Consider the following 55,983-nt stretch of genomic DNA (forward strand, 5'->3'; position numbering starts at 1 on the left):
TCGAAGAGGTCCAGCTGCTGCGACGCTATGCCCAACGTCATCCCAGCAAACTACCCGAAATAGATTCAAAACGATGGCCGCCACGCCGATGGCAGCCATCGTTTAACACCAGTCACCTAGGCCACCACCAGGCGTAGCCGGCGGCGACGGTCGCCACGACGGCGAGGGCCGCTACGACGACACCTTCGATGCGCTGGGTCCGGATCGGGTCCAACATCTGACGACTCCTCTTCCCGGCCTGCAAATTCGCGGATGTTGTCGGGTCTCGGTGGCGCAGGCAGCAACATCAGTGAAGTTGCGGGTGGGGCGGCGCGGGGGAGCCGGCCGGGCAGTCAGGTGTAGAGGTTGTCGGCGTACTGGGGGCCGTAGTGGCGTTCCAGGTCGGCGAGAGATTCCGCCGGGGCCTCGACCTCCTTGATCAGGCGGGCCCGGCTGGGCAGTGGATCCGCTGGCCAGTTTTCCGGTTGCCACAACTGTGACCGGAGGAACGCCTTCGCGCAGTGGTAGTAGATCTGCTCGATTTCGACCACCACCGCGAGCACCGGCCGGTGCCCCTTGACCACCAGGTCGTCGAACCACGGCGCCTCGCGCAGCAGCCGCGCCCGGCCGTTGATCCGCAGGGTGTCGATGCGCCCGGGGATGAGGAAGATCAGGCCGACGTGCGGATTCGACAGGATGTTGTGGTGGCCGTCGGCGCGCTTGTTGCCGGGGCGCTCCGGGATGGCGATGGTCTGCTCGTCGATCACGTGGACGAAGCCCGGCGGGTCACCCTTGGGGGAGACGTCGCAGGTGCCGTCCGCTGCGGCGGTGGCCACCAGGCAGAACGGTGTGGCTGCGAGCCACTGCCGGTCACGGTCGTGCAGCCGGGTGCGCTCCTTGGCGACCGCGCGAGGCGTCGGGGTGCCGAGCAACGCGGTCAGTTCGGCCGTGGATGTGATCTCCACCGTCACTGTGTGCCTCCCCGTGGAGTTGACCGTGGTGACGGCACCCGGGCGGGAAACCGCCGCGGTCAGTCTAGTCGCGCGTGGCCGTGAGGTTTGTCCCCCGATGACCGGGGTACGGCCCCACCAGCGCCCTCGAAGAGCAGTGGAGGCCGGGAGATGGAGAGTCGACTCAAGATCCTGGGGCATCCCGTCCATCCGATGCTGGTGATGTTTCCGTTCGCCCTGCTCGTCACCGCCGTGCTGTTCGACATCGTCGACACGGTCGGCGGGCCGGACTTCCTCGGCGAGGTGGCGTACTGGAACCTCACCGTCGGCCTGATCGGTGGCCTGCTGGCTGCGGCGGCCGGGACGTTCGACCTGCTGGCCATCCCTTCTGGTACCCGGGCCAAACGGGTGGCGCTCACCCACGCCGCCGCGAACGTCGCGGTGATCCTGCTCTTCGCCGCCGTCTGGGCGGTGCGGCTCAACGCCGACTCGCGGGGCGCGGGCGGGGCTCTTGTCGCCATCGAGGTGGTGGCGCTGGGCATCCTCGGCGTCGGCGGCTGGCTCGGCGGTGAACTCGTCGACCGGCTCGGCGTCGGTGTCGACCGGGATGCGGGCCTCGACGCGTCGAGTTCCTTGCGGCCGGTGGCCGCCAGCCAACGAATGGGGGATGCGCGATGACCAGATCGGGACGCGGTTGGCGTGGCGGCCAGCAAGGCTGGGACCCGATGGGTGAGTTGCAGTCGCTGCGCGCCGAGTTGAGTCGACTGGTCGGTGGCCGACCGGGTCCACCCGAGGTGGAGCTGGGCGAGACGGGCGACGGTTGGGAGGTGGTCGTCCGGCTGCCCGGCGTCGCGCCCGAGGAGGTCGCGGTGGAGTTGGACGACCGTGAGTTGTGCGTACGGGCGAGGACGGAGGCTGAGGTCAACGCCGACCACGGCATTCCCGGCGGGTTCGAGACCCGGGGCTTCGAGTACCGGGTGCCACTGCCCTTGCGGGTGGACCCCGAGACGATCGACGCGGTGATGGACCATGGTCTGCTGCGGGTACGACTGCCCCGCGCACACCGGCCGGAGCCGCGCATCATCACCGTCGGCCGTACCGGTCCGCGTTCGGGCGGTCCTTCCGCTGGTGTGTCTAGTGGTGTCGACCCGGCGGCGGACCGGGAACTGCACCAGCCGGATGTCGTCACCGGCGATTCCGGCCGGTAGCGTGCCCCGGTGGCTTCGGCTCTGCTGGTGGAGGCCGTGGACCGGGTGCCGGATGTGGCCCGGATCGCCGTGCTGCGTGCCAACGCGCTCGGCGACTTCATCTTCGTACTGCCCGCGCTTGAGGCGTTGCGGGTCGCGTACCCGCAGGCGGAGATCGTGTTGCTCGGTGCGCCTTGGCACGCGCGACTGTGGCGCGACCGGCCGGGGCCGGTGGACCGGGTACTCGTGGTGCCGCCCGCGCCGGGGATCCGGACGGCGACCGGCGGCGAGCCCGAGTCGGGCATGGTCGACTTCCTGGCCGCCGCGCGTGCGGAACGATTCGACGTGGCGCTGCAACTGCACGGCGGCGGCGCCAACTCGAACCCGCTGGTGGCCGCGCTCGGCGCCCGGGTCACCGCCGGTCTGCGGGCCGAGGACGCGCCACCACTCGATCGCTGGCTGCGCTACGTCTACTACCAGCACGAGGTGATCCGCTACCTGGAGGCGGTGGCGCTGGTGGGTGCCCCGGCCACCACGGTCACCCCGGCGCTGGCGGTCACCGCAACCGACCGGGCCGAGGCGTTGACCGTGCTCGGCGAGTCGGAACGTCCCCGGGTGGCGCTGCACCCCGGGGCGACCGACACCCGTCGTCGCTGGCCCGCGGACCGTTTCGGGCAGGTGGCCCGGACGCTGCACGCCGACGGGTACGAGGTCCTCGTCACCGGCACCCCCGTCGAGCAGGACGTGGTCGACCGGGTGGTGACCGCCGCCGGGGTGCCGGTCCGGCCGCAGGTGGGCACGCTCAGCCTGGCCGGCCTGGCCGGCTGCTACGCCGGCTGTGAACTGGTGGTCTCCAACGACACCGGGCCGCTGCACCTGGCCGCCGCCGTCGGTACTCCCACCGTCGGCATCTTCTGGGTCGGCAACCTGATCACCACCGCTCCGGTGCTGCGGGGACGGCACCGGCCGATCACCTCGTGGACGGTGCACTGTCCGGTCTGCGGGGTGGACTGCACCCCCGGTATCTATCCACATCGTCCGGGCGATGGGGACTGCCCGCACCGTGATTCCTTCGTCACCGACGTGCCGGTCGCCGAGGTGACCGAAGCTGCCCGCGAACTGCTGTTCCGCTGAAGGAAAGGCAATTGCCAACGCCTGCGGTGCAGCAAGGTGCTTCCCTGACCGCGAGCTCAGCCGTCCGGGTCGGCGATGACGACCTCCCACGCCTCCACGTCGCGTTCGGTGACGGTGGTCGGTGACTCCAGGTGGTAGGCGCCGCTGGGCAGGATGCCGGCGCCGCCGTGCCGCGCCAGCACGGCGAGTTGCGCGGCGACGTCCTCGCCCTGGTGCCGGGTCGGCACCCGCCGCCAGAAGTCGAAGCCGCCGCAGCCGACGAGCTTGGCCCGGTCGTAGAGCACGCAGCCGCCGACCCAGGACACCTGGTACGCCCGCCAGTCGCCGTCGGCCAGCGCCAGTGATGCCGTGACGTGCAAAAGGTTCGCCGCGGAGTGGATCTGCGCCCGGTCCCACTCGGGCGTGCCGGGTCGGATGCGTTCCGGCACCGGTCGGCCCGTCCACTCCCGATAGTGCCGGTGTGTCTGCGGTCGTACGTCGTCGAGGTAGGACAGGCCGTGCACCCCGTTGCCGACGAAGCCGCAGCCCAGCTCACCGATCGCGGTCACCAGCCGGTGCAGTGTGCCCGGCTCCAGCCAGACGTCGTCGTCGAGGAAGAGCACGTACCGGGCGTCGGAGGTGTCGAGGAGGTAACTGCGGTGTTCGGCGAGCCCACGCCGGGGGAGGCGCCGGGTCAGCAGCACCGGGTGCCCCCGGTGACGTAGCGCCCGGACCATGGTGGCTGCCGCCGGATGGGCGAATCCGGGGTCACCGTCGGACTGGTCGCTCACCACCACGCCGAATCCCGGCACCCCTTCCTGGGTGGTGAGCCCGGCGAGGGTGACCGCGAGTTCGGTGGGACGGTTGCGGGTCGGGACGAGCACGTCGACCAGCCGGTCGGCGCGGAACTGCGCGGGTGTGCCGGCGTCCAGGGGTCGGTTCACGGCGCCTTGCCGCTGAGAGGCGGTGCGTCCGCAGCTGCGGTGCCGCCCGGATCAGCGATGTCTACCGCTGGCATGGGAGCAGCCTCCGCGCTGCTGCCGGTCTGTTGGCCGTACGCGCGGATCCGGTCGATGATCGACGAGGTGGAGCGGTCCGGCACGTAGCCGAGGGTGCGTACCTGGCCGCCCAGCCGCTGCACCAGCGGCGCCTCCGGTACCAACTCTGGCGGGTAGTCGCCGCCCTTGACGTAGGTGTCCGGTCGGACGGTTTCGATGAGGGCGGTCGGCGAATCCTGCTCGAACACCACCACGTGGTCGACGCAGGTCAGCGCGGCGAGCAGGGCGGCGCGGTCCTCGATCGGGTTCACCGGGCGGTCGGCGCCCTTCAACCGGCGTACGCTGCTGTCGGAGTTGACTGCCACCACCAGCAGGTCACCGAGGGCCCGGGCCTGTTCCAGGTACCGCACGTGCCCCCGGTGCAGGACGTCGAAGCAGCCGTTGGTGAACACGATCGATCGGCCGGCGCGCCGATGCTCGGCGACGATCGCCGCCAGGCGGCCGGTGTCGACCAGCACCTGCGGGCTGTCGGGGGCCGGTCGGCCCAGCGCAGCCAGTAGGTCCTCGCGGCGGCAGACGCAGGTGCCGGTACCGGCGACGGTGCTGGTCGCGGCGAGTTGGGCGAGTTGGGCGGCGGTGGACAGGGGGGCGTCGGCGGCCAGCGCGAGGGTCATCGCCGCCAGGTACGCGTCTCCGGCACCGACGGCGTGGCTGGCTGGCACGGGCGTGCTGTGGCTGCGGGCAGGCTCGCCGTCGCTTCCGCCGACGACCGCGCCCTCAGTGTCGAGGGTCACCGCGACCACGGCTGCGCCGGTGTGGGCGCGCAGCTCGGCGAGCCGTGACTCGGCCAGGACGGCCCGGTCCACGCCGGCTCCGGCTTCGGCGTTCACGGTCACCCCGGTGCCGGTCACGCTGAGTCCGTCGCGGGTCATCGCCACCCGGCTCTCCCCCGGGGTCGGTTCGCCGTCGGGGCCGGCGGTACGCCGCCACGCGGCTGCACCGGGGGCGGTGCCGACGGTCAGCTCGGAAGGTCCGTCTGCCGGGTCCACCTCGGGATGTTCCAGGTGCAGTTCGTGGCTGCCCGGGTCGGCGGCTGCTGTCCGGTTGGAGGGTGACCCGACGGTGTCCGCGCGGGCGAGCAGGCGGGTGGCCTCCGCGAAGCTCGGGGTCACCACCGTCGGGGCGAGGCCACGCCAGTCGGCGAGGTCGTGGGCGTCGAGGGCGACCGTGGCGTAGCGGTCCCGGTGTTCGACCAGCCAGGCGCGTACCGGTGCGGGCAGGGCACCCAGTCCGTAGTCGCAGACCACGAGTGCCGGAGGTTCGCCTCCGCTGGCGGCCCGCAGTTCCTCGCTCGCACAGTCCAGGGCGGTGAGCAGGCAGTCCACCCCCAGGTCGCTGAGCGGGTCGTCCGGGTCGCCGGAGTCTTCCCGGAGCAGGATCTGGTCGCCGGCGAGCATCCGCCGCTTGACGGGGGTCGGCCGTCCGGGCTGGCTGACCGTGCGGTCCCAGACTCCGGCCCGGTCGAGGCAGTCGTGCAGCTCGTCTCCGGCCGCGTCGGCTCCGACGGGTGCCACGAGCACCGAGCGCCCGCCCAGCGTGGCGACGTTGACTGCGGTGTTCGCGGCGCCGCCCGCCGCCGAGATGCGGCGGCGCAGGGTGAGGACCGGGGCGGGGGCTTCCCGGCACAGCCGGTCGGAGTCGGCGAACCGCCATTCGTCGAGCATGGCGTCACCGATCACCAGGACGGGACGCCCGAGCCAGCTCTGTACGACGTCGGCGAGCCGGAGCTGTTCCGCTGCTGCTCGTGCCATGCCGGCGGTTCCCCTCCGGCTGGCGGGGTCAAACCTGCGTCACTTCAGGATCAGGCGGTTGGTCTGCTCGAAGACGTCGAGGTCGGCAAGGGTTTCGACGACGCTCCCGGAGAGCGGTTGGGGCATCGCGTGGTGGTGGAAGAACCCCGCGTCGATTGTCTCGTCGGTGACTCGGGTCAGTCGGCCGTCCCATTCCTCGACCCGGAACGCGGCGGTGAAGATCTGGTAGGTGTGGCCGTACATGTTCGTGTGGGTGCGGTCCGGCCCGGTGTAGAGGGCGAAGGCGTTGACGCGTAGCGCCCGTAGCCCGGTCTCCTCGCGTACCTCCCGTACGGCGCAGTCTGCGATCGACTCGCCGAGTTCCATCGCGCCGGCGGGCAGCGCCCACTGCCCGTTGTCGGAGCGGCGGATCAGCAGGATGCGGGCGGAGTTGTCGCGTACCACGGCCCGCGCTCCGACGAACATCAGTGTCCGGTCGCCGGCCAGGGCGCGCAGCTGCCCGACGTACGAATCAGCCCAGGAGATGCTCACCTGGACAATTTACCTTCCGTGGGCTGGAGGAAGCGCTGATGGCTCACCCGGCGGTGCTGGATGTCGGTGTCGGCCGGCTACGACTGGGAGGTGGGGCGTTCCCGGTACGCGATGGTGACATGGATGTGCGGGAACTGGTCACGCCGTGACGTTTTCCGGCGCATCATTCCCGTGGGGAGTAGTGGCCTGCACAGACTTCTCTCCGGTGGGCGGCCCCGGCGTTCGCACCGCGCCGGGACCGCCCGTTCATCGCGGGGTGACCCGCAAAGCCAGTATTGCGAAACTTGTTCGCCTCTGTCCTGTGGTCGGCGAAAACTGTTCGAGCAGCGGAGGATCAACCGGTCCGCTCGTACACCATCGCCTGGCCGCCACCGACCGGGCGGGTCCGTCCGCTTACCGATGGCCCAGCCGGTCGACGACGTCCGCGGTCAACTCGTCGATCGAGTCCAGCACCGTCACAGCCAGCTGCCGGGCGTCCGGATCCAACGGGTACGCCCCGTGCGGCACCGCCACCACCGCCATCCCGGCGGAGGCCGCGGAGCGTACCCCGTTGGAGGAATCCTCCACTGCGGCGCAGCATTTCGGATCGAGACCGAGCCGCCGGGCCACGGACAGGTAGACGTCAGGTGCCGGCTTGCCGCGCTCGGTCTCCTCGGTCGACAGAGTGCTGCCGAACGCGTCGGTCAGGTCGGTGGCGGCCAGCGCCGCCGCGATCAGCCGGCTCGGCGAGGAACTGGCCAGCCCCAGCGGCCACCGCCCGGCCAGCCCGCGGACCACGTTTACGGCACCATCGATCACCGGCACCCGGACGGTGTACCGGCGGGCCATCTCCTCGACCACCTCGGCGGCGACCTGGTCCGCGGTGCGCCGAACCCCGAGTTCGTCACTGAGGTACCGGGCCCACTCGCCGGTGCTCATCCCCATCAGACGCCGCTGGGTGTCCTCCTGCCAGGTGCCACCGTGCTCGGCGACGTACGCCCGCCGGACCTCCTCCCACACCGGCTCGGAGTCGACGATCACCCCGTCAAGATCGAAAATAATTCCATCCACCGTCACACCCCCCATCCTCCCCCACCCGCCACCGCGTCGATCAAGAAGTCCGGGCGGAAATCCCGGTGGAGCGCGGCCCGAGGCCCTCGGTCAACCCGCCAGGGGCGGGAGACCGATGGGGCTGTCCGACGGAATGACCGTGTGGGCGGCGCGGGCGATGGGATCGAGCAGTTCCCGTAGGCGATGTACCCGCTGCGGACCGAGAGCCAGCCAGGGCCGGGCGGCGGCCACGTCGGTGGCGTCCTCGATCGCCTGGAAGGCCGAGCGCCCGTGCTCGGTCGGCTTCCCGTCGGCGTCCAGCCAGCCACGGGCGGTGAGCCGGTCACGTGCCTGCGACCACTCCTGCTCAGACCAGCCCCGGCCGAGCAGATTGGCCGGCGGCATGTCGATCGCGACCCGCCAGGCGAGCGTCTCCACCGGGTCGAGATCGGCGGCGACGAGCGCCGCCACGTGCCCGTCGCCGCGATGCTCCCGCAGCGTGGTCGCGGCCTGCCAGAGCCGAGCCAACGGGTACTCACCACGGGACAACTCCGCATTCGCCGCGCCGAGGACCCGGCCGGCGGTCACGAGCCCGTCGGTGGCTGCCTCAAGCAGGTCGGCGGCCTCCACGAGATGCCGTTCGGGCAACTCGTACGTCAGCTCGGCGAGCGCCTGCACCGCCCCGGTCAACCGCGCCCGCAGCGCCTGGTCCGGGGTGGCCAGCTGCCATACGGCCGGCAGGGCCCGGCTCACCATGTGCGGCGCGAAGTTGTAGAAGGCGGCGATCACCGGTGCGGGACCGGTCGGCCCGAGGGGGGCGGCACGACCGGCGAAGTAACCCCGCCAGTAGCCGCGCAGCCCGGCCGCTCCGTAGGCGGCGCGGGCCCGCGGATGGAAGTAGGTGACGGCGTGCACGGGCTCGTAGTGCGTCCACATCAACCGGGCGATCCGCCCGTCGGCGTCCAGTGCCGTCACGTTGGCCTCCGCGTTCGCTCCGACGATCGTCCCGGGCAGGTGCTCGGGACGCTGCCGAACCTACTGCCGTTCGGTTACCGGCCGGAAGCCTTCTGTGGTCGACGGCATCGATGTTGCGTGCCGTCAGGTGACCCGCCCCGAGGATCACTCGGCAGCGAGCACGTCCACCACGAAGCGCAGCGGGCCGCCCGGACGGCCACCCTCGCCGTCGCCGTACGCGTCCTCGGCAGGAATGTCGAGCTGTACCCGGCTGCCCACGGTCACCCCGACCAGGCCCTTGTCCCAACCCGGGATGACCTGCCCCACGCCGATCGAGAAGGTCGCCGGCTGTCCACGCTCCCAGGAGGAGTCGAACTCATCGCCGTTGTCGTAGAACACGCCGACGTAGTTGGTGGTGATGGACTGGCCGGCTTCGACCTTCGGCCCGGAGCCCTCGATCAGCGGGGTGACGGTCAGTTTGGTCAGCTCACCCTCTCCGGCGGTGACCGTCGGCTTGCTACCGAGGGCCGGGTCGGCACCCTCCGGCAACTGCGGCGCGGGCGGCGCACCCGGCTCGTTGTTGGCGTCCGCCGGGGCGGACGGAGTGCCGGCGGCCTGCTCAGGGGTGTCGTCCCCACCGCGCTGACCCACGATCACGAACACGGTGATCAGCACCGCCACGACGGCGATACCGGCGAACGCGCCGGCCCAGGCCTGCCGGCGGCGCTTCGCTTCAGCCGCCTTCTGCGCCGCCAACTGTTCGGCCAGCCGCCGCCGCGCCTTGGTCTCCTGCTCGCTCACGTCCTCGACTCCCTGCTGAGAGGTGTGGGGTGGATCCGGCCACGGGCAGCCGTCGCCGACACACGGTACCTGGTACCGGAGGCACTTCCGACCATCGATGGCCCGCGCCGACAGGCACGGTTACGCGAGCGATCGTCCGGACCGCGCCAAACCAGCCGAAAAGGGTGTCCGAACATCCGGCTGGCGTGGTCAGGCGGACTTGCGCGGAGTGGACTTCTTGGTCGCCTTCTTCTCGGCGGTCTTCTTGGCCGGCTGGGCCTTCTTGGCCGTGGCCTTCTGCTCGGCGGTCTTCTTCGCGGGTGCCTTCTTCGCCGGAGCCTTCGTGGCCTTCTTCTGCGCCGAACGGGCCGACGAGATCGGGGTCGGCTCGGCACCGGTACCGGCCGAAGCCTCGCCGCGAGCCGCCCGGGCCCGCTCCACGGACGCCTTCAACGCGGCCATAAGATCGACTGCGGCGGCGGGAGCCTCCTCCACCTCCTCCGGCTGGACCACCTCGCGACCCTCCACCTTCGCGTCGATGACTTCCTGCAACGCGGCCCGGTAGTCGTCGGTGAACTCGTCCGGATGGAAATCCCCGGCCATCGAGTCGACGAGCGAGGTGGCCATCGCCAGCTCCGGCGGCCGGATCTTCAGCTCCTCGTCGAGGAAACCGAAATCCGGCTTACGGATCTCGTCGGGCCAGAGCATCGTGTTCAGCAGCAGCACCCCCTCACGGACCCGCAGGGTCGCCAGCTGCTCCCGCTGCCGCAACGCCACCTTGACGATCGCCACCCGCTCCGAGTCGGTGAGCGCATCCCGCAGCAGCAGGTACGGCTTGGTCGCGGTGCCCTCCGGTTCCAGGAAGTACGCCTTGTTGTAGAGGATCGGGTCGACCTGCTCGGCCGGCACGAACTCCAGCACGTCGATCGCGTGGGAGGTACTGAGCGGCAGGTCGGCGAAGTCGGAGTCGGTGAGAATGACCATCTCCCCACCGCCGATGTCGTAGCCCTTGGCGATGTCGTCGTAGCTGACCTCCTCACCGCAGACCTGGCAGGTGCGCTTGTAGCGGATCCGTCCGCCGTCGGCCCGGTGTACCTGGTGGAACCGGATGTCCTTCTCCTCCGTGGCGGAATACAGCTTCACCGCGATGGAGACCAGGCCGAACGACACGGCTCCCTTCCAGATGGCCCGCATGCTGCGCTCCTTTCCCCGGTATCGACCATGCTCGCATCACAGCGAACCCGACGCGAGGTGTTCGGCCTGCTACTACAGTCGGCGTGTGCCCGGCGCGCCGCTCAAGCCGATGCTCGCGACGACCGGGCAGCTCCCAACCGGTCCCGATTGGGTGTACGAGTTCAAGTGGGACGGGATACGCGCGCTCGCCGACGTCGCCGCCGGGCGGCCACGCCTGTACGCCCGATCCGGCGTGGAGATCACGACCGCCTATCCCGAGTTGATTCCGCTCGGCGAGCAGGTCGACGACGCCCTGCTCGACGGCGAGGTGATCCTCTTCGATCAGGCCGGAAGGCCCTCGTTCACCGCCCTGGCCGAGCGGATGCACGTGCGGAACGCCGCGAAGGCCGCCCGGCTGGCGGCGACCGTCCCGGTCACATACATGATCTTCGATGTGTTGCGGCTGGCCGGCCAGGACCTCACCGGCTGGCCGTACGCCCGGAGGCGGGAAACCCTCGACGGCCTGGCGCTCGGCGCGGCGCGGTGGGCGGTGCCGCCGGTCTTCTCCGACGGCGCCGCCACCTACGACGCGGCCGGCGAGCACGGCCTCGAAGGAGTTGTGGCCAAGCGGGCCGACTCGGCCTATCGGCCAGGTGTCCGCTCACCGGACTGGGTGAAAATCAAGCTGGAGGTGACCGGCGACTTCGTGGTCGGCGGCTGGCGGCCCGGCGCACGTAAGATCGGCGGCCTGCTGGTCGGCGCCCCCGGCACCGACGGGCGACTCGTCTACCGGGGCCGGGTCGGTGGTGGCATCGGCGCAGCCCTCGAACGGGAACTGCTGCGTGAGTTGGAGCCACTGCGCACCACCGCCCCGCCGTTCAGCGGCGATGTCTCCCGTGAGGACGCCCGGGGAGCGATCTGGGTGACTCCCCGGCTCGTGGTGGAGGTCAAGTACGGCCAGCGCACCCCGGACGGGCGTCTTCGGTTCCCCCGGATCCTGCGGCTCCGCCCGGACAAAGCGGCCGAGGAGGTCGACGATGCCAGCTGAGCGGTTCCCGGTCGAGGTCCAAGGCCGCACCCTGGAGCTGTCGAACCTCGACAAAGTCCTCTACCCGACGGTCGGCTTCACCAAAGGCGAGGTGATCGACTACTACACCCGGATCGCCCCGGTACTGCTGCCGCACCTGACCGACCGGGCGCTGACCCGCATCCGCTACCCGAACGGGGTGACGGGCGGCTCGTTCTACGAGAAGAACGCCCCGGCCGCCACCCCGTCCTGGGTACACGTCGAGACGCTGCCCGTGCCGGGCTCCACGAAGGGCCGGGAGACCATCGACTACGTCGTCGCCGACGACCTGCCCACTCTGGTCTGGCTGGCCAACCTCGCCGCCCTGGAACTGCACACCCCGCAGTGGAAGGTCGGCGCGCACCCCGACCTGATGGTGATCGACCTGGACCCGGGTGAGCCGGCGGCACTGCAACAGTGCTGCCAGGTGGCGCTGCTGATGCGGGATCGACTGGCCGCCGACGGCATCGACTCCTATCCGAAAACGTCCGGCAAGAAGGGCATGCAGCTCTGCTGCCCGATCGCCGGCACCCAGCCCGCCGACGACGTGTCGTCCTACGCCCGTCGCATCGCCCGGGAACTCGAACACGGACAGCCGAAGCTGGTGGTGTCGAAGATGGCGAAGAACCTGCGACCGGGCAAGGTCTTCATCGACTGGAGCCAGAACAACGCGGCGAAGACCACGGTGGCGCCGTACTCGCTGCGAGCCCAACCCGTCCCGTCGGTGTCGACGCCGCTGACCTGGGACGAGGTCTCCGCCGGCGCGGCGGGCCGACGCCCGGCCACCACGCCGTACACCGCTGGCGAGGTGCTGGACCGGATCGAGCAGCACGGGGATCTGCTCGCCCCGCTGCTCGACGAAGGGCCCGAACTGCCGCGCTGACCGGTGAGACCCGGGCAACCCGCAGGGAGTCGTCCGGCGTACCGCCGTGACCGTAGGCGCTGGCCCGTTCGGCCATCGCGGAGGGTCAGCCTCGACAGGCCGTGCGGCATGGGCTAGGACGTACCTATGCGCGCAGCCCTTCCTGTACCGTCCGCCGCCGGTCTCGCCGACCGGGACCGGCAGCTGCTCACTTACCTCGACCACCGCAGTGGCGCCCGTCACGATCTGACCGCCGCCGAGCTGGGTGACCTGGCGGCGCGGTCCGCTGCACTGTTGTGTGACGGCTGTGGACTGACCCCGGGCAGCCGGGTGGCGGTGCTGTTGCCGCCGCACTGGCGTACCGCCGCGGTGCTGTTGGGGGCCTGGGCGGTGGGGCTCGAGGTGTCGTTCCGGCCGCGCGCCACCGCCGGGCTACCGGTGCTGGAGCCGGGCAGCGACCGGCCGTACGACGCGGTCCTGGTCACCCCGGAGCGTCTGGACGACTGGCTGGAGGACGTACCGGACGGGCTGCACCGCTACCTCGTCGGCACCGGACCGCAGCCGCTGGCCGACGTACCGGCCGGCTGGCTCGACTGGTCCGTGGAGGTGCTGCGGCACGGCGTAGCCCCGACCGATCGGCCCGTGCTGCACGCGAACGACGCGGCCAGCCCGGATGGTACCAGCTACGCCCAGTGGGGTTCGATCGCCACGGCGGTGGCCGAGCAACTCGACCTCCGGGCCGGTGACCGGCTGCTGGTCGACGTCGCCGAGCACGACCAGCCGCTGAAATGGCTGCTCGCCCCGCTCGCGGCCGGAGCATCCGTGCTGCTCTGCGCCAACCTCGACCCGGCGGACCGGGACGCGGTCATCGCCACCGAACAGGTGACCCGCGTGCTCTGAGGACACCACGGTCGACCAACGCAGCGACATCCCTGTCGTTGCCTGTCCGCCTCGCGCCGAGACGACAACAACAGGGATACAGCGTGGATCTTGCCACCGACGTGGTCAGTCGAACGAGGGGAGCGTCGGGCCGAGGACGTCGTCGGCGTCGACGATGGTGTACGCGTACCCCTGCTCGGCGAGGAAGCGCTGCCGGTGGGCGGCGTACTCGGTGTCGATGGTGTCCCGGGACACCACGGTGTAGAAGTGCGCCTGCCGGCCGTCGGCCTTCGGGCGCAGAACCCGGCCCAACCGTTGCGCCTCCTCCTGCCGGGAGCCGAACGTGCCGGACACCTGGATCGCGACCGCCGCCTCCGGCAGATCGATGGAGAAATTGCCCACCTTGGAGATCACCAGGGTGCGGATCTCGCCGGTACGGAACGCGTCGAATAGACGTTCGCGTTCCTTGTTGGTCGTCGAGCCCTGCACGATCGGGACGTCGAGATATTCGCCGAGCTGGTGCAACTGGTCGATGTACGCGCCGATCACGAGCGTCTGCTCACCCGGATGCCGGTCGAGTAGGGCACGTACCACCGGCAGCTTGGTGCGGGCGGTGGCGGCCATCCGGTAGTGCTCCTCCGCCTCCGCCGTCGCGTACGCCATCCGTTCGGTGTCGGTCAGGGTGACCCGGACCTCGACACACTCGGCGGGGGCGATCCAGCCCTGCGACTCGATGTCCTTCCAGGGCGCGTCGTACCGTTTCGGGCCGATCAGGCTGAACACGTCGCCCTCGCGGCCGTCCTCGCGTACCAGAGTGGCGGTCAGGCCCAGCCGGCGGCGGGCCTGGAGATCCGCGGTGAAGCGGAAGATCGGCGCGGGCAGCAGGTGCACCTCGTCGTAGACGACCAGGCCCCAGTCGCGGGCACCGAACAGGTCCAGGTGCGTGAAGGCACCACCGCGCCGCGAAGTGAGCACCTGGTACGTGGCGATGGTGACCGGGCGGATCTCCTTGCGCTCGCCGGAGTACTCGCCGATCTCCTCCTCGGTGAGCGAGGTGCGGGCGATCAGTTCCCGCTTCCACTGCCGCCCGGCCACCGTGTTGGTGACCAGGATCAGCGTGGTGGCCTTCGCCTCGGCCATCGCCGCCGCCCCCACCAGGGTCTTGCCGGCCCCGCAGGGCAGCACCACCACACCCGACCCGCCGGCCCAGAACGCCTCGACCGCCTCCCGCTGGTACGACCGCAGCGTCCACGGCCTACCACCGTCCGTGCCGGCCTCGGCCAGCTCGATCGGGTGCGCCTCGCCGTCGACGTAACCGGCCAGGTCCTCAGCCGGCCAGCCGAGCTTGAGCAGCGCCTGCTTGAGCCGTCCCCGCTCGGAGGGGTGCACCGCGATGGTGTCGTCGTCGATGCGGTTGCCGAGCATCCCGGCGAGCTTCTTGCTCTTGGCCACCTCGACCAGCACCAGCCGGTCCAGCGCACGCAGGACGAGACCGTGCGCCGGGTCGTTGGCGAGTTGGAGCCGCCCGTACCGGTCCATCGTCTCGGCCACGTCGACGAGCAACGCGTGCGGCACCGGGTAACGGGAGTACTTGATGAGCGCGTCCACCACGCCCTCGGCGTCGTGGCCGGCGGCACGGGCGTTCCACAGCCCCAGCGGCGTGAGCCGATACGTGTGCACGTGCTCGGGTGAGCGCTCCAACTCGGCGAACGGGGCGATCGCCATCCGGCAGGCCTGCGCGTCAGGATGGTCGATCTCCAACAGGAGCGTCTTGTCCGACTGCACGATCAGCGGTCCACCACTCACGCCGAATCCTCTCGTCCGTACGGTTGGTCCGGTCACCGGATCGGCAACCGATCCGCTGCTGGGCGACCATCCAGTGTTGCATGCGAGAGCGGTCGGCGAGAAAGTGCTCATCCACGCAACCCGGTCGGTACTCCGCAGCGTCTAGCAGTAGGACGAGTTGTCGAGGCCGGCGACCGGGAGGTCGCGGAGCGGGCCACCGTACGGCCTCGCGGTCGTCATGCCGGTCGGTTCCGGTGCGTAGCGCGTTCGATCCACGGCCGGACGGGCCAGGAGAGCGGGGGCCGTTCCCGTCGCCGTGGAAGCCGACGGGGGCGAGCGGCGCGCCCGGGCCGCACCGGCGCCCCGTCCACACCGTCCGCCAACCCTGCATCGGGTACGAATCGAGGCGGATCGGTAGGCGATGGTGCTGGCCGACAGCCGTCAAGGGTGACACCCTTGACGTACGGGCGGACCGTACGGGGGAGGGCAGATGACCGTCGACCAGGAAGCTGTCCCCGAGCGCAGGCAGGCAGAACACTCCGAACCCGTCTCCACCGCCACAGTGGTCGCGTACGCGATCGTCGGCGTCGTCCTGTTCGGCTGGTTCCTGTTCGGCTGGCTGGTGCTCCATCAGGGTTTCATCGACTCGGTCGGTGAAGCCGCCGGGACGGGGTTCGCCCTGCTGCTGATCGTGGCGATCGTCGGGTCGGTACGGCGTAGCCGCCGCTGAGGCTCAGCCTTCCAGCACCGCCGCGGTGATCCGGTGCAGCGCGAACGTGTGCAACATCTCGGTACGCTCGTCCTCGGCCCGCAGGTAGCCCGCACCGAGCGAAACGGGCCGCACCAGCCGGGACGCGGTCGCCCCGTGCGCGTCGACGTAGCCGACCCAGACCAGCGCCTTGTCACGTACCGCCTGCTGGAGCACGGCGAGGGCGTCATGGTGACCGTGCGCGGGAACCGGCCCGTCCGGTGCCCCACCCCGCATGATCGCCGGGGCCCGGCGGGCTGCCCGCGCCACCGCGTCACCACGTCGGATCTGCTCCACCACGCCGAGTAGGCGCGGCAGCGGCAGTCGCGGAGTGGCGAGCGGGTCGAGAGCCCGGGTCGCCACCGCCCCCCGGGCCGGCGCACGTCGGGCCTTCGGTCGGGAAAGCACCGTCGATCCGGTTGCATCCTCGGCCACCGGGGCGTAGCCGGCCTCCCGCAGCACGCTCAGCAGCCGGCCGCCCTGGTACGGAGTCACCAGCACGGTCGGGGCGAGTCGGCGCAGCGCCAGCACCTCCACCCGCCGGTCAGCCAGCACCTCGGCCAACAGCGCCTCGTCGTCGCTGCGCAGGTACGCCCCGGCGGAGCCGATGCGCAGCCCGCCATGCTTGCGAGCCACATCGTCGACCAGGTACGTCAGGCCCTGCGGCACCGGGGTGCGGGACCGCCGACGGAACAGGTCGTGCAGGTCGTCTGCGGAGTAGCCGGCGTCCAATGCCCGCCGCACACTGCCCGTGGTGACCCGGTGCACGCTGGCTCCGCCGGCCGACTCCGGCTCGGTGACGACGTCCAGTTCGGCGGCGAGCGCCGGCTCCGGTGGCCCCGGTACCACCACGGTCAGGTCGGCTTGGAGGAGGAAGTGGTCCACCGGGGCGGGTAGCAGGGTGTCCAGGGCCCGGACCGCGCTGCCGCCGTCCTCGGTGTCGGTCAGCAAACCCAGCGGGTCGTCCGACGGGTCGTCCTCGCTCGCCGTCGCCTCGGCCAGAAGCAGCCGGCCGTACGAGGTGAGCGCCCCCAGCCCGGTCACGCCCAGCGTGGCCGCCTCGGTCAGCACCTCCCGATGCGCGGTCTCCCGTCCACGGCTGCGCCGGGGTGCCCGCCAGTCCAGCAGTGCCAGCACCTCCTCCACATCGGGTGCGCTGGCCGGTTCAAGATCAGCCAGTACGCCGAGTACCGACCGCCGGGCTGCCGGGGCACCGGCCCGTTCCGCCTCCGCCGACAGCACCGTGATCGGCCGGTCCCGGTCGTCGCGCTGCCCGACGAGTCCGACCTGCCGGGTCATGGCCAGCCAGGCCCGAGCCAGCTGCTCCCACCGCTGGGCCAACGAACCGGCCCGCCACATCTCGTACCCGGCGGTGGGAAGCACCTGTTGGTCGGCGCCGTACCGGCCGACGCTGCCGGGCAGATCCATCTCGCCGGTCAGCCCGGCGGCGTACGCCACCTCGAGCAGTAGCGCGGCGGCCGGCTCGTCCAGCCCGGTGGCCCGTGCCAGCCGACGCAGGTCACGTACGCCGATGCCGCCGGACCGCAGTACCGGCGCCGGCTCGGCGGCCAGCTGCTCCAGCAGCGCCTCGGTGTGGCGTACCACCTCCATCGTCTGTCCGGCCCCGGCGGAGTCGGCGGCCTTCGGCTCCCGCACCGGGCCGACCACCTCGGGTGGGCTGCTGCTCAGCGGGCCCAGCGGCCCGGTCTCCCGGCGCAGCAGCAAGCCGATCTCCCGGGGCAGCTCGACCATGCCGGCGGTCCCGCCCTTGCCCCCGGAAACCCGCACCAGCAGCCGGTGGTCGACGAGCCAGCGCACCGGGGATCCGGTCGGTGCCCCACCGTTCGTGTCGTCCGGCGGCACCTCGTCTTTCGTGCCGACCGCTGGTGCCTGCAACGCCCCGGGGGGCACGCTGCCGACCGGCGGACCGGCGGCCAACCGGTCCAGGATCGCCCGGGCCGAGGGCGGCGCGGACAGCACCGTCCGTCGCAACTTCGCCGGGTCCGCGCAGAGCGCGGCAGTGTGGGCGTCCAGTTCCGCCGCCGGCCGACCGAGCCCTGCGGGGTACGGGGAGATCTCGTCCATGCCGCCGACGAGATACAGGGCGCTTTCGGCGCCGTACAGCAGGAAGCGGGCCCGCAGCCGGTCGATGGCGGCTCGGACAGCGGTCGGTGCGGGCCGGTTCGGGCCGCTGGTGGCCAACGCGAGAACCCCGTCGACCGAGGTGGTGCCGTCGACCGGGTCACGGGTCAACCGGGCGGCGTCCAGGATCTGCAGGGTGAACTGGTCCAGCCCGTCCAGGGCGCGCGACACCGACACGCGGGACTGTGCCCGGATGGCGAGGGCGGCGACGTCGGCGGGGACGGGTACGACGAGGTCAGGTCGGAGCTGCAGGAGCGCGGCGAGGGACTCGTCGGGCAGCGACCGCAGGTGGTCGGCGAGTGAGGTGCTCATTGTCGTTCCACGCTAGCCCGGGTGGGGCCCCTCCCGCCTATCGGACGTCCTGGCCGGTCCGGCTGACCGGGTAGCTTTCCATGATGCTCCCGTTGACCGTCGGATTCGATCTCGACATGACGCTTGTCGACTCGCGTCCCGGTATCGCCGCGACCTACCGAGCGTTGACCGAGCGGACCGGCGTACCGGTCGACGCCGAGGCTGCCGTGTCCCGGCTCGGACCGCCGCTGCGCACCGAGATCGCCCGCTGGTTTCCGCCGGCAAGGGTCGACGAGGGGGTCCGGGTCTTCCGGGAGCTGTACCCGGCGTACGCGATCACGCCCGCTGTCGCGCTTGCGGGCGCCCCGGCGGCGCTGGCGGCGGTGCGCGCCCGGGGTGGCCGGGTGCTCGTGGTCACCGCGAAGCTCGGCCGGCTTGCCAAGTTGCACCTCGACCATCTCGGGCTACGGGTCGACGAGGTGGCCGGTGACCTGTTCGCTGAGGAGAAGGCGACGGCGTTGCGGGCGTACGGGGCGACCCACTACGTCGGCGATCACGTGGCGGACATGGCTGCCGCCGGTGCCGCGGGGGTGCCCGGAATCGCGGTTTCCACAGGCCCGTGCTCGGTGGACGAGCTGCATGCTGCCGGTGCGGCCACCGTACTGACGGATCTCACCGGATTCCCGGCGGCGCTCGACGGGGTGATCCGGCTAGCCTTGAGTCAGTAGACGGTTCAAGTGAAGCAGAGGTTCTCAGGTGCCTACGGGTCGAGTGAAGTGGTACGACGCGGCCAAGGGATACGGCTTCGTCACCAGCGACGAGGGTGGCGACGTGTTCCTGCCGAAAACCGCGCTACCGACGGGTGTCACCGAACTCAAGGGCGGCCAGCGCATTGATTTCAGCGTGGTGGACAGCCGGCGAGGCGCGCAGGCGATGGGGGTGAAGCTGCTCGACGCTCCGCCGTCCGTGGCAGAGCTGCGCCGACGTCCCGCCGAGGAGTTGCACGGCCTGGTCGAAGACATGATCAAGGTGCTGGAGGCCAAGGTTCAGCCCGACCTGCGTCGGGGCCGCTTCCCGGATCGCAGGACGGCACAGAAGATCGCTCAGTTGGTCCACGCGGTCGCCCGCGAGCTGGAGGTCTGAGGCACGAGCCCGGCGTCGGCGGCTCGGCCGAGCAACGCCTCGACGGCAGCGAAACCGGCCGCACCCAGGTCGGCGGTGAACTCGTTGACGTAGAGGTCGATGTGCCGGTCCACGACGTCGGGCTCCATCTCCTGGGCGTGCGTCAGCACGTACGTCCGGCTGGCCGCCGGGTCGGCCCAAGCCTGTTGGACGGAGTCCCTGATCCAGCCGGCTGCCTCCTGCGGGTCGACTGCGCCCCGGCGGGCCAGGATGGCACCGAGCGGGATCGGTAGCCCGGTGTCGGCCTCCCACCACTGACCCAGGTCGACCAGCGCGGTGAGGCCGTGCCGGGGATAGGTGAACCGGGCCTCGTGGATCACCAGTCCGGCGTCGTACCGACCAGCGGCCACACCGGGCATAATCTCGTGGAACGGCACCACCTCGATCCGCTGCGGGGTTCGTCCGGCAGCCCAGAGCCGAAACAGCAGGTACGCCGTGGTCCGGTCCCCCGGAACGGCGACGGTCGCACCGGTGAGATCGTCGCGGTCCGGCCCGCCGCCGTGGCCGGTCCGAGTCAGCACCAATGGACCGCACCCCCGGCCCAACGCACCCCCGCAGGGCAGCAGATGATAGGCCTGCAGCAGCCACGGCAGTGCCGCGTAACTCACCTTCACCAGGTCGAACACACCGCGCTCGGTGGCCGTGTTCGTGACGTCGACGTCGGCGTACGTCACCGCGACCGGCGGAGCGCCGGCCACCTGCCCATGCACAAGCGCGTGAAAGACGAACGTGTCGTTGGGACAGGGCGAAATTGCCAGGGAAAGCGCCACATCCCCACCGTAGCCCTGCCGCCTCACCCCCACCCTTCGACGCGTGGCCCGGCGCCGACGAGACTTCGTCCACGCCCAGGTGGGTGGCGAGGCGATCGTCACCGAAGGGCGAAGGCTGCGGTGGTGAGAGCGGTCAGGGCCGCACGCATGCGCCATGCGCCGCGGTCCCGGGGACCGATCGGGTTCGAGACGGTACGCAACTCGACGAAGGGCACGCCGGCCTGACTCGCGGCGACCGCCACGCCGTACCCCTCCATGGCCTCGGCCACCGCCCCCGGGTAGCGCCGGAGCAACTCGTCGGTGCTGGCGGCGGTGCCGGTGACGGTGCTGACGGTCAGCACCGGCCCCACGGTCGCAGCCGGCAGCGCCGTGTGGAGGGCCGTCAGCAGCGTCGCATCGGCGTCGACGGCTTGACCAACGCCGAGCAGTTCCGCCGGCATGCCGAGTTCGTCGATCGGAATGAACCCCTCGGGTGACTCCGCACCCAGGTCGGCGGCGACGGCCCGGGTGCCGATCACGGTGCCACCGACGGTGACCCGGTCGGCGAAGCCCCCGGCGACTCCCGCACTCACCACGGCCCGGTAAGGACGGCCGGCCGATTCGGCGAGCGTCAGCAAGCGGGCGGTCGCCGCACCGGCGACCGCCGGGCCCACCCCGACGGGCAGTACCGCCACGGTCGGGTCGGCGAGGCCGACCCGGATCGCCTCTGCCTCTGCCGGTACGGCGGTCACCACGAGAAGACCGGTCACGAGAACGAACCCGGCGAGCTGCGCCGCGTCTCGTCGTCGCCTCCACCTGAGCCGGTGACCGCCGACGACGGGCGGTAGATGTGGAAGCCCGGTGGGGCCAGTCCCGGTTCCTCGGAACCACGTCCGCCTTGGAATGGGGCCGGCGATACGGGTGCGGCCTCGGTTGTGCTCTCCGCCTCGGTGTCCTCCGTCGCGGGCTGCTCCGTCTCGGCCGACTTGTCGGCAGCCAACTCGTCGTCGGTCAGCGGTCGTCCGTGCAGCTTCTCGGCGCGTAGCCGCCCGGCCATCACCAGTCCTCGGGCGGCGGCAAGCGCACCGACGCCGGCGGCTACGGCGATGCCGATCCGGCCGTCGAAGGGTACGAGTCCCAGCCCGCCACCGGTGACGAAGGCGAGCATCAGTACCGTCTCCGAGTGGGCGAAGGAACTGGCTCGCAACCGTTCCGGGATGCGTTCCTGGATCGAGGCGTCCACGGCAAGCTTGGCGATGCCACTCATCACGGCCGTCACCACGCAGAGCAAAGCGACCATCGGCAGCGAGAAACTCAGCACGGTGAGTACGGCCACCCCGGCGACGATCACCATGCCGCTGGACTGAAGGGCGGCCGGACGGTGGATGCGCAGCCGGGTGCCGATCGCGGTGGCGAGGAAGGTGCCCACGGCCAGCGCACCGCCGACCAGGCCGAGCGAGCCCTCGTCCCCCAGCTCACGCCCGAACACGACGCTGGTCAGGTCGCCTGCCTTGATGGTGAAGGCCAGGAAGAGCAGCAGGAAGCCGTACACCGCGCGTAGGGTCGCCGCGCCGACCAGGGTCGAGATCACCAGTCGTCCGGCGGGTCTGCCCCGGCCAAGTGGCCGCTCGTCCGTGTCGCGTCGCAGTGCCCGCAGCGGTCGCGGGATCCGTTCCGGTGGTTCGGAGTCGGCCTTCGGTGGCAGCCGTAGGGCGATCACCATGCCGACGAGGAAGATCACCGAGGCGACCCGTAACGGCCACTGCGGGCCGAACCAGAACGCCGCCAGGCCGATCGGGGCGACGAGCGCACCCGCAACCGTGCCGTAGACGCTGGCCCGGGCACCGATCTGGGACAGGCCGAGCCCTTCCGGCAACAGCCGTGGTACGGCCGCGGAGCGGGCCACCCCGTACGCCCGGGAAAGCGCCAGTACGCCGAAGGCCGCCGGATAGAGCCCGAAGCCGTGGATGTAGTCGGAGATCAGCCAGGCCAGGAACGCGCGGCCCAGCATGGTGGTGGCCAGGGCGTACCGCCGGCCGTGCCGGAAGTGGTCGAGCAGCGGCCCGACCACGGGAGCGAGCATGGCGAAGGGCACCATGGTGACCAGCAGGTACAGCGCGACCTTGCTCCGTGCCTCGCCCAGTGGCACGTTGAAGAAGATGGTGCCGGCGAGCCCGATGGCGATGAGCGTGTCACCGGCGCAGGAGATCGCGTGCAGGTCGAACAGGCGAACCATGCCGTTCTCGCCACCGGCGCCCCGAGCCCTGGCCCGGGCGGCGCTGCGGGTGACCCAGCGACCGCTTGTCAGTGAACCGCGCATCATCAACCGGATGGCGCGGATGCCGGTGCCGACGGTCCGCCCGAGAAGGGACCGCTCAGAGCGGGAGAACAGCGGCATGGCACCCATCCTGACTCATCGGCCCGTGCGATGGTGTGCCACCGGCGGAGAACACCTCTGGGGAGTGCCTCACAGTCGACCCACCTGATAGGGAACAATGGTCAGGTGACCAGGCCCGCCTCTGCCCGTGCCGCTCGTCTCGACCAGGTCTGCGCCGCCGCCGTCGAGGTGGCGCGTACCGGCATCACCGAGGTGGGTCCCGACGACATCGGCGACCATCTCCAGGCCGTCGCCGAGGGTGACCGTGTCGTCACCCACTACTTCGAGTGTCGGTTGGCAGGCTACCGCGGGTGGCGCTGGGCGGTCACCGTGACCCGGGTTGCGCGCAGCCGTACGGTCACGATCTGTGACACGGTTCTCCTCCCCGGCCCGGACGCGCTGCTCGCCCCCGGCTGGCTGCCCTGGCAGGAGCGGCTGAAGCCCGGCGACCTCGGGCCGGGGGACCTGCTGCCGACCCCGTCTGACGACGAGCGACTTCAACCCGGTTACCTGCTCTCCGACGACCCGGCGGTGGAGGAGGTCGCCTGGGAACTTGGGCTCGGCCGGCCCCGGGTGATGTCACGGGAGGGACGGATCGAGACGGCCCAACGCTGGTACGACGGAGACCACGGCCCCCTGGCGCCGATCTCCGCTTCCGCACCCGCCGCCGCCCGCTGTGGCACCTGCGGCTTCTATCTGCCACTCGCGGGCAGGCTGCGGCAGTGCTTCGGTGTCTGCGGCAACTTGTACGCGCCGGACGACGGCCGGGTGGTGAGCACCGATCACGGCTGCGGTGCCCACTCGGAAACCCTGGTCGAAGCCGACACGGCGGTCGACGAGATGCCCACGATCTACGACGACAGCGCGGTGGAGCCGATGGCGGTCAGCCGCGCCGACGGGTCCGTCGAGAGTGGTGAACCGGCAGAGTCCTACGGCCACTCCTGACCGCGACGGGCCACCGACGGTTCAACCGGCGGCGCGACGGCGACGGCGGTTCGCGTCGTGTCGCATCATCACCGCCAGACCGGGAAAGCCCCACAGGAAACCGGCAAGACATATCCAGAGCCAGTCCTCGTGGCCGGTAGCGACCAGCCGGTCGTGGAAGAACAGCAGCGCCAGTCCGGCGACGGCCCAGGCTGCCATCCCGGCGAGGGCGAACGGCACCATCGGCGGGTCGAGCGGTTCGGGGCGGGGTGGCGGGGCAGGCACCTGGTCAGCGTACGTGACCCCGCTTCCCGGCAGGCCGGCCATCTGCGACGATGCGCCCGACAATCCGATGATCCGCTGTGAGGTTCCCGATGGCAGTAGCGCCGCCCGACAACGGCACCCCACCTGACAACCGTGAGCCGCGCAACGGCTTCGACAGGTACTTTGAGATCTCGGCCCGCGGTTCGACGCTCACCCGCGAGGTGCGCGGTGGCTTGGCCACCTTCTTCACGATGGCGTACATCGTGGTGCTCAACCCGCTGATCCTCGGTAGCGCCGTCGACGGTGACGGCAACAACCTGCCGATCCCTGCGATCGCGGCGGCCACCGCTCTGGTCGCTGGTCTGATGACCATCCTGATGGGTGTGGTCGGCCGCTTCCCGCTGGCTGTCGCCGCCGGTCTCGGCGTCAACGCCCTGGTGGCGTACGAGATTGCGCCCGAGATGACTTGGGCCGACGCCATGGGTCTGGTGGTCATCGAAGGGCTGATCATCGCGGTGCTGGTGTTGACCGGGTTGCGTACCGCGGTGTTCCGTTCGGTGCCGACCCAGATGAAGACGGCGATCGGCGTCGGCATCGGCCTGTTCCTCACCATCATCGGCCTGGTGGACGCCGGGTTCGTCCGGCGGCTTCCGGATGCGGCGAACACCACCGTCCCGGTCGGTCTCGGCATCGGTGGCAAGCTCGTCAGCTGGCCGATGCTTGTCTTCGTGGTGGGTCTGCTGGTGACCTTGGTGCTTGTGGTGCGCCGGGTCAAGGGAGCCATCCTGGTGGGCATCCTGGCGTCAACGGTGCTGGCCATGCTGGTGGAGGCGGTGGGCAACATCGGCCCGTCCTTCGTCGACGGGGTGCCGAACCCGAAGGGGTGGTCGCTCAACGTCCCGACGTTGCCGAGTAACCCGTTCGACGTGCCGGACCTGTCCCTGCTCGGCCAGTTCAACGTGTTGGACTCGTGGGGGCGGGCCGGTTGGCTGGTCGTGTTGATGTTCATCTTCACCCTGCTGATCACCGACTTCTTCGACACGATGGGCACGATGGTGGCTGTCGGTCAGGAGGGCGGCATGCTCGACGAGCAGGGCACCCCGCCGCGTACCAGGGAGATCCTGCTTGTCGATTCGATCGCGGCGGCAGGTGGTGGTGCGGCGAGCGTCTCCAGCAACACGTCGTACATCGAGAGTGCCGCCGGTGTCGCGGAGGGCGCCCGCACCGGAGTCGCCAACCTCGTCACCGGTGTGCTCTTTCTGCTGGCCATGTTCCTGGCGCCGCTGGTGGTGGTCGTGCCGTTCGAGGCGGCGTCGGTCGCGCTCGTGGTGGTTGGTTTCCTGATGATGACGGCGGTACGGACGATCGACTGGTCTGACTACGAGATCGCCATCCCGGCCTTCCTCACGATCGTGTTGATGCCGTTCACCTACTCCATCTCGAACGGCATCGGTGCCGGTCTGATCGTGTACGTGGTGATCAAACTGGCGAAGGGCAAGTCCCGCGAGATCCATCCGTTGCTGTACGCGGTGGCGGCGCTGTTCGTGGTGTATTTCCTGCGCGGTCCGATCGAGACGCTGCTCTTCTGACAGCCGCCCGGGCCGGGCGTGTTGTACGCGCCCGGCCCGGAGCAGGGCGGACGTCGAGGTGAGCATGGTCATATCCGCTGCAGCCCGGCGGGCTCATTAGTTAGGCTAACTATCGTGACGGAGCGGACGGTGACGGCTCAGAGCATGCCACCGGCGCAACTGGCCCTCCAGTTGCGTGATGCGATCACCCGGTTGAACCGGCGGGTCCGCCAGGCCCGGCCGGTTGGTGACCTTACGGTCACCCAACTGTCCGCGCTCACCAGCCTTCGGTTGGCGGGCGCGCTCACGCCGCGGGAGCTCGCCGACGTCGAACGGGTGCAGCCACCGACGATGACGAAGATCGTCGCGAAGCTGGAGGAGCGCGGCCTGGTGCAGCGCACCCCGCACCCGACCGACGGCCGGCAGGTCATCCTCGCGACGACCGAGGGGGGCCGGGCCGTGCTCGACCAGTTCGAGCGGGTCCGGGACGAGTGGCTGGCCCACCGGCTCACCGAGCTGAGCGACGCCGACCGGGAGATCCTGCACCACGCCGCGGAGATCCTCCAACGGATCTCACGCGCCTGACGCCGCGCACCTGGTGTGCGCCCGCGCCGTGCCCGTCCGTCGTTGACGCGTACGACCGCGAGGAGGCGCACCAAGAGTGCAGGCGAGGTTGAGCACGATGTTCCAGTCCTTACAGGTCCGCAACTACCGGCTTTTCGCTTTCGGGCAACTGGTCAAGTTGATCGGTGTCTGGATGATGTTCATCGCCCAGGACTGGCTGGTCCTCGAACTTTCCGGCGACTCGGCCACCGCCCTCGGCGTGGTCGTCGCCCTGCAGTTCACCCCCGTGCTGCTGCTCACGCTGCTCTCCGGGCGGCTCGCCGACCGGTACGACAAGCGGATGCTGCTCTTCGTCGCCAACGCGTTCTGGACCGTGCTGTCGTTGGCCATGAGTCTGCTGGTCCTCACCGACCTGGTTCAGCTCTGGCACGTCTTCGTCTTCGCTGCACTGCTCGGCGTCGCCAACGCGATGGAGACCCCGGTACGACAGGCGTTCGTCTCCGAGCTGGTCGGCACGGCGCTGCTGCCCAACGCCCTCTCACTGAACGCCGCCGTGTTCAACTCGGCCAGGATCGTCGGCCCGGCCGTGGCCGGTCTGGCCATCGCCGCCTTCGACGTCGGGCCGGTCTTCCTCGTCACCGCGCTCAGCTCCGTCGCGCCGCTGGTGACGGTGATCCGGATGCGTCCGGCCGAGCTGCACCGGGAGCCGCTGCCACCCCGGGACGCGCGGGCCGCCGCGACCGTGCTCGACGGGCTACGGTACGTCGCCCGCCGTTCCGATCTGCTGCTACCGATGGTGGTGATGTCGGTGATCGGGATGTCGCTCTTCAACTTCCAGCTGACGCTGGCGGCCCTCGCCAAGACCGTCTTCAACACCGGTGCCGCCTCGTTCGGCCTGTTCAGCACGACGCTCGCGGCCGGTGCGCTTGTCGGTGCGCTGGCCGGGACCGGGCGGCGGAGCCGACCGTCGGTGTGGTTGGTGTTGGGTGCCGCCATCGGCTGCGGCACCTTCGGTACGCTCGTCGGGTTGGCCCCGGCGTACTGGATGGTGGTCGCCCTGTTGCCGCCGACGGGCTTCTTCACGGTCTACTTCGCCCAGGCGGCGAACCAGCGGGTGCAGCTCGGTACCGATGCCGCATTCCGTGGGCGGGTGATGGCGCTGTGGGTGTTGGTGTTCCTCGGCACCAACCCGGTCGGCGCGCCGATCATCGGCTGGGTGGCGGAGACCTTCGGCGCCGGTGCCAGCATCTGGGCCGGTGGCCTGCTCTCGCTCACCACCGCACTGCTGGCGTTGGTCTGGCAGCTACGCCGGGCCGGGGCTCGGCTGCGATTCCGCGTCCTTCCCCTGCCCCGTTTCTACGTCACCGAGATGTGACCGGAGCGCGGGCACCTCGACCCGGCCTGGGGCCCGTCGCGTCACCACAGCTTGCCGCCCGACGGATCCGATCCGGCGGGCCGCCGGTGCAGGTGGGCGCCGGGCCTGCGGGTCAGGATGACTCGCGGGCCGCCGGGCCGCTGCCGAAGAGGACGTCGTCCCAGCTGGGGAGGCGCTTGCGCGGCTTGCCGCCGGCCTCACCTGACTCGGTGGTGGAACTGGTCGGCGCGTTCGTGCGGCGGGGCCGCAGCACCGCCAAGGAGGGCACGGCCGGGACCTCCTTGGGCGCGTCCGCGTCGTCGTCGAAAGCCGAGCCCTGACCGCCGCCCAGCAGAGCCGCGGCGCCCCCGGCGACCGCCCGCTGGCGTTGCGCGTCCGTACCGCCGGCGAGCGCGGCCGGGGAGCGCGGTTCGAGACCACGGCCCGAGGTAGGGCCGAGAGGTCGGTCGAGGGAGGCGAGCAGGGCGTCGCGGCCGGCGCGGATCGGGTCACGACCCGATCGCCCCGGCTCAGCGGGCGAGGGCAGCCCGTGCCCACCCCGGCTGGGCTCGCCGCGCGACGGGACCGGCAGGGCATGGCCGCCCCGCTCCGGTGCCGGCTCCTGGCCCAGGATCGGTGTCGGGCGTTCGGCGCACAGATATTGCGCCATGTCGTCGTGCGGGGCGACCGACTGCCGGGCCTTGTCCAGATCCCAGACGGCCTGAGCGGTGGCCTTGCCGGACGGCCAGGTCGCCACGATCCGCCAGGTGCCGTCGTCACGTCGCCACGCGTCCCAGGAGATCTTCTCAGTGTCGATTCCGTGCTGGGCGAGCCGACCGTTCACCACCTCGGCCAGCGGCGTCGGCTTCTCGGCGCCCTTGAGCCGGGTGCGCCGGGCGTGCTGGGCGAGCATCGCGCGTTCCTGGAGCACCGGCCCGGCATAGCGGAGCACCCGGTCGACCGGAACACCGGCGATCCGGGCGACGTCCTCGGCGGACTCGCCGGAGCGGATCCGGGCCTGGATGTCCCGAGGGGACAGGGAGGGAACCGGGTCGGCGGCTGCTGCCACCGCAAGCGTGGGCGTGCCCGGCTCGGCGTGCAGTGCCCCGGAGACCCGCTCGTCCAACGGAAGGGCGAGCAGTCGCCCGACCTCGTCGGCGAGCACCAGGGCCTGGCCGTCCTCGGAGAGGGCGACGAAGCGTACTGGGCGCATCGCGTTGCCTCCGTCCCGCTTCGCTGGCCGTACGCCACGAGCCGGCCACCCGGGCGTTGCGCTCCACGGTACGCCCATCCGTCCCCGGGTGGGAGACGCCACGCCCGGGTACGCGGAAGATCCGCCTGCTCCGCCGCTGTCTGAGGGGTCAGCTGTCGACGGTTGACAGTGACGTGGTAGACGGTCCGAAGTGGTGTGGTGCCAGCCGGTTCCGGCGGATGGACGGACGTCGCAGAGACGCGGCCCCGACATCCGGTCGGGATGCCGAGGCCGCGACCACGCCTACCGGCGGTCCTGCAGTTGCTCGACGACGTAGTCGATGGACGCGGTGAGGGCCTCGACATCCGCCGGCTCGACGGCCGGGAACAGCGCCACCCGCAGCTGGTTGCGACCCAGCTTGCGGTATGGCTCGGTGTCGACGATGCCGTTTGCACGCAGCGCCTTGGCGATCGCACCGGCGTCCACCCCGTCGGCGAAGTCGACGGTGGCGACCACGTTGGAGCGCAGCGCCGGGTCGGTGACGAACGGCGTGGCGAAGGAGGACCGCTCCGCCCAGCCGTAGACGACCGCGGCGCTCTCGGCGGTGCGCTTGGCCGCCCAGGCCAGACCGCCCTGGGAATTCATCCAGTCGGTCTGCTCCGCGGCGAGGAAGATGGTCGCCAGCGCCGGGGTGTTGTACGTCTGCTCGAGCCGCGAGTTGTCGATCGCGGTGACCAGGTCGAGGAAGGCCGGGATGTACCTCCCCGAGGCCTTGACCTCGGCGGCCCGTTCCAGTGCGGCCGGCGACATCAGGGCCAACCAGAGCCCGCCGTCGGAGCCGAAGCACTTCTGGGGGGCGAAGTAGTACACGTCGGTCTCGCCGACGTTGACCTCGAGCCCACCGGCGCCGGAGGTGGCGTCGACCAACAGCAGCGAGCCGGGGTCGGCGCCGGTGACCCGGCGGATCGGCACCGCGACGCCGGTCGAGGTCTCGTTGTGCGGAGTGGCGTAGACGTCCACGCCCGCCTCGGCGACAAGAGCCGGGGCGCTGCCCGCGTCGGACTTGCGGACCGTCGGCTCACCGAGGAAGGGCGCGTCCTTGACGGCCTTGGCGAACTTGGCGCCGAACTCACCGAAGCTGGCGAACTGCGCCCGGTCGCGGATCAGACCGAACGTGGCGACCTCCCAGAAGGCGGTGGTGCCACCGTTGCCGATGACCACCTCGTAACCCTCGGGGAGGGAGAAGAACTGGGCGATGCCGGAACGCAGCCGGGCCACCTGGTCGCGGACGGTCTTCTGCCGGTGCGAGGTGCCCAGATAGCTCGTGGCCACCTCGGCGAGCGCGGAGACCGCCGCCGGACGGACCTTGGACGGCCCGCAGCCGAAGCGGCCGTCGGCGGGCTTGATCTCGTCGGGAATCCGGATGGTCGGTGCGTCAGCCACGGTCTTGAAGATCCTTCCGAATGGGCGGGGCGGGCCCGGTCACGCCGGTACGAATCAAGGACGCCGTGCCCGATCGTACGACTCGGTCAGGGATCCGGGCCCCGGTCCGGCGACACTGCCGATCCTCATCCTCGCACCAGAGCCGACCCGACCGGCCGCTGGTCCCACGACCGGGTTTGAGTCCTGCGCCACATCGCCAGTGTCCAACGGACGTGGCCCGTACCCGGGCGTGCCCATCGAGCACGGGTCGGCGTTGCACGGCGCGGAGACCCAGGCCTGAGCCAGGATCTCCGCGCTACGTCGACAGGGGCCCCTTCACGACCGGAGGCGTCAGGAAGGTGCCCTTCTCCGCGTGCGGCTCAGACGTCGTGCGGGACAGCGTCCCAGCCGTCGACCTCGTGGGGCTTGCGGGTGCCCGGGCCCACGTAGCGGGCGGAGGGACGGACCAGCCGCCGGAGCTTCTTCTGCTCCAGGACGTGTGCGCTCCAGCCGCCCATCCGGGCGCAGGTGAACATGGAGGTGAACATGTGCGCCGGTACCTCGGCGAAGTCGAGCACCACGGCCGACCAGAACTCCACGTTCGTGGCGAGCACCCGGTCCGGCCGGCGGGACTGCAACTCGGCGAGGGCCGCCTTCTCCAGGGCCTCGGCGACCTCGAAGCGCGGGGCGCCCAGTTCCTTGGCGGTGCGCCGGAGCACCCGGGCACGTGGATCCTCGGCTCGGTAGACCCGGTGACCGAAGCCCATCAGCCGCTCACCCCGGTCGAGCACCCCCTTGACGTAGCCCTCCGCGTCGCCGCTGCGCTCGACCGACTCCAGCATGGTCAGCACCCGGGACGGTGCGCCGCCGTGCAGCGGGCCGGAGAGCGCACCGATGCCCGAGGAGATGCAGGCGGCGGCGTCCGCGCCGGTGGAGGCGACGATCCGGGCGGTGAAGGTGGAGGCGTTGAGCCCGTGCTCGGCGGCCGAGATGAAGTACGCGTCGACGGCCTTGACGTGCCGGGGGTCGGGCTCCCCGCGCCACCGTTTCATGAAACGCTCGACGACCGTCTCTGCCTTGTCTATCTCCTTCTGCGGCACGGCCGGCAGCCCAAGGCCGCGAGCGGACTGGGCGACGAAGGAGAGTGCGGTGACCGACACCCGGGCAAGGTCCTCGCGGGCCTGTTCGTCGGAGATGTCCAGCAGCTGCTGCAAACCCCAGTACGGAGCGAGCATGGCAACCGCGGACTGCACGTCGACCCGGATGTCGCCGGAGTGCACCGGCACCGGGAAGGGCTCGGCGGGTGGCAGGCCGGGGCCGAAGCGGCCGTCGACGAGCAGCGCCCAGACGTTGCCGAAGGAGACCTGGCCGATCAGGTCCTCGATGTCGACCCCGCGATAGCGCAGCGCGCCGCCTTCGCGGTCGGGTTCGGCGATCTCGGTTTCGAAGGCTACGACGCCCTCAAGTCCGGGTTTGAAGTCGGCCATGTCACTACTCCTGGTGTGTGGTCGGTGCGCCCGCCCGGGCTCGGTGTCCCGGCCCCGGCCGGGTGAGCGCCTTAGGCGACCCTCAGGGATGTGTTCGTGACATCTTGCCTGCTGGTGGCCGGGCGCGCGAGACGCTGCGGATGTGCTGCTCGCGACATCCCGCTTGCCGGGCCACCTTCGGCATCGATAAGACTAAGCCGGCCGGGCTGGTCGCCGGGCGCGTACCGGCTCGACAGGACAGGAGCGCGAACGTGATGGGGGACACACCCGTGCCGGCCGGCATGCGGCACGAGTACGCCGCCGAGGCCGGTCTGACGGAGAGCGATCTGGCCGCCGACTGGTACGCCCAGTTCGACAGGTGGTTCGCCGACGCGGTCGCCGCCGAACTGCCCGAGCCGAACGCCATGGTGTTCGGCACCGCCGACGCCACCGGTCGACCGAGCGCGCGGACGGTGCTGCTGAAGGGTTACGACCCGCAGGGCTTCGTGCTGTACACCAACTACGACTCCCGAAAGGGTGCCGAGCTGGCCGTCAACCCGTATGCGAGTCTGCTCTTCCCCTGGTTCCCGATGCAGCGGCAGGTGATCGTCGCCGGTTCGGTGGAACGGATCGACCGGGCGGACACCGAGGCGTACTTCGCCAGCCGGCCGCGCGGCTCGCAACTCGGTGCCTGGGCCAGTGCGCAGTCGTCGGTGTTGCCGGACCGGGCCGCCCTCGACGACGCGTACCGGGTCGCGGCCGAGCGCTTCGCCGACGTGGACCCGATTCCCGCTCCGCCGTACTGGGGCGGACTGCGGGTACGGCCCGACACGGTGGAGTTCTGGCAGGGCCGGGCCAGTCGGCTGCACGACCGGCTGCGGTTCCGGCGTACCGGTGCGAGCTGGGTCGTGGAGCGGCTGGCACCGTGACCGTCGGCAGCAGACACCGGCCGCGCGAGCAGCGCCGTTGGGCGATCGACCTACGTCCGCTGCGGGTGCCGGCCTACCGGCGGCTCTGGGTCGGCAACACCGTGGCCATGTTCGGCTTCCAGCTGACCGCGGTCGCCGTTCCGGTGGAGATGTACGCGTTGACCCGGGACTCGCTCTGGGTCGGTCTGCTGGGGATCGCTGGTTTCGTGCCGCTGTTGGTCTTCGGGCTGTGGGGCGGGGCGGTGGCCGACGCGCGGGACCGGAGGCGGGTGCTGCTGGGTGGCTCGGCGCTGCTGTGGACGTCGATGCTCGGGCTGTTCGGGCACGCGTTGCTCGGCATCGGTAGCCCGGTGCTGCTGCTGGCGCTGGTGACCCTCCACTCGACCGCGTTCGCGATCAGCGCACCGGCGCGCAGCGCGATCCTGCCCCGGCTGCTACCACTGGAGCTGGTACCGGCCGGTGCCACCCTCAACTACACGACCTTCACCGGCGCGTCGGTGGTCGGGCCCATGGCCGCCGGGTTGATCTTCGCGGCCTTCGGTACGGACCGGGGACTGCCGATCGCCTACGCGGTGGATGCGGTGCTGTTCACCGCGCTGCTGGTGGCCACCGTCCGGCTCCCCGCGATGCCGCCCGAGCAGAGTGTCGACGGCGAAGCGAACCGGGGTGGGCTACGCGGTGTGGTGGACGGCTTCCGTTACCTGGCCACCACACCGGTGCTGCTGTTGTCGTTCGCCATCGACCTGATCGCGATGATCCTGGCGATGCCCCGGGCGCTCTTTCCCGAGGTGGCGCAGGAGCGCTTCGGCGGCGACGCGGCGGTGGGCTGGCTGTTCAGTGCCATCGCGATCGGCGCGATGTTGGGTGGGCTGACCTCCGGATGGATCGGCCGGCTTCGCCGACAGGGCCTGGTGCTGGTGCTGGCCGTCGTGGGCTGGGGGGCGGCCATCGCGGCGGCGGGGCTGGCCCGACAACTGTGGTTGATGGTTCTGTTGCTCGCGGTCGCCGGTGCGGCGGACCTGGTGAGCGCCGTGGTACGCCAGTCCATGTTGTTGATCTACGCGCCGGACCGGATGCGCGGCCGGCTCCAGGGCGTCAACACCGTCGTGGTGGCCGGCGGGCCTCGCCTGGGTGACCTGCGGGCAGGCGCGATGGCGGCCGGGTTCGGCAGCGGCGTCGCCTGGATCGGTGGCGGTGTCGCGGCGGCGGTACTCGCGGTGCTGCTCGTCGTGGCCTTTCCGGCGTTGACCCGCTACCGGCCACCGAGCGCAGCGAGTGGACACGAGCATGACGAGGGCCGTCGACCGCAACGAGCGGACAACGGCGTCGGCAGTTAGGGTCTGGCGACATGGACAGCCGCGATCCGCTCCCCCTGTCGGGAACGCAGTGGAGCATTTCAGCCGCAGGCCACGAGGCGGTCATAGTCGAGGTGGGTGGTGGGCTCCGCGCCTACCGTCAGGACGGGGTCGACCATCTCGACGGGTACGCCACCGACGAGGTGTGCCCGGGCTCGGCGGGCCAGGTGCTGGCACCCTGGCCGAATCGGATCCGCGACGGTGTCTACACCTTCGGCGGGCAGTCGAGGCAGCTGAATCTGACCGAGCCGGAGCGGCACAACGCCATCCACGGCCTGGTGAACTGGGCGTCGTGGCACCTCGTCGAGCAGCGACCGGACGAGGTCACGGTCGGCCACGACCTGCTGCCACAGCCCGGGTACCCGTGGCCGCTGCGGCTGCGGACCAGGTGGAGCGTGGGATCCGACGGGCTTCGGGCTGAGCACGAGGTCACGAACGTCGGCACCGAGGTGGTGCCCTTCGGTTTCTCCGTGCATCCCTACCTTCGGCTGCCGGGCGTGGCGGTGGAGGACGTCGCGTTGCGCGTACCCGGGCGAACCCGGCTGATGGTTGACGGTCGGTCACTGCCGGTCGGTGCGGCCGTGGTGGCTGGCACCGAGTACGACTACACCGAGTCGCGGCGGATCGGCGACACGGTGCTGGACACCGCTTTCGGGCAGGTGGACCGGGACTCCGACGGTGGCTCTTCGGTGACCCTGACCGGGCCGGATCCCGGGACCGGGCTGCGGATCTGGGCCGACGGGCAGTTCGGCTGGTGGCAGGTCTTCACCGGGGACACCCTCACCGGCGAGCGGTGTCGCCGGTCGGTGGCGGTGGAGCCGATGACCTGTCCGCCGGACGCCTTCCGGTCGGGCCGGGATCTCATCATCCTGGCGCCGGGAGACACCTGGCGTGGGAACTGGGGCATCCGGCCCGGTGTCTGAGCGTCCGGTCACCAACGGGCAGGCAAGCTGAGGGAGTGTGGCGTGGAGTTCGCGGAGGTGGTCCGGCGACGCCGGATGGTGCGCAACTACGACCCGGACCGGCCGGTCCCGCCGGAGGTGCTGGAACGGTTGCTCGAGCACGCGGTGCGGGCACCCTCGGCCGGGTTCTCGCAGGGTTGGGGGTTCCTGGTGCTGGAGTCGCCGGAGGACCGGGAACTTTTCTGGACGGCCAGCACCCCGCAGGGCGGTGGGATGCAGCGGTGGCTCACCGGGATGCGCCGTGCCCCACTGATCGTGGTGCCGCACGCCAACCGCTCGGTCTACCTGGAACGGTACGCGGAGCCGGACAAGGGCTGGGCGGACCGGTCGACGGACCGCTGGCCGGTGCCCTACTGGTTCGTGGACACCGGCTTCGCAGCGCTGCTGATGATGCTCACCGCCGTGGACGAAGGGCTCGGCTCCTGCTTCTTCGGCATCCCGCCGCAGCGGCTGGAGTCCTACCGGGAGGCGTTCGGTGTGCCGGAGGCGTACCACCCGATCGGTGCGCTCACTGTCGGTTATCGAGCTGCTGACCACCGGTCACCGTCGCTGCGCCGCGGACGTCGTCCCGTGGACGAGGTCGTCCGGCGGGGACGCTGGAGCTGACCCGAACCGTCGGCTTCGTCCGGTTGGGAACCGGACGAGCGGTGGCGAAACTGGCAGCAGGGATCAGAACGTGGGGTGCTGGGTCCGGCTACGCTGGCACGGTCATCGGCGCCGCAGGTCGCGGCGTTGTGCCGCGAACCGGTCGGCAGGGGAGGGGAGCGTGCCGTCTTGATCTTCAGAGCGGTCCGGGACGGTCGTCCCTATCCGGAACACAACCTGACCCTGAAGCAGTGGGCAGAGATCCCGCCCCGCCCGCTGCGCCTGGATCAGCTCATCACCACCAAGCGCGAGTTGGCACTCGACAAGCTCCTCGCCGAGGACTCCACTTTCTACGGTGACCTGTTCCCGCACGTGGTGCAGTGGAACGGTGGCCTCTACCTGGAGGACGGCCTGCACCGGGCACTGCGGGCCGCGCTGCAACAGCGAAACCAGATCCACGCCCGGGTGTTCCTGCTCGCCGAGGCTATCGAGTGAGTCCGGCTGACCTACTCGACCTGGACGCGTCGCTCACCGAGGAGGAGCGGGCGATCCGCACCGTCGTGCGTCAGCTGGTCGACGATCTGGTCCGTCCGCATGTCGCCGGCTGGTACGAGGCCGGTCAGGTACCGGCCCGCGAACTGGCCCGGGAGTTCGGCAAGCTCGGCCTGCTCGGCATGCATCTGACCGGTTACGGGTGTGCCGGCTCGACGGCGGTCGCGTACGGCCTGGCCTGCCTGGAGCTGGAGGCCGGTGACTCCGGTGTACGGTCACTTGTCTCCGTGCAGGGCTCGCTGGCCATGTACGCGATCTGGCGTTACGGCAGCGAGGAACAGAAGCAGCTGTGGCTGCCGGCAATGGCTGCCGGCGAGGCGATCGGCGCGTTCGGGCTGACCGAGCCGGATCACGGCTCCGACCCGGCGTCGATGGTCACCCGGGCACGTCGCGACGGCGACGACTGGGTGCTCGACGGCAGCAAAATGTGGATCACCAACGCGCCGATCGCCCAGGTAGCGGTGGTATGGGCACGTACCGACTCGGGCGTGCGGGGATTCGTCGTACCGATGGACACGCCGGGGGTGACGGCGCGGGAGATCACCCGGAAGATGTCGCTGCGTGCCTCGCTGACCGGCGAGATCTCCCTCGATGAGGTCCGGCTGCCGGCGGATGCGCAGCTACCCGACGCGACCGGGTTGAAGGCACCGCTGAGCTGCCTGACGGAGGCCCGGTACGGCATCGTCTGGGGCGCGCTCGGAGCGGCCCGCGACTGTCTGGAAACCGCGTTGGCGTACGCGACGACCCGCACCCAGTTCGGTCGGCCGCTGGCCGGCTTTCAGCTCACCCAGGCCAAGCTCGCCGACATGGCGGTCGAGTGGAACAAGGGCTGTCTGCTGGCGCTCCAGCTCGGCCGGCTGGCCGACGGCGGGAAACTGCGCCCCGAACAGGTGAGCGTCGGCAAGCTGAACAATGTGCGGGAGGCGCTGGCCATCGCCCGGCAGTGTCGGACGATTCTCGGCGCCAACGGGGTTTCCGGGGATTATCCGGTGATGCGGCACGCCAACAACCTGGAGAGCGTGCTGACCTACGAGGGCACCTCGGAGATCCACCAGCTGGTCGTCGGGCAGCGGCTCACCGGCGTTTCGGCGTTCACCTGAACTGGGCCTGCCTCGTCTGACGGGGCTCGGCGAGCGGCTGTCGTACGTTGGGCTTACGGTCAACACAGAGACGGCGTCTGACGAGGACGGTGAGGGCGATGGCACGCGACGGCGACATCAACGAGCCCACCAGCACTTTTGCCGACGAGCGGTCGGGCGAGGTGCTCACCGACGCCCCGGAGACACCACCGCAGGCGCGGTCCGGCGGCGGCGCGGTCCGCGCCCTGCTCTGGGTGCTCGGTGCGGCGGCGCTGGCGGTGGTGGTGCTGCTCGGTGTGCAGACGACCGGGATCCTGCCCGAGTTCCGTAACCCGTTCACCAAGGAACAGACCGACCGTACGCAGCCCGCACTGCTTGAGTCGATGCAGGACCTCAGTCGTTACGTGGCCGCCGAGGGCAACTTCCAGGTCGTGGTCGACCTGCAGAACGATCGACGAAACGTACCGGACTGGCTGCTCAACGACCGGACCCTGTTCGTCGGGTCGGGCAGCGTCGAGGCGTACGTCGACTTTGCCACCCTGACCGAGGGTGCGCTCGTGCAGTCGGCCGACGGCAGGTCCGTCGAGATCAAGCTGCCCGCGCCGCAACTTGCCGAAACCAACCTCGACCTGGAGAAGAGTTACGTCTTCGCGGAGGAACGCGGCCTACTCAATCGCGTGGGTGATCTGATCGGCGGCGACCCCAACCGGCAGCAGGAGGTCTACCGGCTGGCCGAGGATCGGATCACCGCGGCGGCCCGGGACAGCGGCCTGAGTGCCCGGGCCGAGGAGAACACCCGCAAGATGCTGGAGGGGCTGCTCCGCTCGCTCGGATTCGAACAGGTCACCATCACCTACGTCGCCCCCTGACCGACCGGTCACCCGCCACCGAAGCGGCAGGCCCGGTCGGTGGCGGGTGGCTCAGCGTCCGACGAGGTGGCGGTCCTCGTTGGGCATGATGATCCAGAGCGCCAGGTAGACGATCACCTGCGTGCCCGGCAGGAGCAGCGACAGCAGGAACAGCAGCCGGATCAACCCGGCCGACCGCCCGAACCGCCGCGCCAGGCCGACGCAGACCCCGGCGAGCATTCGCCCCTCACGGGGGCGGACCAGTTTGCGACTCATCGTCGTACTTCCCCTCTGCGGCGCTCTGCCGCTGCTGGAATCAACGGTAGGAATCGATGGCCACCCTGCCCTCGTCCGCGAGGAGGAAGGCCATCACGCTGACCCGTAGGTGCATACCCGCGCGGACGCCGGACGACGCATTCAGGGGTGACTGTGCCGCCGCCGACCGAGGGGTGGGCGAAGCGCCTCGGCCCCGATTCCGGCCTGGCGCCCGTCGGTGCCCGGCTCCGGCTCTGGCCTTCACATCCGACCAGTTCGGCCCGCCAGCGCGGTGCGGTGTTCACCGACTGCTAACCTGTCGTCCGTTTACAGCGACCGGCGGTAGGACGGCTGAGGTGCGGCGGGCCCTGTCGAGGGTCTTACCAGGCGGGAGACGGCGGTGACCTCTGGCGTCGGGGCATTGTGGTCGCACCGGCATTCGCTGCGCATCCTGGTCAGACGCGATCTCGCAGTCAAGTACCAGCAGTCGGCGCTCGGATATCTCTGGTCGTTGATCGAGCCGCTGGGTATGGGCGCGATCTACTGGTTCATCTTCGGTGTGCTTTACTCCCGCGACACCAACCGGTATCTCGGTGAGGCAGCCGGGTCGTACCCGCTGTTCCTGATCACCGGGATCTTCGCCTGGATGTGGACCAGTTCGGCGCTCAACGGTGCCACCCACGCGCTCACCGGCCAGGCCCGGCTGATCACCACGATGAACGTACCCCGACAGGTCTTTCCGATCGGCCGGGTCGCCGGCCGTTTCGCCGAGTACGTCGCCGGCCTGCCGATCCTCGCCGCGATCGCGATCTGGTACGCGGCACAGGGCAGCATCGATCCGGGCTGGTCGCTGCTCGCCCTACCACTCGCGGTACTTGTGCAATCCGTCCTGCTGGTCGGGCTGGCGTTGCTGCTGTCAGCGTTCAACGTGCTGATGCGGGACGTGGAGCGGTTCATGCACCTGATCATCCGAGTGCTCTTCTACGCCACGCCGATCATCTATCCGCTGGAACTGGTACGCGACACCGGACTGCCGGGCTGGCTCAGGATCGGCTACGAACTCAACCCGCTGGTCGGCATCTTCCAGCTACACCACGCGGCGTGGTACCCGGACGAGTTCCCGGGCGTCCGAATGCTCACCACCACCGTCGGCTCCAGCCTGCTGGTGCTCGCGGCCGGCTGGTGGGCGTTCCACAGGCTCGAACCAGCAGTGCTCAAGGAACTGTGATGGCTGAGGCGATAATCGAAGCGGACGGGCTCGGTATCCGTTTCGTCCGTAACCGCCGCCGGCAGTTGCGGCTGCGGGAGCTGTTCATCCACCGCAGTACGCGGGGCACCTCCGACGGCCGATTCTGGCCACTGCGCGACGTCTCCTTCTCGATCGCCGCGGGTGAGACCGTCGGAGTCGTCGGCCGTAACGGCACCGGCAAGAGTACGCTGCTGCGACTGATCGCCGGTGTGCTGATCCCCGACGAGGGACGTATCCGGGTCCGCGCCGACGTCGCTCCGCTGCTGGAACTCTCCGCCGGTTTCTCCAACGACCTTACCGGGCGGGAGAACCTGTACCTCGTCGGCGGGCTGCACGGGCTGTCGTCGAAATATCTGAAGCGGCACTTCGACGAGATCGTCTCGTTCGCGGGCGAGCAGGTGGAACGGGCCATCGACGCCGCGGTGCGGCACTACTCGTCGGGGATGAAGGTGCGGCTCGGGTTCGCGATCATCTCACACCTGCCGCACCCGATTCTGCTCATGGACGAGGTGACGGCGGTCGGAGACGCCGAGTTTCGCGAGAAGTGCTACACGACCATCGACCGTCTGCTCGGGGAGGGGCGCACTCTGGTGCTGGTCTCACACAACGAAAAGGATCTGACCCGGTTCTGTCGTCGGGGGCTGTTCCTCGACGGCGGTCGGTTGAGCGTCGACGGCACCATCGCCGAGGCGTTGGCCGCGTACCAGGAGGCGGCTTCCCGGTGACCCTCGCGATCGTGCTCGCCGCCGGCGCGCCGGCCGCGAATCTGCCGACGGGCACCGGTGAGACGATGGGCGAACGGCTGGCCACCCAGTGGCGCCGGGCCGGCGCAACCGAGGTACGGGTGGCTGCTGATCTCGTCGAGCTGGCAGACCTGGCGGAGTCGAGCGACGGCCCGGTGGTGGTCAGCGGGGCCGACCTGGTCGCGCACACGGCCGTACTGCGGCACCTGCTGACCAGCCCGGTAGGGCCGACAGTGGCGCTTGTGCTCACCGATGCGCCCATCGACGGACAGACGGTGCTACGCGAGGAACGCGGCCAGGTGGTCGAGGCGGGCCACCCGGAACAGTTGGCGGGAGGCGCGGCCACCGGCGTCTTCGGCGGTGCGGTCCGGGTGGGCCGGGAGGACGTGCCGGCGCTGGTGGCCGCTGCCCGAGCGGTCGCTGCTGGTCGACTGCCGGCCGGAGCCGTCGTGGACCAGCTCTTCGCCGCCCTCACCGGGCAGGGAGCGCTGGTCTTTGCGCACCGGGTACGCCTACTTGTCGCGCACCGGGTCGGCGAGACGTCGGAGCTGGCCCGGGCGGATGCGGCGGTGGCCTCGGTGGACGAGGACCGGGCCGAGCTTCGGCTGTCGGTCAAGGAGAAAGACGACTTCTTCACTACCTATTTTGTCAGTACGTGGTCCGGGTACGTCACAAAGTTCTGTGCTCGCCTGGGGCTGAGTCCGACCTCCGTGACCATGGCGTCGGTGGTTCTCGCGGCGGCTGCGGCGGCGATGTTCGCCGCCGGTGGCCGGCCGTTGCTCGTCGTCGGGGCGGTGCTGCTCTACCTCGGGTTCGTGCTGGACTGTGTGGACGGCCAGTTGGCCCGCTACACCCGCAACTTCAGCGCCTGGGGTGGTTGGCTGGACACCATGGCCGACCGGGCCAAGGAGTACCTCGTCTACGCCGGTCTCGGCTTCGGCGCGACCGAGGCCGGGGTCCGGTACGGCTGGGCGTTGGCCATCGCCGCGATGACGTTGCAGACGGTGCGACACATGACCGACGCGTGGTACGGCGTGCTGCACGACGAGGCGGCCCGCCGACCGAGAAGCGTCGGTGCTGCCGGGGGTGGCATCGGTGACCGGCTGAACGCGGCGTCTACCCGGGTGCAGGCAGACACCGGTTCGGTGTCGTACTGGCTTAAGCGCACCGTCGTCTTTCCGATCGGGGAGCGGTGGGCGTTGATCTCGCTGGCCGTGGCGCTGTTCGACCAGCGGATCGCGCTGTTGGCGGTACTCACCTGGGGTGTGTTGGCGTTCGTGTACACCGGTGCGCTCCGTACGCTGCGGGCCCGCTGGATGTGGGTGCCGGTGCTGGACACGCTGGACGCGACACTGCACCGCGACGACGGTCCGGTGGCCGCCCGGCTGCCGGTGCTGCGTCGTCCAGGGCCGTTGGTGTTCGCGGTCGTCGCCGCATTCGGTGCGGCGGTTCTTTTGGTGGCCGGGTTGGTGTTCCGGCTACCGGCACCGACGGTGGAGCTGCTCGGTGCCGCCGACTCGACCGGTGGAATCGATTCGGTGGAGTGGTGGCGGTGGACGGCTCTGCCGGCGGTGCTGTCGGTCGCGGTACCGGTGGCGCTGGTGGTGCTGCTGCTCGGTGCGGCCGGGGCACGGGCGGCGCACAACGGTCCGCTGGACTGGCTGGTGCCGGCCGCGTTGCGAGCGGCTGAGTTCCTGTTCGCCATCGCGGTCGGGCTGATCGGCGGTGCACCTCTCTGGCTGATCTTCGGGTACCTCTTCGTGCTCACTCTGCACCACTACGATCTGGTGGCCCGGCTGGAGAAGCGTCAGCCCGCACCGCCGCTGCACGCAGCCACGCTCGGCTGGGAGGGCCGTTCGGCGGTGCTGGCGGCGGCGACCATCGCCGGAATGGTGAGCGTCGGTCTGGTTGTACTGGGCATTTACGTGTTGGTGCTGTTCGTGGCGAGCGTTGTGCTGGCCTGGGTGTTTCGGGACGTGCCGCCTGGGCGACGCGAGAGCTGCGGCTGATCGCTGCTACTCGATGGACCGTAATAGGCCTGTCACGACTGGAACATGGCACGTTTACCCGATATGCCATTCGCATGATCCTCGCCACAGTCATTCGGGGTTACGTCGACCATGTGGGGAGGAGACGGTGACCACCGTCGCGCTCAAGGATGTCACGAAAGTATTCCGGGATGGCACTGTCGCGGTCGACAGCATCAACCTCGATGCCAACGACGGTGAGTTCATGGTGCTGCTCGGACCGTCCGGCTGCGGCAAGTCGACGGTGTTGCGGATGGTGGCGGGTCTGGAGGATCCGACCTCCGGTGCCGTGATGCTCAACGGCGAGGTGGCTAACGAACTGCCGCCCCGGGAGCGGAAGATCGCGATGGTCTTCCAGGACTTCGCGCTCTACCCGCACATGAGCGTCAGTGACAACATCGCCTTCCCGCTCAAACTGGCCGGTATCGAGCCGGTGCCACGCGGGGAACGGGTCACCGACGTGGCTAGCGCGCTCGGCATCAGTGACGTGCTGGCCCGGCGTCCCGGCCAGCTTTCCGGTGGGCAGCGGCAGCGGGTCGCGATGGGTCGGGCGATCGTACGCCGGCCGGGACTGTTCCTGATGGACGAGCCGTTGTCCAACTTGGACAGTGGTCTGCGGGCCGAGTTGCGGGCGGAGATCTCCGGTCTGACCCGCGAACTGGGAGTCACCACCATCTATGTTACGCATGACCAGGCCGAGGCGTTGACCATGGCCGACCGGGTCGCCATCATGCGCAAGGGCGTCCTCCAGGACGTGGGCACCCCGACCCAGGTGTACGGCCGTCCGGCGACCCTCTACGTGGCCGCGTTCCTGGGCAGCCCCCGGATGAACCTGCTGGAGGCCTCGGTCTACGTCCACCTGGACCGCTACATCACGCTAACCCTCGGGGAGCAGGCGCTCTACCTGCCCTGGGACGACATCCGCAGCCGGGCCGTGGCGCACTACCACGGGGAGCGCATCGTCGTCGGCATGCGGGCCGAGGCCCTCACTCCGGTCGCCCCCGACACCCCGGGGGACGTGCTGCAGGGTCGGATCCGCTACCTGGAGCACCACGGCCACGAGTCGCTCGCCTTCCTCGACATCGGTGCGACCGCCATCATGGTCGACGACATCGGCGCACCGGCGGACGCGGAGACGCCGCTGGGTGAGCGCGGTCTGCGCCGTTTCGGCCAGGTGATGCAGCGGATCACCGGTCGGGGTGGTGAGCCGGTGACCGCACCGGCGAACGGAACCCGGACCAGCGTGCTGCACGACCCGGGCCGCCACCATCGCCGTCCCGCGGAACTCGCGGTCCGGCTCGCCCCGTACCCCGCCGTCAGTGCCGGCCACCCGCTCGCCGTTCAGGTGCGTATGGACGCTCTGCACTTCTTCGACGAGCGCGGCGATCGCATCGACGTCGGCTGGCGCTGAGGTGCCTCGTCGGTGGGCCGGGCGTGGTGTGTCACCTTGCCGGACAAGTTACCGACGGGTAGCTTGTGGGTATGACCATCGACTCGCGGCAGGTGGCGGCCGGCATGCTGGCGGCGGTGCCCTTCGCCCGTACGCTCGGCTTCGAATTCGTCGAGGTGGCCCCGGAAGCGGAGGGTGCGGTGCGGGCGGTGGTACGGCTGCCCGACTCGCCGGCCAACCACAACCACGTCGGTGGCCCACATGCCGGAGCCATGTTCACCCTCGGGGAGACGGCCTCCGGTGCGGTGGTGCTCGCCGCGTTCGGTCACCTGCTCGACCGGGCCACGCCGTTGGCGGTGCGGGCGGAGATCGCGTACCGCAAGCTGGCTCTCGGGTCGGTACGGGCGACGGCTCATCTCGGCCGCCCGCCGGCCGCGGTGGCTGCGGAACTGGAGGCCGGTGAGCGACCCGAGTTCCCGGTACGCGTGGAGATCACCACCGAGGAAGGCAAGCCGACGGCGGAAATGACCGTCGTCTGGACCCTGCGCCCGAACTGACCCTCGCCGGGCCCTCGGAGTCGGGACCATGCGGCGCGCCGGCGGACCGTAGAGGACCGTCGATGTTGCCCCGGTGGGCCCGAGCATGCTGGAATGGCTGACATCGCCGCAGCGCGGGGGCAAACGCGCTGAGTACGGCCAGCACGGGAGCGCACAGTGCCGGTTGCGCACAGCTCGGGCGGATGCCTGCGTGCCGCTCACCTCGGCCACTTGACCGGTCACACCTGCCGGGCACGGTGTCTGGCCGCTCATTTTCGCCGGCACGCGTCCTCGCGTCGATCGTGGTGGTCGGCCGTCGACACGCCGGAGGCGTCCCAGCGTCCCGCAACGAACAGAACCGGCGACGAGGTGAAAAGTGATCATGAATTCCCGGGAGAGTCTCGCAGGACGGCTCCGGCACCGCTACGTGTGGGCGGCAGCGATCCTGCTGGTGGTGTCGGTCGGGGCCGTCGCACTGGTCAACTCGGCCAGGTTCAGCACGCAGCCGCCGAATCTGCACGGGCAACTCGTGAACTGGATGCGTACCACGCTGGAGGAGACTGACCCGGAGCAGCACAACCACGCCGGACACGACATCCAGCAGGTGGTCAACGGTGAGGAGACCCCGCCTGCGGTGATCTGCGGGGTACACGTCTACGGTTTCGAGCCGGCCGAGGCCACCGCGCTCGCCGACGTGCAGACGGTCTACGGCTTCCACCTCTGCGGAATCGCCGAACAGGGCCGCCCCTGGGACTGGGCGGTCAAGCTGGCCGGACCGGTCATCATCGACATGTCCACCGAACCGGCCGGCATCCAGGTGGTCGAGGCAACCGAGGACATCAGGTTCATCGACCGGCTGCGGCAGATGTTCCCGGCCAAGTACGCGCAGCTGGCGGAGCGGGAGGCGCTCGAACCGTCCGAGATGGCCGATCTGCGTCGAAGGTACGACTCCGCTGCCGGACTCTGAACCCGCTGAGCCGGCGGCCACGGCGAAGCGGCGAACTCCCGGGCGCGTTGCCCGCCGCGCCGGTATCCAGCAAGTACGTTTGCCGGTACGGATCGGCGGATAGATTGATCCGATGCTCGGCTTGCCTGACCATGTGACCGCTGTGCTGTTCGACCTCGACGGTGTGCTCACCCAGACCGCTCGGGTGCACAACACCGCCTGGGCCGAGACGTTCGACGACTATCTGCGTCGCCGGTCTGCCACCACCGGCGAACCGTACCGGCCGTTCGACCCGGGGCCGGACTACCACCGCTACGTCGACGGTCGCCCCCGCCTAGACGGCGTACGGACCTTCCTCGCCTCGCGGGGCATCACGCTGCCCGAGGGGTCACCGCAGGACCCGCCCGGGGCGCAGACCGTGCACGGCCTCGGCAACCAGAAGAACGCCATGGTCCTGGAGCGGATCCGCACCGTCGGGGTGGACGTCTATCCCGGGTCGGTGGCGTACCTGAAGGCGGTGGCCGGAGCCGGGCTGCGCCGGGCGGTCGTCACGGCCAGCGCCAACGGCCGCGAGGTGGTCGCCGCCGCCGGCCTGGAAGCGTTGCTCGAAGCTCGGGTCGACGGGCTCACCGCCCGAGCCGAGGGACTGCGCGGCAAGCCACACCCGGACACCTTCCTCGCCGGTGCCGAACTACTCGACGTGGTACCGGAGCAGGCGGCCGTGATCGAGGACGCGTTGGCCGGAGTGGAAGCCGGCCGGGCCGGCGGCTTCGGCTACGTCATCGGTGTGGATCGGGCCGGTCAGGCCGACGAACTACGGGCACACGGCGCCGACGTCGTGGTCGACGACCTCGCCGACCTGCTCGACCACGGACGGCCCGAATGATCAGGGAACGGGCGTACCCGGTCGAGCCGTGGCACGTCCGGGAAACCCGACTCGACATGGACGTGCTGGCCCAGTCGGAATCGGTGTTCGCGCTGTCCAACGGGCACGTCGGCCTGCGTGGCAACCTTGACGAGGGCGAGCCACACGGGCTACCCGGCACCTACCTCAACTCGTTCTACGAGCTGCGGCCCCTCCCGTACGCCGAGGCCGGATTCGGCTTCCCCGAATCCGGACAGACGATCGTCAACGTCACGAACGGCAAGTTGATCCGACTCATGGTGGACGACGAGCCGCTCGACGTGCGCTACGGCGAGCTACTCGCCCACGAGCGGATCCTCGACATGCGCGCCGGCACGCTGCACCGCTCGCTGCACTGGCGTTCTCCCGCCGGCCGTGAGGTGAGGGTCAACACCACCCGGCTGGTCTCCTTCCGGCAGCGCGCGGTGGCCGCGATCCGCTACGAGGTGGAAGTCGCCGACGGTGAACCGCTGCGGTTGATCGTCCAGTCGGAGCTGGTGGCCAACGAGACGTTGCCGCCACAGAGCCGGGACCCCCGCGTCGCCGCCGTGCTGGAATCTCCGCTACAGGCGGAAGAGGAGCTGACCACCCCGGCCGGTGGGCTGCTGATCCACCAGACGAAGGTCTCCGGGCTGCGGGTCGCCGCCGCCATGGATCACCAGGTCGACTCGCCGGCCCGGACCAGCGTCCGCTCCGAGGGGTACGAGGACTGGGTGCGTACCACGGTGGCGTGCGTACTGGAGCCGGGGCAGAAGCTCCAGGTGGTCAAGTACCTCACGTACGGCTGGTCCAGCCGGCGCTCGCTGCCGGCCCTGCGCGACCAGGTCGGTGCCGCGCTGGCCGCCGCGAAGCTGGACAGCTGGGACGGGCTGGTCCGCGAGCAGCGGGAGTACCTCGACGAGTTCTGGGACGCCGCCGATGTCGTGGTGGACGGCGACCCGGAGGTGCAACAGGCGGTCAGGTTCGGCCTGTTCCACGTGCTCCAGGCGGGTGCGCGGGCGGAACGTCGGCCCATCTCGGCCAAAGGACTCACCGGCCCCGGTTACGACGGGCACGCCTTCTGGGACACCGAAATGTTCGTCTTGCCGGTGCTGACCTACACCCACCCGGCCGCTGTGAAGGATGCCCTGTACTGGCGCTTCTCCACCCTGGAGCAGGCCCGGGAGCGGGCACGCACACTCAACCTGGCCGGTGCCGCCTTCCCGTGGCGCACCATCGAGGGGCCGGAGTCGTCCGGCTACTGGCCGGCCGGCACCGCCGCATTCCACATCGCCGCCGGCATCGCCGACGCGCTGCGTCGCTACGTACTTGTCACCGGCGACCGGCAGCTGGAGCGGGAGATCGGGCTGGAACTGCTGGTGGAGACCGCGCGGCTGTGGCGCTCGCTCGGGCACCACGACCGCAGCGGCAACTTCCACGTCGACGGGGTCACCGGCCCCGACGAGTACACCGCCGTCAAGAACGACAACATCTACACGAACCTGATGGCACAGCGGAATCTGCGGACCGCGGCCGAGGCGGCGATGCGGTACCGGGACGAGGCGTTCCACCTGCGGGTCACCGACGAGGAGGCCGCCGCGTGGCGGGACGCTGCCGCCGCCATGCACATCCCGTACGACGAGGAACTCGACGTACACCAGCAGGTGGAGGGCTTCACCCGGTTGCAGGAGTGGGACTTCGATCAGACCCCACCGGACAAGTACCCGCTACTGCTGCACTATCCGTACTTCGATCTCTACCGCAAGCAGGTGATCAAGCAGGCTGACCTGGTGTTGGCGATGCACTGGCGCGGCGACGCCTTCACCGCCGAGGAGAAACTGCGCAACTTCCTCTACTGTGAACGCCGTACGGTCCGCGACTCGTCACTGTCGGCCTGCACACAGTCGGTGCTGGCAGCCGAGGTCGGCTACTCCGATCTGGCGCACAGCTACCTGCGTGAGGCCGCGTTGATGGACCTGCACGACCTCAACGAGAACACCCGCGACGGGGTGCACATGGCCTCGCTCGCAGGTGCCTGGATCGCGCTGGTCGCCGGTTTCGGTGGCCTACGGGACCACGACGGAACGCTGTCGTTCGCACCGTGTCTGTCGAGCCGGCTCAACACCCTGTCGTTCGCGCTCCAGTGGTGCGGTGTGCGGTTGCGGGTCGAGGTGCGCACCCACGACACGACGTACGCCCTGCACCATGCGGCCCCGGACTCGGTCATCGAGTTGACACACCACGGCGAACCGGTGCGCGTCACCTGCGCCGAGCCGGTCACCGTACCGAATCCACCGCCACCTGCGGACCTGCCGGAACCGGAGCAGGCGCCCGGTCGTGCACCCCTGCTCCGGCTGCCGGACAACCCGGCCTGAGCCGCCTGCGTCGCCGTCAGATCGGCTCGCCCTGGGAAGGGCGGCCGGCGGTGTCGTGGGGCGTCCTCGCTCGGGGGTCGTCGGCCGCACGAGCCCGGGCAGCCTCGTCCGCCCAGTCTCGGCCACGCCTGTCGTCCTTGTCTCGTCGTTCACGTTCGGTTACGGGCTGTACTTGCTCACGCTGATGATGCGCCATGACGGTCCTCGCGATCTGTCGGCGGCGCCGGTGACGCCGGTCCGTCTGCGGTCGCCCGTCGGCTACCCGGCATCCAGCGGCGCAAACACTGACGGCCTGCGACTGGAGGGAGTGTCGTCGACCGCACCGGGTAACCAGAGTGGTCCGCGGGTGCCAGGCGGGTGAGTCGGCCACTGGAGGCGAAATGGACGTGCGTGGTGAAGCGGTGACGATCCCGGCAGGGGAGGTGCTGCTCCCCGCCGACCTGTCCATACCGGCGGAGCCGGTCGGGGTGGTGCTTTTCGCGCATGGCAGTGGCAGTTCACGGCACAGCCCGCGCAACGTGTCGGTGGCGCGCCACCTCAACGGTGGTCGGCTCGGCACCGTACTGGTGGATCTGCTCACCCCGGCCGAGGACGAGGTGGACGTGGCAACTGCCGAACTGCGCTTCGACATCGGGCTACTCGCCGACCGTCTCGCCGGGGTGCTGGATTGGCTGGCCACCGAACGGCCCTTCGGGGCGGGCCCGGTGGGTCTGTTCGGCGCGAGCACGGGGGCAGCCGCCGCGCTGGTGGCCACTGCGCGACGGCCGGCCCTGGTACGTGCGGTGGTGTCCCGGGGTGGTCGGCCCGATCTGGCTGGCCCCGTCCTGGACCAGGTGCGCGCCGCCACGCTGCTGCTCGTCGGCGGACTCGACGAGCAGGTGATCACCCTCAACGAGCAGGCGCTCAGTCAACTGACCTCCCGGGCCGAACTGCGGGTGATTCCCGGTGCCACACATCTCTTCGAGGAGCCGGGCACCCTGGACCAGGTCGCCGAGGCTGCGGCCGGCTGGTTCCACGACCACCTGCACCGCCATCCCGCCTCCGTCTAGCACACCCGCCACCCGCGCCCGCCAGGCGTACGGCGGTGACTTGCGGCATGTCGGGCCTTCCCGCTGGCTTGGTAGCCCGACTTGCCGCAACCTGAGACCCGGCGGATCTGGGTGGCGGCGGATCTGGGGCGAGGGTGATCAGGAGGGTGACGCGGGCGGGGTTGACGGGTCGGGCGGTGACTTCGACGATGGCGAGTCCGACGGCGGAGAACCGGATGCCGGACCGGCTTTCGAAGCAGCCCTCGGCCCGGCGCCCGCAGCGTCGGCCTGCCGTTGACGCTGCACTGTGTCGACGACCCGCCAGGCGACTGCGGTGATCGGGACCGCGACGAAGGCACCCGCGATGCCGGCGATGAGGGTGCCGGCGGTGACCGCGACCAGGATCACCACCGGGTGCAGTCGTACCTGACGCTTCATCACCAACGGCTCCAGCAGGTTCCCCTCGATCTGCTGAACGGCGATCACGGCGGCCAGAGTGAGCAGGGCGGTGGTGGGACCATTGGCGGCCAGTGCCACCAGCACGGCGACCGCCCCGGCCACGGTGGCACCGACGATCGGCACGAACCCACCGATAAAAGTGATCATCGCCAGCGGTAGTGCCAGTGGCACCCCGAGCAGTACCAGCGCCAAGCCGATGCCGATGGCGTCGATCGCGGCGATCAACATGGTGCCGCGACTGTACGAGCCGAGGGTGTGCCAGCCGACCCGACCGGCCTCGGCGGCGATGCCCCGGTTGCGCCCGGCAGCCCTTCGCAGCATCCAGTGCCACATCGATCGGCCGTCCTTGAGCAGGAAGAACAACAGCACCAGCGCGAGCAGGGCGGAGCCGACAACCTCAGCCACGGTGCGGGCGCTGGCTACCGGATCCACTTCCTGCTGGCTGATCGCCCTACGCGACTGGGCGAGCAACCCGTCGAGCTGCTGGTCGGTGACCGGCAAGGTCGCGGTGACGAAATCGCGGGTGCGCTCCAGACCCTGACGCAGTTCCTCACCCAACTCGCTGAACTGGTCGGCGGTCAGGCTCCACACGAGTGCGCCGACGCCGCCCAGGACGCCGAGCAGAAGCAGAACACTGAGCAGGGCGGCAAGTGAGGCGGGTAGCCGCAGTCGGCGCAACGCCAGCTGCACCGGATCGAGCAGCGCTGTGAGGAAGAGGGTCGCGGCCACTGCGATGGCCAGTGGAGTGACAAGTAGCGTGATCCGTGCCAGCAGGTAGAGCCCGGTGGCGATCACCACCAGACAGGCGCTCCACACCACCGCGGAGCGGATCAGCCAGGGCAGGGCTGCCCAGGTCTGGCGGGGCCCCGCGTTGCGGTCCACCGGCTTGTCGGGCGGATGCCCGCTGTCCTCTTCGACCACGTCGGCCCTCCTCGATGTCCGGCGAGGTCGGTACCCGGTGGGTGTCCCTCCGACACCGGTTCCACGCTAGTTGCCGGAGAACGGGCCGGAGGGCGTTCGCCTGTGTCGGCGAGTTCAGTGAGCGATGACCGGTGTCGGGCCGACGGCGATGGCCGGGATCTCCCGGGTCTGCTCGCCGGCGTCCGGCTCGGGCATGGGCAGGAGGGAGTTGGGCTCCTCGACCGCAGGCAGCAACGCGGCGACGGCTTCCTCATGCAGGCTGCGGGCTGAGGCAGCGGCGAGCTCCGCGGCCCGCCAGGCGGCCTTCTCCCGTTCCCGGGCGGCCCGTTGCCGGTTCCGGAGGTGGTCGCGTACCGCTCTGCGGAGCATCAACTCCTGTTCGACCGGGTGGCGGCGAGGGTCCCAGCCACGGTGTGCGAAAACATCGCTCAGCTGCTCCACTGACAGCTCCCGTCGCCAGTACGCGTCCAGGGCGGCCCGGTGCAGCCAACGCTCACGGTCCGCGTACTCGGCCGGAGTTCGAGCGGTCTGCGGCAACGGCATGCCGGCGGCACCGGACAGGCGGTGCACGTTGGCTTCCGCCGCCTCGTAGGCCCGCCACGCCTGCTCGGCCTCGTCCTGCGCGACGAGCCACTCGTCGCGTCGGTGCCGGGCCGTGGTGTCGGCCCGGTTGGCGGCGATCATGACCTCTTCGGCCCAGCGCTCCTGGTCACGTCGTTGCTCGCGGAGGTCTGGCGGGCTCGGTAGCGCGGCCTCGCGGATCCGGGTGCCGACCTCTAAGCGGAAAAGTCGCGGTCGCAGCAGCAGGCCTGTGACGGCGAGGCTCACCACACCGATCAGGCCGAACCAGATGGCGGCGGCGCGGGGCGCGTCGAGCAGGACGGAGGACAGTGCGGTGCGCATCATCAACACCTCGCGGTCGGGGTGAGTCGTCGACTGTGGTGGGGCGCAGGTGACGGGGTGCCGGGTGGCGGCGACGCGGTTCGTGCCCTGACCTGTCGGTCGGAGCGGGGCTGCCGGGGTTCAGGATCACCTGCCGTAGCGCCGTAGGCAGCGGCCAGTGAACTGCCGTCGAATCGTCGGCCGGCGGCTGGCACCTGGCTCGATCGCCCTGCGGGGTGGCGTCTGTTCAGATGGTGGGCGGGCCGCGCCGGGTTTGTTCGCCCTCACGGACGGCGGGGGCGACGAGGCTGTCGACCTGAGGCCCGGCCGGTGCGATGCCAGCCTGTTCGGGGCGGACCGCCGCGGTGCCGGTCCGCTCCGGTGAAACCTGGCCGGTGTCGCCGGCCCGGACGGACTCGGCCGCGGGTTGCCGGGTGACCGAGGCGGCCCCCGGCGGGCTGATGGTGACCGGGGCGACCCCCGGTGGGCCGATCGGGTTCGCTGCGGTCGACGGTGCATCGGCGGCGAACCACACCGGCGTTTCGGCGGCAGCGGCTCCGCCGAAGGCGACGGCGAACATCAGTGAGGCCAGTGCCAAGCGGGTCAACTCACGCAGCGCACACAGCGTCGCCGACCACATTGGACGGACGGACGCTGGAGACGGCACGCGACCAACCTATCCTGCCGCCGAGCGGTTCGCAGCGCCGCGATCTGCTCGGGCCGGGTGAAGCGTGCCACGTCGTCGGATCGGTACGACATCCGATTCAGTGGTCTGCCGTGCCGTCCACCCGCTTCCTGGTGAACAGGGCCAGCAGGTCGCCGACCTGATGGTCGGCTTCCGCCGGGTGACGGAACCGTCCGGCCGGGTTGAGGGTGTACTCGTTGCGCCGACCCACCCGGGTCCGGTGCAGGTAGCCGCCGGCCTCAAGGTCGGCGACGATCGCCTGGGCGGCTCGCTCGGTGACGCCGACCTCGGTCGCGACATCCCGCAACCGAGCGGTGGGGTTGCGGGCTATGGCGAGCAGGACGTGTGCATGATTCGTAAGGAACGTCCAGTTACGGGTACTTCCCTGCTCCTCGGTGCTCGCCATGCCCGCCATCGTATGACCTGCCGTTCGAGAGTCCCGGGTCGCACATCGCCGGGCGCGCGACCTGGGCGCCATCCAGATGCCCGCTGGATGCATGAAATAGATATCACGTATAGCTTGACGTGTGTTGCGGGGCGTGTGACCGTGGTGTCAGCCCGTGACCAGCGCCGGCCGGGATGACCAGGCATTCCTCCCAGAGACGAGGTGCAGCCGGATGAGTCGACCCGGATCGCTGGGCTCCCCCAATCAGTCGGAACGCGAGCGCATCGATGCGGATCGTCCCGGTGCACCGCAGCGGGCTCTCGCCGAGCTGCTCGCCGGCAATCGTCGATTCGTCGCCGACACACTGCGGCATCCCCATCAGGACGCCGACCGTCGAGCCGCCGTCGCGGCCGAACAGCACCCCTTCGCGGTGATCGTCGGCTGCTCCGACTCCCGGCTCGCCGCCGAGATCATCTTTGATCGCGGTCTCGGTGACCTCTTCGTGGTCCGCACCGCCGGGCACACCGTCGGCCCGGAGGTGCTCGGCAGCGTCGAGTACGCGGTCGCGGTGCTGCGTACGCCGCTGGTGGTGGTGCTCGGGCACGACTCGTGTGGTGCCGTCCAGGCGGCCCGTGACGCGGTGGCCACCTCGACCCGACCGCCGGGTCACCTGGGCGCGGTGGTCGACGCCGTGGTGCCGAGCCTGCGCCGGGCGCAGGACGCCGGTGTGCACGAGCTGGACGAAATCGTGGACATCCACATCGCCCGGACGGTCGAGACGATGTTGACCTCGTCCGGCACGCTCGCCGCCGAGGTGGGTGCCGGGCGGTGTGCCGTGGTCGGCATGTCGTACCGCCTGGCCGCCGGGGAGGTGCGCGCGGTAGCTGCGGAACCCGTCGAACTTGCCGTCGAGGCGGCGAACCTGCGCTGACCGCGCGCGGCGACGGCGAAGCCGTCCGTCCGAGACCCGCCGAGTACGAGGGCCGTCCCGCAAACCCTGCGGAACGGCCCTCGATGCGTCGTGCCGGCGTGATCAGAGCAGGGACACGTGAACGTGGTCCGTGTGGTTGGACGGGCCGCTGTAGGAACTCCAACGTTCCGTCGCCGCGAACCAGATCTGCCGGTTCCAGATGACGTAGTAGATGCCCAGGCGGTCGGCGTTGCGGACCAGGAAAGCCGCCAGGTTGTTGCCGTAGATCCGGGTGTCGTTGTTGTGCCACGGGCTGAAGCCGCTGTTCTGCAACGACCAGTCACAGGCCCGGCCCTTGGGGTGCTCGAACTTGTCACCTGGCCGGAAGCAGCCCACGAACCGGTCGAATCCGGCCCGCTTGACCTCCTTGTACATGTGCAGCGTCCGTGGCGTGATGCAGCCCGAAGTGGTGGGGTCGTCCTGGTTGCACGACTCGGGCTTCCAGCCACCGTCCGAGGAGCGGTTCGGCGCGATCCGGGCCACCGGCGAGGTGGCGTCCACCAGCCCGCCGGTCAGCCCGACACCGCCAACCAGCTGGAGGGACTTCTCAGCCTCGCTCTTCTTGCGCGCCATGTCGTTGGTCAGCTTCTTCTGCTCGCGCACCTCGGCGTCGAGCGCGAGCTTGGCCTGCTCGGCGCGGAGCTTGACCGCGTTGGCCTCACCGAGCTTCTTGTCGTTGACGAGGTTCAGCTCGTCGAGTGCCGAGGCCCGATCGATGAAGGAGCCCGGTGCGTTGCTCTGCAACAGCATGGCGATCGCGCCGACCCGTCCCGTCCGGTAGGACTGGGTGGCGATCTGGGTGACCTGTGGGGCGAGGGCGTCCAGGTCGGCCTGGGCGGCCCTGACCTCGACCGCCAGTTGGAGCTGGCGCTTCTTGGACTTCTCCAGATTGGCCTTGGCCTTGGAGTAGTCCAGGGTGGTCGCCTCGATCAGATCGTTGAGCATCGGCGGGTCGTCGTCGTGCTCCGCCGGCTTGGGGTCGTTCGGTGCGGCCGTCGCCGGTATCGGACCGGCGAGGACGGCGAACGCGGCGAACACGGCCACCACGGGTGTCAACCAGCGGCGTAGGGGTGCCGTCACTGTTTTCCCTTCCATCGGCCGCCGACCGGGTTAGCTGACGGGTTCGGGACGGAGGTGGCCCCTACCGCTTGCGCGGATTCACCCCACGTACCTGGGTCCCCGGTTCGCCTGACGGCGATTGGGCGGTGGCACCGCAGGCGCCGCTGCGCGCCTTCGGCGGTAACCGGCAGTGAGGTTACCCGACAGTCCATCTGGGCTTCTACGCCCCGAACCCGTCGAGATGCGTCATTTCGTAATCGCTCTGAGTGACTAGCGACACGGTTTAGATCCGCATCGGCAGGGGCGGTCACGTTGAGGAGTGTCACCATGTGGTGTCCGTACTCCTGTCCGGGTCGGGCCACCCCGAGGAGGTGGCGGGGGATGTGCTTCGGGTGGGTGGGGTACTGAGGGCGTGGAGAGCCTCGGCCCGCTCCGTCGTCGGCCGGGGGACCACGGGGGTGGGCTGACCGGTGCGGGTGCCGGCGTTGTCCCGTCCGGCCGTGACCACCACCACGGCGAGCGCGGTGGTGAGGGGTACCGCGGCGATCAGCCCGAGGGTGGCCACCACGCTGCGGACGATCTCCGTGGTGAGGAACTCGCTCGTCACGATCTGGCCCAACGCTCGGGAGTCGGCGGTCAGTAGGAGCAGTAGCGGCAGCGAGGCGCCGGCGTACGCCAGCACGATGGTGTTGACCACCGAGGCGATGTGTGCCCGCCCGACCCGGGTGGCCGAGCGGTAGAGCTCCAGACGGGAGCTGTGCGGGTTGGCGTGGCGCAGTTCGGTGACCGCCGCGGCCTGGGTGACCGTCACGTCGTCGAGTACGCCGAGCGAGCCGATGATGATGCCGGCGAGCAGCAGGCCGTGTAGGTCGACGTCGGCGCGGAACAGGGACAGTGTGGTGGCGTCCTCGCTGCCGAATCCGGTGAGCTGGGTGGCCTCCGCCGCGACCAGCCCGAGCAGTCCGGTGAGTACCAGACTGGCGAGCGTGCCGAGGACCGCGACCGAGGTCTGGGCGGAGATGCCGTGGGTCAGGTACAGCACCACGAACATGATCAACGAGGCGCCGACGATGGCCACCGCGAGTGGTGGTCGACCGGCGCTGATGCCGGGGAGTACGAAGGTCAGCAGGATGGCGAAGCTGGCGGCCAGGCCGCCCAGGGCGGCCAGGCCCCGAAGTCGCCCGAAGGCGACGATGGCGGCGGCGAAGAGCACCGCCAGCCACACCAGCGGCCAGCCGCGCTGGTGCTCGGCGATGTTGTAGGTGCTGACCGACGGGTCCTCCGGGTCGATCAACGGCACCAGGATGATGTCGTCGTCGACGTCGATGCGCGGGGCGCCGGGCCCGCTGGGGATCGGCGTCTGTACCTCCTGCCCGGCCATCGGTCCGGTCTGCACCCGGACGGTGACCGTTCCGCACGGGCCGTCGGCGGTCGTCGGGGTGCCCTCGGGAACGGCCGGATTGGGCGGGCAGGGTTCGCTGACCACCCGGGTGACCGTGCCGTGGTAACGGGGGGCGTCGTCGACGGTCTCGGGCCTGGG

55 protein-coding genes and 1 riboswitch (1 of these 56 only partly in view) are annotated in these 55,983 nt (G+C 70.3%); of the genes, 30 read left to right on the forward strand and 25 right to left on the reverse strand.

The window, feature by feature from the left end; genetic code table 11:
* Window positions 1-332: 332 nt before the first annotated feature.
* Window positions 333-950 (reverse strand): pyridoxamine 5'-phosphate oxidase family protein, encoded by a 618-nt coding sequence (locus HCA58_RS15535; RefSeq protein WP_169598550.1) that lies wholly within the window; start codon window positions 948-950, stop codon window positions 333-335.
* Window positions 951-1,100: 150 nt separating this feature from the next.
* On the opposite strand from HCA58_RS15535, the gene HCA58_RS15540 reads away from it, so the two are divergent.
* The 3 genes from HCA58_RS15540 to HCA58_RS15550 are packed head-to-tail and all read left to right on the forward strand — an operon-like array spanning window position 1,101 to window position 3,250.
* The gene (locus HCA58_RS15540) at window positions 1,101-1,607 is read left to right on the forward strand and encodes a DUF2231 domain-containing protein (RefSeq protein ID WP_169598551.1); all 507 of its coding nucleotides are present in this window, start codon (window positions 1,101-1,103) and stop codon (window positions 1,605-1,607) included.
* Complete coding sequence (locus HCA58_RS15545) at window positions 1,604-2,137, forward strand: Hsp20/alpha crystallin family protein (protein ID WP_169598552.1); 534 nt, start codon at window positions 1,604-1,606, stop codon at window positions 2,135-2,137. Before HCA58_RS15540 ends, HCA58_RS15545 begins: the two co-directional genes overlap by 4 nt.
* A gap of 9 nt (window positions 2,138-2,146) precedes the next feature.
* Window positions 2,147-3,250 carry a glycosyltransferase family 9 protein gene (locus HCA58_RS15550; RefSeq protein WP_169598553.1) on the forward strand — a complete coding sequence of 368 codons (1,104 nt, stop codon included), beginning with the start codon at window positions 2,147-2,149 and terminating at the stop codon, window positions 3,248-3,250.
* Window positions 3,251-3,306: 56 nt separating this feature from the next.
* On the opposite strand, the gene HCA58_RS15555 is transcribed toward HCA58_RS15550, so the two are convergent.
* The 7 genes from HCA58_RS15555 to HCA58_RS15585 form a co-directional block, all read right to left on the reverse strand.
* The gene (locus HCA58_RS15555; protein ID WP_169598554.1) at window positions 3,307-4,173 is read right to left on the reverse strand and encodes a glycosyltransferase family A protein; all 867 of its coding nucleotides are present in this window, start codon (window positions 4,171-4,173) and stop codon (window positions 3,307-3,309) included.
* Window positions 4,170-6,038: a D-glycero-beta-D-manno-heptose 1-phosphate adenylyltransferase gene (gene rfaE2, locus HCA58_RS15560; protein WP_169598555.1), complete on the reverse strand. Its 1,869-nt coding sequence runs from the start codon at window positions 6,036-6,038 to the stop codon at window positions 4,170-4,172. The genes HCA58_RS15555 and rfaE2 overlap by 4 nt, the downstream gene beginning before the upstream one ends.
* 39 nt (window positions 6,039-6,077) lie before the next feature.
* Complete coding sequence (locus HCA58_RS15565; protein WP_169598556.1) at window positions 6,078-6,569, reverse strand: NUDIX domain-containing protein; 492 nt, start codon at window positions 6,567-6,569, stop codon at window positions 6,078-6,080.
* Window positions 6,570-6,962: 393 nt separating this feature from the next.
* Window positions 6,963-7,634, reverse strand: coding sequence for an HAD family phosphatase (locus tag HCA58_RS15570; protein ID WP_169598557.1), 672 nt, complete (start codon window positions 7,632-7,634; stop codon window positions 6,963-6,965).
* A 75-nt stretch (window positions 7,635-7,709) separates the two neighbouring features.
* Complete coding sequence (locus HCA58_RS15575) at window positions 7,710-8,534, reverse strand: hypothetical protein (RefSeq protein WP_169598663.1); 825 nt, start codon at window positions 8,532-8,534, stop codon at window positions 7,710-7,712.
* A gap of 183 nt (window positions 8,535-8,717) precedes the next feature.
* Window positions 8,718-9,353: an FKBP-type peptidyl-prolyl cis-trans isomerase gene (locus tag HCA58_RS15580; protein ID WP_169598558.1), complete on the reverse strand. Its 636-nt coding sequence runs from the start codon at window positions 9,351-9,353 to the stop codon at window positions 8,718-8,720.
* Between the two features lie 189 nt (window positions 9,354-9,542).
* A complete protein-coding gene (locus HCA58_RS15585) occupies window positions 9,543-10,526 on the reverse strand; it encodes a Ku protein (RefSeq protein ID WP_169598559.1) in 984 nt (327 codons plus the stop codon).
* An 85-nt stretch (window positions 10,527-10,611) separates the two neighbouring features.
* Here HCA58_RS15585 and ligD (HCA58_RS15590) point away from each other — a divergent pair, with 85 nt between their 5' ends.
* From ligD (HCA58_RS15590) to HCA58_RS15600, 3 genes are all read left to right on the forward strand, one after another.
* A complete protein-coding gene (gene ligD, locus HCA58_RS15590; protein WP_169598560.1) occupies window positions 10,612-11,553 on the forward strand; it encodes a non-homologous end-joining DNA ligase in 942 nt (313 codons plus the stop codon).
* Window positions 11,543-12,454: a non-homologous end-joining DNA ligase gene (gene ligD, locus HCA58_RS15595; protein ID WP_169598561.1), complete on the forward strand. Its 912-nt coding sequence runs from the start codon at window positions 11,543-11,545 to the stop codon at window positions 12,452-12,454. Before ligD (HCA58_RS15590) ends, ligD (HCA58_RS15595) begins: the two co-directional genes overlap by 11 nt.
* A 126-nt stretch (window positions 12,455-12,580) precedes the next feature.
* Window positions 12,581-13,333 carry a TIGR03089 family protein gene (locus tag HCA58_RS15600; protein ID WP_169598562.1) on the forward strand — a complete coding sequence of 251 codons (753 nt, stop codon included), beginning with the start codon at window positions 12,581-12,583 and terminating at the stop codon, window positions 13,331-13,333.
* 105 nt (window positions 13,334-13,438) lie between these two features.
* Here the strand turns inward: HCA58_RS15600 and HCA58_RS15605 are convergent, their stop codons facing one another.
* Window positions 13,439-15,118 (reverse strand): DNA repair helicase XPB, encoded by a 1,680-nt coding sequence (locus tag HCA58_RS15605; RefSeq protein WP_169598563.1) that lies wholly within the window; start codon window positions 15,116-15,118, stop codon window positions 13,439-13,441.
* A gap of 469 nt (window positions 15,119-15,587) precedes the next feature.
* On the opposite strand from HCA58_RS15605, the gene HCA58_RS15610 reads away from it, so the two are divergent.
* On the forward strand, window positions 15,588-15,827 hold the full coding sequence (locus HCA58_RS15610; RefSeq protein ID WP_169598564.1) for a hypothetical protein: 240 nt from the start codon (window positions 15,588-15,590) through the stop codon (window positions 15,825-15,827).
* Window positions 15,828-15,830: 3 nt separating this feature from the next.
* Here the strand turns inward: HCA58_RS15610 and HCA58_RS15615 are convergent, their stop codons facing one another.
* Window positions 15,831-18,299 (reverse strand): helicase-associated domain-containing protein, encoded by a 2,469-nt coding sequence (locus tag HCA58_RS15615; protein WP_169598565.1) that lies wholly within the window; start codon window positions 18,297-18,299, stop codon window positions 15,831-15,833.
* 83 nt (window positions 18,300-18,382) lie between these two features.
* Here HCA58_RS15615 and HCA58_RS15620 point away from each other — a divergent pair, with 83 nt between their 5' ends.
* Both HCA58_RS15620 and HCA58_RS15625 read left to right on the forward strand, forming a co-directional pair.
* Window positions 18,383-19,006, forward strand: coding sequence for a haloacid dehalogenase-like hydrolase (locus HCA58_RS15620; protein WP_169598566.1), 624 nt, complete (start codon window positions 18,383-18,385; stop codon window positions 19,004-19,006).
* A 28-nt stretch (window positions 19,007-19,034) separates the two neighbouring features.
* The gene (locus tag HCA58_RS15625) at window positions 19,035-19,421 is read left to right on the forward strand and encodes a cold shock domain-containing protein (protein ID WP_169598567.1); all 387 of its coding nucleotides are present in this window, start codon (window positions 19,035-19,037) and stop codon (window positions 19,419-19,421) included.
* Here HCA58_RS15625 and HCA58_RS15630 read toward each other — a convergent pair.
* The 3 genes from HCA58_RS15630 to HCA58_RS15640 all read right to left on the reverse strand — a co-directional run bounded on the left by HCA58_RS15630 (window position 19,382) and on the right by HCA58_RS15640 (window position 22,607).
* On the reverse strand, window positions 19,382-20,230 hold the full coding sequence (locus tag HCA58_RS15630; RefSeq protein ID WP_169598568.1) for a 1,4-dihydroxy-6-naphthoate synthase: 849 nt from the start codon (window positions 20,228-20,230) through the stop codon (window positions 19,382-19,384). The genes HCA58_RS15625 and HCA58_RS15630 overlap by 40 nt on opposite strands.
* A gap of 98 nt (window positions 20,231-20,328) precedes the next feature.
* Window positions 20,329-20,979 (reverse strand): futalosine hydrolase, encoded by a 651-nt coding sequence (locus HCA58_RS15635; RefSeq protein ID WP_169598569.1) that lies wholly within the window; start codon window positions 20,977-20,979, stop codon window positions 20,329-20,331.
* Window positions 20,976-22,607, reverse strand: coding sequence for an MFS transporter (locus HCA58_RS15640; protein WP_169598570.1), 1,632 nt, complete (start codon window positions 22,605-22,607; stop codon window positions 20,976-20,978). The genes HCA58_RS15635 and HCA58_RS15640 overlap by 4 nt, the downstream gene beginning before the upstream one ends.
* Window positions 22,608-22,637: 30 nt before the next feature.
* Here HCA58_RS15640 and HCA58_RS15645 point away from each other — a divergent pair, with 30 nt between their 5' ends.
* Window positions 22,638-23,531, forward strand: coding sequence for a DUF3027 domain-containing protein (locus tag HCA58_RS15645; protein WP_205808757.1), 894 nt, complete (start codon window positions 22,638-22,640; stop codon window positions 23,529-23,531).
* Between the two features lie 21 nt (window positions 23,532-23,552).
* On the opposite strand, the gene HCA58_RS15650 is transcribed toward HCA58_RS15645, so the two are convergent.
* On the reverse strand, window positions 23,553-23,795 hold the full coding sequence (locus tag HCA58_RS15650; RefSeq protein ID WP_346776001.1) for a DUF2530 domain-containing protein: 243 nt from the start codon (window positions 23,793-23,795) through the stop codon (window positions 23,553-23,555).
* Window positions 23,796-23,884: 89 nt separating this feature from the next.
* Here HCA58_RS15650 and HCA58_RS15655 point away from each other — a divergent pair, with 89 nt between their 5' ends.
* The 3 genes from HCA58_RS15655 to HCA58_RS15665 all read left to right on the forward strand — a co-directional run bounded on the left by HCA58_RS15655 (window position 23,885) and on the right by HCA58_RS15665 (window position 27,281).
* Entirely contained in the window at window positions 23,885-25,363 is a 1,479-nt protein-coding gene (locus tag HCA58_RS15655) for an NCS2 family permease (RefSeq protein WP_169598572.1), read from the forward strand.
* Between the two features lie 114 nt (window positions 25,364-25,477).
* On the forward strand, window positions 25,478-25,927 hold the full coding sequence (locus HCA58_RS15660; RefSeq protein WP_169598573.1) for a MarR family transcriptional regulator: 450 nt from the start codon (window positions 25,478-25,480) through the stop codon (window positions 25,925-25,927).
* 76 nt (window positions 25,928-26,003) lie between these two features.
* Complete coding sequence (locus tag HCA58_RS15665; RefSeq protein ID WP_169598574.1) at window positions 26,004-27,281, forward strand: MFS transporter; 1,278 nt, start codon at window positions 26,004-26,006, stop codon at window positions 27,279-27,281.
* A 112-nt stretch (window positions 27,282-27,393) separates the two neighbouring features.
* Here the strand turns inward: HCA58_RS15665 and sepH are convergent, their stop codons facing one another.
* The 3 genes from sepH to HCA58_RS15680 all read right to left on the reverse strand — a co-directional run bounded on the left by sepH (window position 27,394) and on the right by HCA58_RS15680 (window position 31,361).
* Window positions 27,394-28,473, reverse strand: a complete 1,080-nt coding sequence (gene sepH, locus HCA58_RS15670) for a septation protein SepH (protein WP_169598575.1) — start codon at window positions 28,471-28,473, stop codon at window positions 27,394-27,396.
* A 282-nt stretch (window positions 28,474-28,755) separates the two neighbouring features.
* The gene (gene serC, locus HCA58_RS15675) at window positions 28,756-29,895 is read right to left on the reverse strand and encodes a phosphoserine transaminase (protein ID WP_169598576.1); all 1,140 of its coding nucleotides are present in this window, start codon (window positions 29,893-29,895) and stop codon (window positions 28,756-28,758) included.
* 359 nt (window positions 29,896-30,254) lie between these two features.
* Window positions 30,255-31,361 carry a citrate synthase 2 gene (locus HCA58_RS15680; protein ID WP_169598577.1) on the reverse strand — a complete coding sequence of 369 codons (1,107 nt, stop codon included), beginning with the start codon at window positions 31,359-31,361 and terminating at the stop codon, window positions 30,255-30,257.
* A gap of 254 nt (window positions 31,362-31,615) precedes the next feature.
* On the opposite strand from HCA58_RS15680, the gene pdxH reads away from it, so the two are divergent.
* From pdxH to HCA58_RS15715, 7 genes are all read left to right on the forward strand, one after another.
* Window positions 31,616-32,269 (forward strand): pyridoxamine 5'-phosphate oxidase, encoded by a 654-nt coding sequence (gene pdxH, locus HCA58_RS15685; RefSeq protein WP_240956287.1) that lies wholly within the window; start codon window positions 31,616-31,618, stop codon window positions 32,267-32,269.
* Window positions 32,266-33,606 carry an MFS transporter gene (locus HCA58_RS15690; RefSeq protein ID WP_169598578.1) on the forward strand — a complete coding sequence of 447 codons (1,341 nt, stop codon included), beginning with the start codon at window positions 32,266-32,268 and terminating at the stop codon, window positions 33,604-33,606. Before pdxH ends, HCA58_RS15690 begins: the two co-directional genes overlap by 4 nt.
* An 11-nt stretch (window positions 33,607-33,617) precedes the next feature.
* On the forward strand, window positions 33,618-34,547 hold the full coding sequence (locus HCA58_RS15695; RefSeq protein ID WP_169598579.1) for an aldose 1-epimerase family protein: 930 nt from the start codon (window positions 33,618-33,620) through the stop codon (window positions 34,545-34,547).
* A 42-nt stretch (window positions 34,548-34,589) separates the two neighbouring features.
* On the forward strand, window positions 34,590-35,192 hold the full coding sequence (locus tag HCA58_RS15700; RefSeq protein ID WP_169598580.1) for a nitroreductase family protein: 603 nt from the start codon (window positions 34,590-34,592) through the stop codon (window positions 35,190-35,192).
* Window positions 35,193-35,360: 168 nt separating this feature from the next.
* A complete protein-coding gene (locus tag HCA58_RS15705) occupies window positions 35,361-35,666 on the forward strand; it encodes a type II toxin-antitoxin system VapB family antitoxin (RefSeq protein WP_169598581.1) in 306 nt (101 codons plus the stop codon).
* Window positions 35,663-36,823 (forward strand): acyl-CoA dehydrogenase family protein, encoded by a 1,161-nt coding sequence (locus HCA58_RS15710; protein WP_169598582.1) that lies wholly within the window; start codon window positions 35,663-35,665, stop codon window positions 36,821-36,823. Before HCA58_RS15705 ends, HCA58_RS15710 begins: the two co-directional genes overlap by 4 nt.
* A 98-nt stretch (window positions 36,824-36,921) precedes the next feature.
* Window positions 36,922-37,671 (forward strand): DUF4230 domain-containing protein, encoded by a 750-nt coding sequence (locus HCA58_RS15715; protein ID WP_169598583.1) that lies wholly within the window; start codon window positions 36,922-36,924, stop codon window positions 37,669-37,671.
* A gap of 51 nt (window positions 37,672-37,722) precedes the next feature.
* Here HCA58_RS15715 and HCA58_RS15720 read toward each other — a convergent pair whose 3' ends face one another.
* Complete coding sequence (locus tag HCA58_RS15720; RefSeq protein ID WP_169598584.1) at window positions 37,723-37,926, reverse strand: PspC domain-containing protein; 204 nt, start codon at window positions 37,924-37,926, stop codon at window positions 37,723-37,725.
* 379 nt (window positions 37,927-38,305) lie between these two features.
* Between HCA58_RS15720 and HCA58_RS15725 the strand changes: the two genes are divergently transcribed.
* From HCA58_RS15725 to HCA58_RS15760, 8 genes are all read left to right on the forward strand, one after another.
* A complete protein-coding gene (locus HCA58_RS15725; protein WP_169598585.1) occupies window positions 38,306-39,133 on the forward strand; it encodes an ABC transporter permease in 828 nt (275 codons plus the stop codon).
* Window positions 39,133-39,879, forward strand: coding sequence for an ABC transporter ATP-binding protein (locus HCA58_RS15730; protein WP_169598586.1), 747 nt, complete (start codon window positions 39,133-39,135; stop codon window positions 39,877-39,879). Before HCA58_RS15725 ends, HCA58_RS15730 begins: the two co-directional genes overlap by 1 nt.
* A 65-nt stretch (window positions 39,880-39,944) precedes the next feature.
* On the forward strand, window positions 39,945-41,906 hold the full coding sequence (locus HCA58_RS15735; protein WP_169598666.1) for a DUF5941 domain-containing protein: 1,962 nt from the start codon (window positions 39,945-39,947) through the stop codon (window positions 41,904-41,906).
* Between the two features lie 127 nt (window positions 41,907-42,033).
* Complete coding sequence (locus HCA58_RS15740; RefSeq protein ID WP_169598587.1) at window positions 42,034-43,335, forward strand: ABC transporter ATP-binding protein; 1,302 nt, start codon at window positions 42,034-42,036, stop codon at window positions 43,333-43,335.
* Between the two features lie 71 nt (window positions 43,336-43,406).
* The gene (locus HCA58_RS15745; protein ID WP_169598588.1) at window positions 43,407-43,871 is read left to right on the forward strand and encodes a DUF4442 domain-containing protein; all 465 of its coding nucleotides are present in this window, start codon (window positions 43,407-43,409) and stop codon (window positions 43,869-43,871) included.
* A 361-nt stretch (window positions 43,872-44,232) separates the two neighbouring features.
* A complete protein-coding gene (locus HCA58_RS15750) occupies window positions 44,233-44,817 on the forward strand; it encodes a hypothetical protein (protein ID WP_169598589.1) in 585 nt (194 codons plus the stop codon).
* Between the two features lie 112 nt (window positions 44,818-44,929).
* On the forward strand, window positions 44,930-45,682 hold the full coding sequence (locus HCA58_RS15755; protein ID WP_169598590.1) for a beta-phosphoglucomutase family hydrolase: 753 nt from the start codon (window positions 44,930-44,932) through the stop codon (window positions 45,680-45,682).
* Entirely contained in the window at window positions 45,679-48,054 is a 2,376-nt protein-coding gene (locus HCA58_RS15760; RefSeq protein WP_169598591.1) for a glycoside hydrolase family 65 protein, read from the forward strand. Before HCA58_RS15755 ends, HCA58_RS15760 begins: the two co-directional genes overlap by 4 nt.
* Window positions 48,055-48,070: 16 nt before the next feature.
* On the opposite strand, the gene HCA58_RS23585 is transcribed toward HCA58_RS15760, so the two are convergent.
* Window positions 48,071-48,250: a hypothetical protein gene (locus HCA58_RS23585; protein WP_169598592.1), complete on the reverse strand. Its 180-nt coding sequence runs from the start codon at window positions 48,248-48,250 to the stop codon at window positions 48,071-48,073.
* Window positions 48,251-48,434: 184 nt separating this feature from the next.
* Here HCA58_RS23585 and HCA58_RS15770 point away from each other — a divergent pair, with 184 nt between their 5' ends.
* Window positions 48,435-49,103, forward strand: a complete 669-nt coding sequence (locus tag HCA58_RS15770; protein ID WP_169598593.1) for an alpha/beta fold hydrolase — start codon at window positions 48,435-48,437, stop codon at window positions 49,101-49,103.
* A 138-nt stretch (window positions 49,104-49,241) separates the two neighbouring features.
* Here HCA58_RS15770 and HCA58_RS15775 read toward each other — a convergent pair whose 3' ends face one another.
* From HCA58_RS15775 to HCA58_RS15790, 4 genes are all read right to left on the reverse strand, one after another.
* Window positions 49,242-50,462 carry an AI-2E family transporter gene (locus HCA58_RS15775; protein WP_169598594.1) on the reverse strand — a complete coding sequence of 407 codons (1,221 nt, stop codon included), beginning with the start codon at window positions 50,460-50,462 and terminating at the stop codon, window positions 49,242-49,244.
* 114 nt (window positions 50,463-50,576) lie between these two features.
* On the reverse strand, window positions 50,577-51,365 hold the full coding sequence (locus HCA58_RS15780) for a hypothetical protein (protein ID WP_205808761.1): 789 nt from the start codon (window positions 51,363-51,365) through the stop codon (window positions 50,577-50,579).
* Window positions 51,366-51,591: 226 nt separating this feature from the next.
* Window positions 51,592-52,011: a hypothetical protein gene (locus tag HCA58_RS15785; protein WP_169598596.1), complete on the reverse strand. Its 420-nt coding sequence runs from the start codon at window positions 52,009-52,011 to the stop codon at window positions 51,592-51,594.
* 97 nt (window positions 52,012-52,108) lie between these two features.
* The gene (locus tag HCA58_RS15790; RefSeq protein WP_169598597.1) at window positions 52,109-52,444 is read right to left on the reverse strand and encodes a helix-turn-helix domain-containing protein; all 336 of its coding nucleotides are present in this window, start codon (window positions 52,442-52,444) and stop codon (window positions 52,109-52,111) included.
* 202 nt (window positions 52,445-52,646) lie between these two features.
* Between HCA58_RS15790 and HCA58_RS15795 the strand changes: the two genes are divergently transcribed.
* A complete protein-coding gene (locus tag HCA58_RS15795) occupies window positions 52,647-53,345 on the forward strand; it encodes a carbonic anhydrase (protein WP_169598598.1) in 699 nt (232 codons plus the stop codon).
* Window positions 53,346-53,447: 102 nt separating this feature from the next.
* Here the strand turns inward: HCA58_RS15795 and HCA58_RS15800 are convergent, their stop codons facing one another.
* On the reverse strand, window positions 53,448-54,464 hold the full coding sequence (locus HCA58_RS15800) for a hypothetical protein (protein WP_169598599.1): 1,017 nt from the start codon (window positions 54,462-54,464) through the stop codon (window positions 53,448-53,450).
* Between the two features lie 3 nt (window positions 54,465-54,467).
* A riboswitch (cyclic di-AMP (ydaO/yuaA leader) is annotated at window positions 54,468-54,599 on the reverse strand.
* Between the two features lie 166 nt (window positions 54,600-54,765).
* On the reverse strand, window positions 54,766-55,983 hold the 3' portion of the coding sequence (locus tag HCA58_RS15805) for a YibE/F family protein (RefSeq protein ID WP_169598600.1). It continues 129 nt past the right edge of the window; the window shows 1,218 of its 1,347 coding nt (coding positions 130-1,347); its start codon lies beyond the right edge, outside the window; its stop codon occupies window positions 54,766-54,768.

It is taken from the genome of Micromonospora sp. HNM0581 (assembly GCF_012726175.1).
Taxonomy (GTDB): Bacteria; Actinomycetota; Actinomycetes; order Mycobacteriales; family Micromonosporaceae; genus Micromonospora.

Excerpts from the sequence above, each read along its gene's own strand:
- ligD (WP_169598561.1), top strand. The coding sequence starts at position 11,543 with ATGCCAGCTGAGCGGTTCCCGGTCGAGGTCCAAGGCCGCACCCTGGAG.
- sepH (WP_169598575.1), bottom strand. The coding sequence starts at position 28,473 with ATGCGCCCAGTACGCTTCGTCGCCCTCTCCGAGGACGGCCAGGCCCTG.
- HCA58_RS15645 (WP_205808757.1), top strand. The coding sequence starts at position 22,638 with ATGGTGTGCCACCGGCGGAGAACACCTCTGGGGAGTGCCTCACAGTCG.
- HCA58_RS15790 (WP_169598597.1), bottom strand. The coding sequence starts at position 52,444 with ATGGCGGGCATGGCGAGCACCGAGGAGCAGGGAAGTACCCGTAACTGG.
- HCA58_RS15620 (WP_169598566.1), top strand. The coding sequence starts at position 18,383 with ATGCTCCCGTTGACCGTCGGATTCGATCTCGACATGACGCTTGTCGAC.
- HCA58_RS15730 (WP_169598586.1), top strand. The coding sequence starts at position 39,133 with ATGGCTGAGGCGATAATCGAAGCGGACGGGCTCGGTATCCGTTTCGTC.
- HCA58_RS15770 (WP_169598593.1), top strand. The coding sequence starts at position 48,435 with ATGGACGTGCGTGGTGAAGCGGTGACGATCCCGGCAGGGGAGGTGCTG.
- HCA58_RS15600 (WP_169598562.1), top strand. The coding sequence starts at position 12,581 with ATGCGCGCAGCCCTTCCTGTACCGTCCGCCGCCGGTCTCGCCGACCGG.
- HCA58_RS15610 (WP_169598564.1), top strand. The coding sequence starts at position 15,588 with ATGACCGTCGACCAGGAAGCTGTCCCCGAGCGCAGGCAGGCAGAACAC.
- HCA58_RS15715 (WP_169598583.1), top strand. The coding sequence starts at position 36,922 with ATGGCACGCGACGGCGACATCAACGAGCCCACCAGCACTTTTGCCGAC.
- HCA58_RS15545 (WP_169598552.1), top strand. The coding sequence starts at position 1,604 with ATGACCAGATCGGGACGCGGTTGGCGTGGCGGCCAGCAAGGCTGGGAC.
- HCA58_RS15745 (WP_169598588.1), top strand. The coding sequence starts at position 43,407 with ATGACCATCGACTCGCGGCAGGTGGCGGCCGGCATGCTGGCGGCGGTG.
- HCA58_RS23585 (WP_169598592.1), bottom strand. The coding sequence starts at position 48,250 with ATGGCGCATCATCAGCGTGAGCAAGTACAGCCCGTAACCGAACGTGAA.
- rfaE2 (WP_169598555.1), bottom strand. The coding sequence starts at position 6,038 with ATGGCACGAGCAGCAGCGGAACAGCTCCGGCTCGCCGACGTCGTACAG.
- HCA58_RS15695 (WP_169598579.1), top strand. The coding sequence starts at position 33,618 with ATGGACAGCCGCGATCCGCTCCCCCTGTCGGGAACGCAGTGGAGCATT.
- HCA58_RS15655 (WP_169598572.1), top strand. The coding sequence starts at position 23,885 with ATGGCAGTAGCGCCGCCCGACAACGGCACCCCACCTGACAACCGTGAG.
- pdxH (WP_240956287.1), top strand. The coding sequence starts at position 31,616 with ATGGGGGACACACCCGTGCCGGCCGGCATGCGGCACGAGTACGCCGCC.
- HCA58_RS15780 (WP_205808761.1), bottom strand. The coding sequence starts at position 51,365 with ATGCGCACCGCACTGTCCTCCGTCCTGCTCGACGCGCCCCGCGCCGCC.
- HCA58_RS15735 (WP_169598666.1), top strand. The coding sequence starts at position 39,945 with ATGGGCGAACGGCTGGCCACCCAGTGGCGCCGGGCCGGCGCAACCGAG.
- HCA58_RS15640 (WP_169598570.1), bottom strand. The coding sequence starts at position 22,607 with ATGCCGCTGTTCTCCCGCTCTGAGCGGTCCCTTCTCGGGCGGACCGTC.
- HCA58_RS15795 (WP_169598598.1), top strand. The coding sequence starts at position 52,647 with ATGAGTCGACCCGGATCGCTGGGCTCCCCCAATCAGTCGGAACGCGAG.
- HCA58_RS15750 (WP_169598589.1), top strand. The coding sequence starts at position 44,233 with ATGAATTCCCGGGAGAGTCTCGCAGGACGGCTCCGGCACCGCTACGTG.
- HCA58_RS15570 (WP_169598557.1), bottom strand. The coding sequence starts at position 7,634 with ATGGGGGGTGTGACGGTGGATGGAATTATTTTCGATCTTGACGGGGTG.
- HCA58_RS15680 (WP_169598577.1), bottom strand. The coding sequence starts at position 31,361 with ATGGCCGACTTCAAACCCGGACTTGAGGGCGTCGTAGCCTTCGAAACC.
- HCA58_RS15720 (WP_169598584.1), bottom strand. The coding sequence starts at position 37,926 with ATGAGTCGCAAACTGGTCCGCCCCCGTGAGGGGCGAATGCTCGCCGGG.
- HCA58_RS15615 (WP_169598565.1), bottom strand. The coding sequence starts at position 18,299 with ATGAGCACCTCACTCGCCGACCACCTGCGGTCGCTGCCCGACGAGTCC.
- HCA58_RS15540 (WP_169598551.1), top strand. The coding sequence starts at position 1,101 with ATGGAGAGTCGACTCAAGATCCTGGGGCATCCCGTCCATCCGATGCTG.
- HCA58_RS15760 (WP_169598591.1), top strand. The coding sequence starts at position 45,679 with ATGATCAGGGAACGGGCGTACCCGGTCGAGCCGTGGCACGTCCGGGAA.
- HCA58_RS15585 (WP_169598559.1), bottom strand. The coding sequence starts at position 10,526 with ATGCGGGCCATCTGGAAGGGAGCCGTGTCGTTCGGCCTGGTCTCCATC.
- HCA58_RS15755 (WP_169598590.1), top strand. The coding sequence starts at position 44,930 with ATGCTCGGCTTGCCTGACCATGTGACCGCTGTGCTGTTCGACCTCGAC.
- HCA58_RS15575 (WP_169598663.1), bottom strand. The coding sequence starts at position 8,534 with ATGTGGACGCACTACGAGCCCGTGCACGCCGTCACCTACTTCCATCCG.